Origin of the sequence: Carboxylicivirga caseinilyticus (assembly GCF_050589785.1) — a bacterium.
GTDB lineage: Bacteria > Bacteroidota > Bacteroidia > Bacteroidales > Marinilabiliaceae > Carboxylicivirga > Carboxylicivirga caseinilyticus.
In genome coordinates this window covers 1-57,671 of sequence record NZ_JBNGOX010000037.1, presented here as the reverse complement: position 1 = coordinate 57,671, position 57,671 = coordinate 1, and the positions used below count along the sequence as shown (strand labels likewise).

Annotated in this window: 49 protein-coding genes (1 of these 49 running past the window's edge); 12 read left to right on the top strand and 37 right to left on the bottom strand. The window is 35.4% G+C overall.

The window, feature by feature from the left end; all coding sequences use genetic code 11:
* The 5 genes from ACRD62_RS17020 to purL form a co-directional block, all read right to left on the bottom strand.
* Positions 1-517, bottom strand: the start of a protein-coding gene (locus tag ACRD62_RS17020) for an NAD(P)/FAD-dependent oxidoreductase (RefSeq protein ID WP_430821328.1). 1,073 nt of this gene lie to the left of the window's left edge; only the first 517 of its 1,590 coding nucleotides appear in the window; the start codon lies at positions 515-517; its stop codon lies off the left edge, out of view.
* A 71-nt stretch (positions 518-588) separates the two neighbouring features.
* Positions 589-1,314, bottom strand: a complete 726-nt coding sequence (porT, locus tag ACRD62_RS17015; protein WP_489672248.1) for a type IX secretion/gliding motility protein PorT/SprT — start codon at positions 1,312-1,314, stop codon at positions 589-591.
* Between the two features lie 47 nt (positions 1,315-1,361).
* The gene (gene ubiE, locus ACRD62_RS17010) at positions 1,362-2,090 is read right to left on the bottom strand and encodes a bifunctional demethylmenaquinone methyltransferase/2-methoxy-6-polyprenyl-1,4-benzoquinol methylase UbiE (RefSeq protein ID WP_430821326.1); all 729 of its coding nucleotides are present in this window, start codon (positions 2,088-2,090) and stop codon (positions 1,362-1,364) included.
* 148 nt (positions 2,091-2,238) lie between these two features.
* On the bottom strand, positions 2,239-2,760 hold the full coding sequence (locus ACRD62_RS17005) for a TlpA family protein disulfide reductase (RefSeq protein ID WP_430821324.1): 522 nt from the start codon (positions 2,758-2,760) through the stop codon (positions 2,239-2,241).
* Between the two features lie 21 nt (positions 2,761-2,781).
* On the bottom strand, positions 2,782-5,007 hold the full coding sequence (gene purL / locus ACRD62_RS17000; protein WP_430821323.1) for a phosphoribosylformylglycinamidine synthase subunit PurL: 2,226 nt from the start codon (positions 5,005-5,007) through the stop codon (positions 2,782-2,784).
* Positions 5,008-5,256: 249 nt separating this feature from the next.
* On the opposite strand from purL, the gene ACRD62_RS16995 reads away from it, so the two are divergent.
* Positions 5,257-6,015 (top strand): SDR family oxidoreductase, encoded by a 759-nt coding sequence (locus tag ACRD62_RS16995; protein ID WP_430821322.1) that lies wholly within the window; start codon positions 5,257-5,259, stop codon positions 6,013-6,015.
* A 67-nt stretch (positions 6,016-6,082) separates the two neighbouring features.
* On the opposite strand, the gene ACRD62_RS16990 is transcribed toward ACRD62_RS16995, so the two are convergent.
* From ACRD62_RS16990 to ACRD62_RS16980, 3 genes are all read right to left on the bottom strand, one after another.
* Entirely contained in the window at positions 6,083-6,640 is a 558-nt protein-coding gene (locus tag ACRD62_RS16990) for a hypothetical protein (RefSeq protein ID WP_430821321.1), read from the bottom strand.
* A gap of 16 nt (positions 6,641-6,656) precedes the next feature.
* Complete coding sequence (locus ACRD62_RS16985; protein WP_430821320.1) at positions 6,657-7,574, bottom strand: DUF6588 family protein; 918 nt, start codon at positions 7,572-7,574, stop codon at positions 6,657-6,659.
* A 168-nt stretch (positions 7,575-7,742) separates the two neighbouring features.
* The gene (locus tag ACRD62_RS16980; protein WP_430821319.1) at positions 7,743-8,492 is read right to left on the bottom strand and encodes a nitroreductase family protein; all 750 of its coding nucleotides are present in this window, start codon (positions 8,490-8,492) and stop codon (positions 7,743-7,745) included.
* Between the two features lie 102 nt (positions 8,493-8,594).
* Here ACRD62_RS16980 and ACRD62_RS16975 point away from each other — a divergent pair, with 102 nt between their 5' ends.
* Positions 8,595-9,620, top strand: coding sequence for an alpha/beta fold hydrolase (locus tag ACRD62_RS16975; protein ID WP_430821318.1), 1,026 nt, complete (start codon positions 8,595-8,597; stop codon positions 9,618-9,620).
* A 60-nt stretch (positions 9,621-9,680) separates the two neighbouring features.
* Here the strand turns inward: ACRD62_RS16975 and dapA are convergent, their stop codons facing one another.
* Complete coding sequence (dapA, locus tag ACRD62_RS16970) at positions 9,681-10,571, bottom strand: 4-hydroxy-tetrahydrodipicolinate synthase (protein ID WP_430821317.1); 891 nt, start codon at positions 10,569-10,571, stop codon at positions 9,681-9,683.
* Positions 10,572-10,739: 168 nt separating this feature from the next.
* Here dapA and ACRD62_RS16965 point away from each other — a divergent pair, with 168 nt between their 5' ends.
* Positions 10,740-11,411, top strand: a complete 672-nt coding sequence (locus ACRD62_RS16965) for a hypothetical protein (RefSeq protein WP_321409759.1) — start codon at positions 10,740-10,742, stop codon at positions 11,409-11,411.
* Between the two features lie 24 nt (positions 11,412-11,435).
* Here ACRD62_RS16965 and ACRD62_RS16960 read toward each other — a convergent pair whose 3' ends face one another.
* Positions 11,436-13,079 carry a M56 family metallopeptidase gene (locus ACRD62_RS16960; RefSeq protein ID WP_430821316.1) on the bottom strand — a complete coding sequence of 548 codons (1,644 nt, stop codon included), beginning with the start codon at positions 13,077-13,079 and terminating at the stop codon, positions 11,436-11,438.
* A gap of 4 nt (positions 13,080-13,083) precedes the next feature.
* Positions 13,084-13,464 (bottom strand): BlaI/MecI/CopY family transcriptional regulator, encoded by a 381-nt coding sequence (locus ACRD62_RS16955; protein WP_430821315.1) that lies wholly within the window; start codon positions 13,462-13,464, stop codon positions 13,084-13,086.
* A gap of 228 nt (positions 13,465-13,692) precedes the next feature.
* Between ACRD62_RS16955 and ACRD62_RS16950 the strand changes: the two genes are divergently transcribed.
* The 5 genes from ACRD62_RS16950 to gap all read left to right on the top strand — a co-directional run bounded on the left by ACRD62_RS16950 (position 13,693) and on the right by gap (position 20,518).
* Positions 13,693-14,880 carry a S8 family peptidase gene (locus ACRD62_RS16950; protein WP_430821314.1) on the top strand — a complete coding sequence of 396 codons (1,188 nt, stop codon included), beginning with the start codon at positions 13,693-13,695 and terminating at the stop codon, positions 14,878-14,880.
* Between the two features lie 125 nt (positions 14,881-15,005).
* Positions 15,006-18,293 carry a YCF48-related protein gene (locus tag ACRD62_RS16945; protein WP_430821312.1) on the top strand — a complete coding sequence of 1,096 codons (3,288 nt, stop codon included), beginning with the start codon at positions 15,006-15,008 and terminating at the stop codon, positions 18,291-18,293.
* A gap of 140 nt (positions 18,294-18,433) precedes the next feature.
* Positions 18,434-18,922: a hypothetical protein gene (locus ACRD62_RS16940; protein ID WP_430821311.1), complete on the top strand. Its 489-nt coding sequence runs from the start codon at positions 18,434-18,436 to the stop codon at positions 18,920-18,922.
* A gap of 215 nt (positions 18,923-19,137) precedes the next feature.
* Complete coding sequence (locus ACRD62_RS16935; protein ID WP_321409749.1) at positions 19,138-19,266, top strand: hypothetical protein; 129 nt, start codon at positions 19,138-19,140, stop codon at positions 19,264-19,266.
* Between the two features lie 244 nt (positions 19,267-19,510).
* Complete coding sequence (gap, locus tag ACRD62_RS16930; RefSeq protein WP_430821310.1) at positions 19,511-20,518, top strand: type I glyceraldehyde-3-phosphate dehydrogenase; 1,008 nt, start codon at positions 19,511-19,513, stop codon at positions 20,516-20,518.
* Between the two features lie 196 nt (positions 20,519-20,714).
* On the opposite strand, the gene ACRD62_RS16925 is transcribed toward gap, so the two are convergent.
* The 7 genes from ACRD62_RS16925 to ACRD62_RS16895 all read right to left on the bottom strand — a co-directional run bounded on the left by ACRD62_RS16925 (position 20,715) and on the right by ACRD62_RS16895 (position 34,191).
* Positions 20,715-21,680 carry a PorP/SprF family type IX secretion system membrane protein gene (locus ACRD62_RS16925; RefSeq protein ID WP_430821309.1) on the bottom strand — a complete coding sequence of 322 codons (966 nt, stop codon included), beginning with the start codon at positions 21,678-21,680 and terminating at the stop codon, positions 20,715-20,717.
* Positions 21,680-22,642, bottom strand: a complete 963-nt coding sequence (locus ACRD62_RS16920; RefSeq protein WP_430821308.1) for a T9SS type B sorting domain-containing protein — start codon at positions 22,640-22,642, stop codon at positions 21,680-21,682. Before ACRD62_RS16920 ends, ACRD62_RS16925 begins: the two co-directional genes overlap by 1 nt.
* A gap of 102 nt (positions 22,643-22,744) precedes the next feature.
* Positions 22,745-23,755: a PorP/SprF family type IX secretion system membrane protein gene (locus tag ACRD62_RS16915; protein ID WP_430821307.1), complete on the bottom strand. Its 1,011-nt coding sequence runs from the start codon at positions 23,753-23,755 to the stop codon at positions 22,745-22,747.
* Positions 23,752-30,678, bottom strand: coding sequence for a T9SS type B sorting domain-containing protein (locus ACRD62_RS16910; RefSeq protein WP_430821306.1), 6,927 nt, complete (start codon positions 30,676-30,678; stop codon positions 23,752-23,754). Before ACRD62_RS16910 ends, ACRD62_RS16915 begins: the two co-directional genes overlap by 4 nt.
* A 339-nt stretch (positions 30,679-31,017) precedes the next feature.
* On the bottom strand, positions 31,018-32,085 hold the full coding sequence (locus ACRD62_RS16905; RefSeq protein WP_430821305.1) for a polysaccharide deacetylase family protein: 1,068 nt from the start codon (positions 32,083-32,085) through the stop codon (positions 31,018-31,020).
* Positions 32,054-32,911 (bottom strand): glucosaminidase domain-containing protein, encoded by an 858-nt coding sequence (locus tag ACRD62_RS16900; RefSeq protein ID WP_430821304.1) that lies wholly within the window; start codon positions 32,909-32,911, stop codon positions 32,054-32,056. The genes ACRD62_RS16905 and ACRD62_RS16900 overlap by 32 nt, the downstream gene beginning before the upstream one ends.
* A gap of 35 nt (positions 32,912-32,946) precedes the next feature.
* A complete protein-coding gene (locus tag ACRD62_RS16895) occupies positions 32,947-34,191 on the bottom strand; it encodes an ABC transporter permease (RefSeq protein WP_430821303.1) in 1,245 nt (414 codons plus the stop codon).
* A 189-nt stretch (positions 34,192-34,380) separates the two neighbouring features.
* Between ACRD62_RS16895 and ACRD62_RS16890 the strand changes: the two genes are divergently transcribed.
* Positions 34,381-36,645, top strand: coding sequence for an aconitate hydratase (locus ACRD62_RS16890; RefSeq protein ID WP_430821302.1), 2,265 nt, complete (start codon positions 34,381-34,383; stop codon positions 36,643-36,645).
* A 55-nt stretch (positions 36,646-36,700) separates the two neighbouring features.
* On the opposite strand, the gene ACRD62_RS16885 is transcribed toward ACRD62_RS16890, so the two are convergent.
* A complete protein-coding gene (locus ACRD62_RS16885; RefSeq protein ID WP_430821301.1) occupies positions 36,701-37,582 on the bottom strand; it encodes a DMT family transporter in 882 nt (293 codons plus the stop codon).
* 134 nt (positions 37,583-37,716) lie between these two features.
* On the opposite strand from ACRD62_RS16885, the gene ACRD62_RS16880 reads away from it, so the two are divergent.
* From ACRD62_RS16880 to ACRD62_RS16870, 3 genes are all read left to right on the top strand, one after another.
* Entirely contained in the window at positions 37,717-39,771 is a 2,055-nt protein-coding gene (locus tag ACRD62_RS16880; protein WP_430821300.1) for a S9 family peptidase, read from the top strand.
* Positions 39,772-39,889: 118 nt separating this feature from the next.
* Positions 39,890-40,408 (top strand): RNA polymerase sigma factor, encoded by a 519-nt coding sequence (locus tag ACRD62_RS16875; protein WP_430821299.1) that lies wholly within the window; start codon positions 39,890-39,892, stop codon positions 40,406-40,408.
* On the top strand, positions 40,401-40,964 hold the full coding sequence (locus ACRD62_RS16870; protein ID WP_430821298.1) for a hypothetical protein: 564 nt from the start codon (positions 40,401-40,403) through the stop codon (positions 40,962-40,964). The genes ACRD62_RS16875 and ACRD62_RS16870 overlap by 8 nt, the downstream gene beginning before the upstream one ends.
* Positions 40,965-41,038: 74 nt before the next feature.
* Here ACRD62_RS16870 and ACRD62_RS16865 read toward each other — a convergent pair whose 3' ends face one another.
* From ACRD62_RS16865 to ACRD62_RS16780, 18 genes are all read right to left on the bottom strand, one after another.
* Positions 41,039-42,364: a DEAD/DEAH box helicase gene (locus tag ACRD62_RS16865; RefSeq protein WP_430821297.1), complete on the bottom strand. Its 1,326-nt coding sequence runs from the start codon at positions 42,362-42,364 to the stop codon at positions 41,039-41,041.
* Between the two features lie 30 nt (positions 42,365-42,394).
* Positions 42,395-42,634 (bottom strand): 4Fe-4S dicluster domain-containing protein, encoded by a 240-nt coding sequence (locus tag ACRD62_RS16860; RefSeq protein ID WP_430821296.1) that lies wholly within the window; start codon positions 42,632-42,634, stop codon positions 42,395-42,397.
* A 179-nt stretch (positions 42,635-42,813) separates the two neighbouring features.
* Entirely contained in the window at positions 42,814-43,092 is a 279-nt protein-coding gene (locus ACRD62_RS16855) for a hypothetical protein (protein WP_430821295.1), read from the bottom strand.
* Between the two features lie 6 nt (positions 43,093-43,098).
* Positions 43,099-43,836: a L,D-transpeptidase family protein gene (locus tag ACRD62_RS16850; RefSeq protein WP_430821294.1), complete on the bottom strand. Its 738-nt coding sequence runs from the start codon at positions 43,834-43,836 to the stop codon at positions 43,099-43,101.
* Positions 43,837-44,244 carry a gamma-glutamylcyclotransferase family protein gene (locus tag ACRD62_RS16845; protein ID WP_430821292.1) on the bottom strand — a complete coding sequence of 136 codons (408 nt, stop codon included), beginning with the start codon at positions 44,242-44,244 and terminating at the stop codon, positions 43,837-43,839.
* Positions 44,245-44,394: 150 nt separating this feature from the next.
* Positions 44,395-45,048 carry a hypothetical protein gene (locus ACRD62_RS16840; RefSeq protein WP_430821291.1) on the bottom strand — a complete coding sequence of 218 codons (654 nt, stop codon included), beginning with the start codon at positions 45,046-45,048 and terminating at the stop codon, positions 44,395-44,397.
* Positions 45,049-45,473: 425 nt separating this feature from the next.
* Positions 45,474-45,851, bottom strand: coding sequence for a response regulator (locus ACRD62_RS16835; RefSeq protein ID WP_430821290.1), 378 nt, complete (start codon positions 45,849-45,851; stop codon positions 45,474-45,476).
* A 105-nt stretch (positions 45,852-45,956) separates the two neighbouring features.
* Positions 45,957-46,604 carry a response regulator transcription factor gene (locus ACRD62_RS16830; protein ID WP_430821289.1) on the bottom strand — a complete coding sequence of 216 codons (648 nt, stop codon included), beginning with the start codon at positions 46,602-46,604 and terminating at the stop codon, positions 45,957-45,959.
* A 5-nt stretch (positions 46,605-46,609) separates the two neighbouring features.
* Positions 46,610-48,190, bottom strand: a complete 1,581-nt coding sequence (locus ACRD62_RS16825) for a PAS domain-containing sensor histidine kinase (protein ID WP_430821288.1) — start codon at positions 48,188-48,190, stop codon at positions 46,610-46,612.
* A gap of 147 nt (positions 48,191-48,337) precedes the next feature.
* Positions 48,338-48,823, bottom strand: a complete 486-nt coding sequence (locus ACRD62_RS16820) for a DUF1905 domain-containing protein (RefSeq protein ID WP_430821287.1) — start codon at positions 48,821-48,823, stop codon at positions 48,338-48,340.
* Positions 48,824-48,881: 58 nt separating this feature from the next.
* Positions 48,882-50,780, bottom strand: a complete 1,899-nt coding sequence (locus ACRD62_RS16815) for a DUF294 nucleotidyltransferase-like domain-containing protein (protein WP_430821286.1) — start codon at positions 50,778-50,780, stop codon at positions 48,882-48,884.
* A 57-nt stretch (positions 50,781-50,837) separates the two neighbouring features.
* Positions 50,838-51,491: a 3'-5' exonuclease gene (locus ACRD62_RS16810; protein ID WP_430821285.1), complete on the bottom strand. Its 654-nt coding sequence runs from the start codon at positions 51,489-51,491 to the stop codon at positions 50,838-50,840.
* 167 nt (positions 51,492-51,658) lie between these two features.
* Positions 51,659-52,426: a DUF6090 family protein gene (locus ACRD62_RS16805; protein ID WP_430821284.1), complete on the bottom strand. Its 768-nt coding sequence runs from the start codon at positions 52,424-52,426 to the stop codon at positions 51,659-51,661.
* Between the two features lie 30 nt (positions 52,427-52,456).
* Positions 52,457-53,884 carry an amidohydrolase family protein gene (locus ACRD62_RS16800; protein WP_430821283.1) on the bottom strand — a complete coding sequence of 476 codons (1,428 nt, stop codon included), beginning with the start codon at positions 53,882-53,884 and terminating at the stop codon, positions 52,457-52,459.
* A gap of 99 nt (positions 53,885-53,983) precedes the next feature.
* Positions 53,984-54,472 carry a GyrI-like domain-containing protein gene (locus ACRD62_RS16795; protein ID WP_430821282.1) on the bottom strand — a complete coding sequence of 163 codons (489 nt, stop codon included), beginning with the start codon at positions 54,470-54,472 and terminating at the stop codon, positions 53,984-53,986.
* A gap of 50 nt (positions 54,473-54,522) precedes the next feature.
* Positions 54,523-55,839 (bottom strand): T9SS type A sorting domain-containing protein, encoded by a 1,317-nt coding sequence (locus ACRD62_RS16790; RefSeq protein ID WP_430821281.1) that lies wholly within the window; start codon positions 55,837-55,839, stop codon positions 54,523-54,525.
* A 56-nt stretch (positions 55,840-55,895) separates the two neighbouring features.
* On the bottom strand, positions 55,896-56,507 hold the full coding sequence (locus ACRD62_RS16785; protein ID WP_430821280.1) for a Crp/Fnr family transcriptional regulator: 612 nt from the start codon (positions 56,505-56,507) through the stop codon (positions 55,896-55,898).
* Between the two features lie 79 nt (positions 56,508-56,586).
* Positions 56,587-57,378: a class I SAM-dependent methyltransferase gene (locus ACRD62_RS16780; RefSeq protein WP_430821279.1), complete on the bottom strand. Its 792-nt coding sequence runs from the start codon at positions 57,376-57,378 to the stop codon at positions 56,587-56,589.
* Positions 57,379-57,671: the final 293 nt, after the last annotated feature.

Below are 57,671 nucleotides of genomic sequence, written 5' to 3'. Positions count from 1 at the left end.
AGGCGAACACTTCCAATACCTTATTGAAATCTCCTCGTTTAGTACTGCGTGTATATAATTTACCATCTGAAAAGGTACCAGCACCACCTTCACCAAATGCATAATTAGAGTCTGTATCAACCTGAACGTTTCTATTGAGTCTGGCTAGGTCTTTTTTACGCTCGTTCACTCCTTTACCTCTCTCAAGCACAACGGGCTTCATCCCTAACTCAATCAAACGAAGAGCAGCAAAATAACCACCCGGTCCGGCACCAACAACAATTACTTCATCGCCATTACTTACATCCGGATAGTTAAAAGTGATTTCCTTTGGTTTTGGTGGTTTAGCATTTGCATATGCTTCGATATGTAATTGCACTACAACCGGTTTTTTACGTGCATCAATCGATCGCTTGACAACCTTAATGTATGTAAGCTTCTCAGGGGCTACTTTTAATTTTTTAGCCACTAATGGTCGATAGTAAATCTCATCAGATGCATCTTTCGGAGAAAGGCGCAGTACAATTTCACGTTTCATTCGCAACAAATCATTCTTCAAGGCAGGCGTAATTGCCTAAACTCACTATTAATGGCACAAAAATAGTTGAATTATTCGAAATAAAAGGTAAGATGGAAAATACGTGATTTCAGTCCACTTAATGCATCAGTATATTTCTGATCGGCCAACTCACCGGTACCTTTAGGATTTAATACATTGGATAAGCCAATGGATGCTTTTAACTCAACTGACAGACGAAAGAAAGTCATGTAAAAATCAAATCCGGCTCCGGCTTCAAGATATCCATCCAGGGAGGTTAATAATAATCCATCCTGAACATTCTTAGCCAAATCGTAACGGGTATTAAAACCTCCAATCAAATAAGGCTTGGCGTTATGCATTCGTAGTGCACTATATTTTAAAAGCAACGGAAATTCAAGGAATGTAGATTTAATCTGTAAGGGCGATGATTCAATTTTATCTGCGTCATCAGTCGGATAATTCTCAGTAAAATACACTATATCTCGCTGTCCAAAGCTTATACCGGGAAGAAATCGCAAATGTAAATTCGGACGTAAACGATAACTGGAAACTATACCAATATTAATTCCAGGTTTTAGATTGATAACATCTCCATAGAGAAGCTCACCATTCGAACCAAGGGCTTCTGCTTTGTTATCAACACGAAAATCCATGGTGTTAAATCCAATTAAAAAACCAAAATGCAATGGCTTTTCGTCGAACCCACGAAGGTTAGGTATGTTTTTCTTATCAACCTGTCCAAGCAAGGGCATGGAAAAGAGTAGAACAAATAAGACTAATCCGGAAATTCTCAATGCTAAGATATTTTGATGTACACTCTTTAAACTAAATATTTAAAAATTTATTGTTGTTTCTCCGACAAATAAATGGTTGCAATTCCCATAGTTTGCTTATACCTCTTAACAGGTTTCATTCCAGCTGCTACCAACTCATTATCAAAATCTTCACCATCCGGAAAGCTCAATACTGATTCGGGTAAATATGTGTATGCATCTTTGTCTTTAGAAATAACCCCACCCAGCCAGGGCAATATGTGTCTAAAATAAAATAAATAAAGTTGTTTAAAAGGGAAATATGCAGGCTTTGAAAATTCCAAAACTACCATCTTACCACCAGGCTTTAACACCCTGCACATTTCTGTAAGTCCTTTACCCAGATTCTCGAAGTTACGTACACCGAAAGCCACTATCACAGCATCAAAAGAATCTGTTTCAAATGGAAGATTTTCCGAATCACCTTCTTTAACGGAAATATATTCAGTTAATCCTCTTTTCTCCAACTTTTCCTGCGCAACCTTCAGCATCTCCACAGAGATATCAACACCGATTACTTTACATTGAAGTCGTTTATTGGCTTCAATAGCCAGGTCACCGGTACCGGTTGCAACATCGAGCACCAATGGATTCGGTATGTTCTTAAGTAGATTAATTGCTCTTTTTCGCCAGATTTTATCAATACCCATTGATAAAAAGTGGTTCAAAAAATCGTATTTAGGAGCAATATTATTAAACATACCAGCTACCTGGCTTTTTTTAGACCCTGCTTCAGATTTATATGGCTTAACAGTCATTCGTTGATAAATTTTTGGCAAAAATACAATTGTTAATGAAATATGTAACAGTAATGGTAATTCAATGTTTACTTAATCGAAATTACACAACAAAAAAAGGGAATAAAACTCACTTGTTTTACTCCCTTCTTCTCACAATATTTTATAATTACTTTAACTGTGTATTAAGCAGCTGTTTCATCTTAGTAAATTCTTCTTCATTGAACCCAACGGCACTATAAATGATTTTTCCTTCGCGATCAATAATAAAATTACGAGGTATATTTTGTTTGGCAAATTTACCAAAAACGGTTCTCTCAAGATCAGGATAAAAAGGTAAATCCAGACCTTTACCTTCTGCAAATTTATCAATCTCCTCTTGTGAATGTTCTCTACCAACAACCAACAGAACAAAATCCTTGTTGTCTTTAAACTCCTGCCAAACTTCTTTTTCTAAATGCGGTAATTCTTTAACACATGGTGGACACCAGGTTGCAAAGAAATTTATCAGTACTACTTTTCCTTTTAAACTTTCCGCATTAATTTTTGATGTTTTGTTACTTAATTCAAATGCCGGTACCTTATCACCAACTTTAACAAAATCAATCTCTTCAGAGCTCGCCCAGGATATTGAAAAATAACCTCCTACAACTACCGCAAGGGCAAAGAACAATTTCAAAACAATTTTCATATCTTCTTTCTAATCTTTATTTCATTCACCTTCAACCCAATCTCCTAATCTTTGTTCGAAGGCTTTTTTTAATTCATCAATAAAACCGTATGATTCATCGTCAATTCTTATCTCACCTTTGGTAACATGACCTAAAATTGAGAATGGAACTCCGGTATCCATCATATAATCAACAAAATCATCCTGCTTGGCCGAAGCCACTGAAACCACAACCCTACTTTGTGACTCGCCAAATAAAAAGGCTTCTTTTCTGATTTCTGCATCCGATGTTATATCAAATCCAAATTCAAGAGGTATACCACACTCAAGCAAAGTAAAAAACAATCCTCCGTTGGATACATCATGAACAGATCGAACCAAATCCTTTCGAATCATTCCTGAAACAGCGTTCTGTAAGTCTTTTTCTTCATCCACATCATAAAATGGCGGAATCGAATTCTTAATATTCAGAATACTTGAAGCAAACTCAGATGAATTGACATCGTTTCTTGATGTTCCCACAAGAAAAATCATATCTCCTTTATGACGAAATGACAAAGTACAATGATTATGCTTGCTTTCAAGTAACCCAACCATGCCAATTACGGGAGTTGGCGTGATAGGTTTCAATTGACCTTCTTCTGATCGCTGATTAAAGAAACTGACATTACCGCTAAGTACCGGAACATCAAAGTCGTTACAAGCTTTTGTGATTCCTTTAATTGAATCCACAAAAGTACCGTATATTGTTTTATCATTCGGACTTCCGAAGTTCAGACAGTCGGAAACACCCAATGGAATACCTCCTCCACACACAATATTTCTGCAGGCTTCAGCAACGGCTATCTGTGCGCCTAAAAACGGATTGGATGTCATATAAGACGAATTGCAATCGATGGTAATGGCCAAAGCCTGATCTGTTCCCTCCAAATCAATGTAAGCCGCATCCGATGGATATTTAAAATTATCACCGTCAGCGCAAAGTGACTGATCAAACTTATCGCTCATCCAGTTTTTGGATGTAACATTTAGGTTGACCAACATTTTTTTCACTACATCAGGATAATGATCCGGCTCATCAAATTGATCAAGTTTAATATTTGTGGCTTCTGTTCCATTAGTTGAAAATTCGCGGTCATAAACCGGAGCTTCACCACCCAATCCTACATAACGGGCTGGTAAAGATGCTATAACATCAGTATTAAAATAACAGTCAACAGTATTACCTTCAACCACTTCACCAACAACACCCAGTGCCAACGAATACTTATCAGTTATCTCCTTTATATCTTCCACTTTATCAGGACTAACACAAACCAACATTCTTGACCAGGTTTGCGCTAACATAACATCACGGGCTGTTAAACCTTCTTCACGTGTTGGAATCTTATCTAGGTTCAATTTAATTGATGAGTCACCACGTGCTGCCATTTCACAGGCCGCACCAATTACACCCTGAGCTGCAATATTTTCGGCTCCTATCAACAAGCCTTTCTGATTCAATTCATAAACGGCCTCCTGCAATTGTTTTTCAATGGAAACATCCATCAATAATTCAATTGGAACAGGTTTGGTTCCCACATCATTGATGGCATCAGTTGTAAAAACGTCATCATCAATACCATCCTTACCTGTAAGAGCTCCTATAATGAGAATAAGATTTCCATTTCCTTTGGCTACTCCTGAAAGTATTTTAGAACTGTCGACAACTCCTACTGCGAAATTATTAACAACCGGACTTGAATTATAACCTTTAGAAAAATAGGTCTCTCCTCCAATTATGGGAACCTGGTAACCTTTTTCAAATTCACACATCCCTTTTGATATTTCATCAAAAAGCCAACGTGCAGTATCTCTTTTCCCATCACCTAACCTTAACGAATTTAAGATAGCTACCGGTTTTGCTCCCATTGAGGCCACATCCCGAGTAACAACTCTTAATCCGGTATTAGCGCCCAAACGAGGTTGTATAGCACAAGGATGATTATGCGACTCTATCTTTACCACACATGCCAGACCATTTCCCAAATCGATAGCACCGGAGCTCTCTTTACCAGCTTCAACAAGAACTTTTTCGCCTTTGGTTGGAAGGGTTTTCAACCATTTCAATGAATTTTTATAACTGGCATGTTCTGACCAAAGCAAGGAAAACACTTCGAGTTCCAAAGCATTAGGAGATCGCTTTAATATTTCTTTTATCCTTTCAAATTCTATTGAGGTAAGATTTAGTTTTTCAGCTTCTGCTAATGTTGGTATAGATGTGTCCATAATTGTTGTTTTTGAATTTTTTCAATGCACCCTTTTACTCTAATTTTCGACGGACCAAAAATGGTAATTGTTGAAGATGAAAGTAAATAAAATAACGCAGATTGCAAACAAAACTCTTAAATTTAGCGCCTTTCAATAGAAATCAAATTCATTCAAAAAGTTGAAAGATTTTACCTTGTATAAGATTAAGTTTATTTTGTAAAAATATTTATAACAACATTCTGGATTTCAGGATTAACAAATAGAATAATGACAAAAACAGCATTCATTACGGGAGCCACATCTGGTATAGGCGAAGCCACTTCCAAAAAACTGGCACAATTAGGATACAATATCATTATTACAGGAAGACGCCGTGAAAGATTAGATAAACTGAAATCAGATTTAGAATCGGAATACGCTGTTAAAGTACTAACTCTTTGTTTCGACATAAGAGATAAAAAAACAACAGATGAGACCGTTATTAACATGCCAGAAAACTGGAAGGAGATTGATGTACTAATTAATAATGCAGGACTGGCTGCAGGTGCCGATCCTATTAATGAAGGTCAATGGAGCGACTGGGAACAAATGATTGATACCAATATTAAAGGGTTGCTTAATATTTCCAAATTGATTATTCCAGGAATGATTGAGCGAAAGTCAGGTCACATAATCAACATTACATCCATTGCCGGTAAAGAAGTGTATGCAAATGGAAATGTCTATTGTGCTACCAAACATGCTGTTGATGCCTTGACGAAAGGTATGCGAATTGATTTGTTACCTTATAATATTAAAGTAGGTTCTGTAGCACCAGGAATGGTTGAAACGGAGTTTTCAATTGTTCGTTATCATGGAGATAAAAATAAGGCCGATAATGTTTACAAAGGTTTAACACCTTTATTTGCACAAGATATAGCTGATACTATTGAATTTATGATTACCCGCCCTGTGCATGTTAATATTAACGATGTTTTGATTATGCCAACAGCACAGGCAAGTGCAACTTATAATCATCGGGAATAAAATAATACAAGAAGCGTGATAAAAATTAAATTCTATCACGCTTTTCTTCTACCCACTTAATCTAATATTACATGCCTACTTCTGTTTTATAAACAACCGTTGCATTCACAAACATTTTAACAGTAACATCAACAACACTTCCTTCCGGAGCAACTTCGCCCTCTACCTTTAATTCAATATCTTCGAATCCTTGCCCCTTTGCAATTTTATTAATCTGACCCTTTAATTCATTTACTCCTTCTTCTTTCAGAGAACTAAGAAAAACTACTTTGCCATCCTTTATTTCAAAAGTATAGTCATCAAGAATATAGAAATATTCGCTTGATCCACTCTTTCTTATCTTCAACTCAATTGTAATGGATTCAGCTGTATTGGCATTGTTTTTTTCAACCTCAAACCATAAACCTTCCAACACAACCTGTTCAATGGTCTCTCCATCTTCAACAGCATCGTTTACTGAATTAGAAATATCTGAGGCATATATTTTATCATAAACCTCAAACCCATGTGTTTTGATATCAAAAGTTACACTCTCTTCAAAATTTGGATACAACGATATTTCCTTTTTTTCACAGGCATTTAAAACCAATACCAATAAACCCAAAATTGTTATCTTCTTTATCATATAGTTATCTTTTTAATTATTTTTCATTAATACCAATACCTAATCCTACAGCAAATGTATTTTGCTTAGCCAGATTATAATCTCCATGTAATTTGACTGGTCCCAGGTTAAAAGTTAGACCAAGTGTTAACCTGACTGTATTAGCACCTTTCATATCAAATTTCACCTGGTCGCCTGCTGACACATTCGGATCAGTATTATCCTGTCCTTCATAGGTATACTGAACATTTACCTTGCTATTCTCATAACCCAAACCACCATAAACTGTTATTACAGGTATAGAGTAACTTGCCTGAAGATTTACTACATTCGCTTTAGCATCCATATATTCTCCTACTTTAAACGACTGATGATAATAACCCAAAGCCAGATCCAACGGCATAAATGGCAAGTATTGATCAATGTTATGACGCAATCCCCAACCAAAGACATTTACTTTACCAGCATCTTCAATATCAACTGAAATATATCGGGCTGTAAAATCAGTTCCGTAAACCGAACCAATGGTAATCTGAGGCATAGCTAAAGGCACATAATCAATATCGAAACCACCCGGAAAAGAATATTGCAATAAATTTCCACTGGCTGCAACATCCACAATTCGCCCATCAGTTGAACCAAAAACCGTAGGCACTGTATATGGACCTTCAGGAGGATATAAAGAACTCTCGGTGTATGCCTGAAATGTTTTGGCACTCGAAGGAATCATGGCCACCTGGCCTACAATACCTACATAAAGCTGAAATCCCATTTTATGAATTCTAGCATTATGAAATAATCCACTGTTAAAATCAGCAGAGAAAGCATCTGCAAAAGGTTGCAAGTACATCTTACCGTTCTCTTTCGTATACTTCGACAAATAATCTTCCAAAGACTGTGCTTGTCCGACAAAAGCAATCATCAGTAACCCTAGTACTAAGGTAATCTTCTTCATTTATTCAGGTTTTAATTAAAAAGTTGTTAATCCAAGTCTCTGACTATTGAATTAAAACAGCAATATAAAGTAGTAGTTGAGCGAGAGCAATACTTAATTGACAAACACAGCAAAAAAAAAGGCAAACATGATAAAATGTTTGCCTTATATAATTTTAGTAGGTTTAAATCAGGATAAAAACCCTTGCTTTTTTAATACTTCGAGAAGCACATTACTGAAGTGCTCATTATCAGCTTTTTTATATCTAACATCAGTAAATACCTGAGCCAATGACTCTTTATTATTTTCTTCTACAAAAGCAATATTTGATGGCAATTGTTCCTTTGATTGATAGAGATGATTAATTTTCTCTTCTGAAAAATCAGAATATACCTCTTTATGAACAACCGCATCAAGTGGCAAACGATCCACCAAATCAGGCTGTTCATCAGGATAACCCAAAGTTACTGTTGTAACCGGCACAACACCTTTGGGAAGCTCCAAAACATCAATTATTTTATCGGCAGTATAGGTTGTAGTACCCAGATAACAAATACCTAATCCTTTTGCTTCTGCTGCAATACATACTGTTTGAGCAACCAACAAGGCATCAATGGCAGCTGTCATAAAAGATAAAAAATTATCATACCCGGGCTCTGCATTATTTTGTTTACACCAAAGATTAAAACGATTAAAATCGGCACAAAAAGTTAAAGTTACGGGTGCATTCTTAATCATGGGCTGATTGAAATGACATGGAGCCAATTCTTCTTTCTTATTTGCATCACGTGTAACAATAATACTATACACCTGCATATTACCGGTGGTAGAAGTTCTTACTCCAGCTTCAAGTATTTCATCTAAAATACTTTGATCAATATCTTTATCACTGTATTTTCTAATACTCCGACGTTGAGTAAGTGTATTCAGTAAATTCATTTTATTGTGCTTTAAAATTCTAATTTGTTCCTTATAGCTCTCAAAATTAAAAAATGATATATTCACAACGTAATAATTTTGAAATGAATTAATTTCTTATCTATGAAAATTCTAAAACTGATCGTTAAATCAATCGGATTATTGTTTTTAGCTCTTTTACTGATTCTGTTAACTACCTATTTTATGGTTAAACCTCAGTTCGAAATACCTAAAACGGTGGCACAGGATTCAACAATTCCTCATATTACAATTGATACCGTTGTATTTCATGCAGAAAGCTTTGGTCCTGATACAGCACAAGTGATTATAGCCATTCACGGCGGACCTGGTCAGGATTACAGATCATTGTTACCCTTAAAAGCATTAGCCGATTCTTTTAAAGTTGTTTTTTACGATCAAAGAGGAACGGGATTATCACCGCGTGTTGCCACTCGTGAATTATCTCTTGAATCATCATTAAGTGATTTAGATGCTATTATAAACTATTACAGTCCTGATAAACCTGTTTATTTAATTGGCCATAGCTGGGGAGCAATGTTGGCTTCGGGTTATATTACTCAACATCCCGAAAAAGTAGACAAGGCTGTATTGGCCGAACCAGGATTTCTTACAACCGAAACAGCTCAAACCTTAATGGAACGTACCAATGGCATGATGCCCGAGATGACCCTTTCAACTGTTTGGCGAATGACCAAAGCCTTTTTAGAATCATTAAAAGTTCATGAACCCGACCAAGAAGCCAGTATGGATTATCTGATGGCCCGGATTATAGGAATGAATGATATTGAAGATCATCCCATGGCTGGTTATTATTGCAATGGCGTTATGCCTGATAGCAAAGATATGTTTTGGCGTTTAAGCATGCAGGCATCACAGGCAATACGACAAACTGGTATGAATAGCCAGGGAGAATTTGAAATTGATCTGGTGACAGGCATCGATAAATACGACAAAGAAGTTCTGTTCTTAACAAGTGAATGTAACCAGTTAATCGGAAAAGATATTCAGGATATTCACATGAGCTTTTTCCCAAATGCACGAATGGAAATAGTTAAAAATGCGGGTCATGATATGATAAAAGAACAACCTGAAGAAAGTATCAGAATCATAAGAGAATATTTCAACTAAAGCATTAAAAAAGGGCTCCTTTCGAAGCCCTTTTTTCAACAACACTAAAAAATAATTACATTATATAATATTTTGCTTTTTCAATTCATCCAAAAGCAATTGCTTATTGGCATCTTCCATACTGCACATTGGTAATCTGAATTCCTCTTCCAGCAATCCCATCGCTGCTAAAGCTGTTTTCACCGGAATTGGATTAGATTCGATAAACATCAGATCCATTAATTCGCGATACTGGTAAAACAATTTATTTACCGCTGTAATATCTCCTTTCAAAGAAGCTTTCATTAACTGGGCAAATTCTGCAGGGATCACATTCGCAATAACAGATATACAGCCGTCAGCCCCTAAAAGATTAGCTGAGGCAGACAAAAAATCATCGCCACTGTAAATTTTAAAATTATCTGGTCGTTTAGCTACTAATTCGGCAATTAAACCAAGATCTCCCGATGCCTCTTTAATACCAACAATATTTTCAAAATCGTTGGCCAATTTAATTGTATTGGCCACTGAAATTCGCGATCCTGTGCGCCCCGGAACATTATACAAAATAATAGGAGTCTCAATAGAATCTGCTACAGTTGCAAAATGCTGATACATTCCTTTTTCAGTTGGCTTATTGTAATAAGGTCCAACTACCAAAACCGCATCTACCCCAATGGCTTCAGCTTTTCTACTATATTTAATACATTCAAGAGTTGAATTACTTCCCGTACCAGCAATAACCGGTACCTTTCCACCCACTTTTTTAACAGCGCGTTCAATTAAAAAAGCATCCTCATCCCCTGTCAAAGCAGGAGTTTCACCAGTAGTGCCACAAACTACTATTCCGTCGCTCCCATTTTCCAAATGAAAATCTATCAGGCGATCAAATGAATCAACATCAATATCGCCATTTGCTTTGAACGGAGTAGCAATTGCTACTATTGAACCTGTTAAATCAAAGTTTTGCATAATTTTACCATAAAATTTCAGTTCAAAATTAGCAAAAGAATTATCTAAACTAAACTTTTTAAACAAAAAAAACTTCTTTATAACACTATGTTAATATTTTAACTTTCCTTATCTTTGTACAATCATTTATCAAACTTACCATTTTTAGTTTGATCAATTACAAGGATTATGAAAACAGTCAGTCAAGCAGTTGAGTCAGTTATTAAGGTAAAACCATTTGTGATCGAAGCCCTTTGTGAAGGATTAATAAACATCTCTTCATTGGCCCGCCAAATACAACCCATGGTTGAAAAACTTACTGAAAAACCAGTTAAACAAGGAGCAGTGGTGATGGCATTAAACCGACTGACTCCACAACTGGATTATACCTTAAATAAAAATCTACAGAAACTACTTGAATCGCTTGGTGATATTATCGTACGATCGAATCTGACTGATTTTACTTTCAGAAACAGTAATACCATTTTTAACAGCCACACCAAAGTAATGCAGGACATTGGGGCACATCAGGATGTATTTTACACTTTGGTGCGTGGTGTTTTCGAATCAAACCTGGTGGTAAGTTCTGCCTATGAGGATTTGGTAGAAAAATACTTTGGAAACGAAGAATGCCTATTGAAGCAAGGCGAGCTTTCTGCAATTACCTTAAAACTACCAACTGCCAACGTAGCGGTAACCGGCTTTTACTATCACATTTTAAAGGCCATCGCGTGGGAAGGGGTTAATATCAAGGAGGTTATTTCAACAACAAACGAATTTACCATTATTGTAAATGATGAAGACGTAGACCGGGGTTTTACCATTCTAAAGAATTTAAAAACAGCATACAAGCAAAAATAAAAGCCGGATAATCCGGCTTTTTATTTATTCAAATTCTACAGGTACAATCATACTGCACGATACCGGCTTACCTCTTTGTTTACCGGGCATCCAATTATTTAAACCAGCAACTATCTTTTCAGCTACTTCAGCCTCTTTACCCTTTTGACCTATTGCTTCAACATTAATTACATTTCCTTTTGTATCAACATTAAACTTCACTTTAACCGTTCCTTTCAAATTCTGCTTCGCTTTTTCCACTTCAATATTTGAATATAATGAAGCAAAATAATCTACTATCCCACTCTTATATTTTGGTAATTCTTCAACGATAAAAAACACAGGTTCATCATTCTCTGCCGGCGGTGGAGGTGGCGGCGGAGCTATCTTTTCTTTTTTCACAACCGGTGGTGGCGGAGGTGGTGGCGGAGGAGTTACCTTACCTTTAAAATCTTTTCGAAAAGGTGCCGGATCCAACTCATAGGAGGTTGGCTTTAAAGAAACAATTAACTCTTTTCCTTCTTCCACTCTCCTTTCTTCGGTCTTAAATCCTACAAAAGAAAACACCAATAAATCATCTTCAGTAGCTTCAATGGCAAATTTACCATCCATATCCGAAACACATCCAATAGTTTTTCCTTTTAAAACAATACTAACACCTGGTACAGGGCTAAGTATTATCATACGTTTATATTGACCCGTGTTAGGGTCCATAATTTCCATTGTATCTTCAACTCCAACCTGTCCGGTGATCGTAATTTTTTTAACATCCTTCATCACTGACTCAACAACATTCTGCTCATCATTTGGCCTTAATTGATAATTTGGCTGACTAAAAGCCCAGAGAAAGCCTCCAATTAAAGGCAATGTCAACAACAATTTTAGTTGTCGCCATTTGGATTTTCTTACATTTTTCATCATTTTTAATCGTCTTTTATTTTGGGAGAACCGGAAGTGATTGGCTAGCACTGATGCTTCCGCTCCCATTGTTACACAAATTATTGATTGTATATAATTCTCAATTATATAACCTTGTTCTAATACTCCCCTATCAGCTAAAAACTCCAGATTTTGCTTAACCAAACGTCCATAATACCATGCTAATGGATTAAACCATTGTATAACAATCAACAATTCACTTAAAACTACATCCAGCCAATGATTCTGCTTCAGATGTATTTTTTCGTGAGCAACAATATCTGAATTGTTTTTACTATAAAAAGATTTCTCATCCAAGAAAATAAAGGAACCAAACGTAAAGGGTTCTGAGATATCCATTCCTACAAAATAGGTAATGCCATCAACCTCTTTTCGGGTACTCTTATTCATAAGGCGTAACACCCGAACAATACCTACTAGCATTCGCGTTACAAAAAGCAAAACACCACCCAGATAAACCCAATACACTAAATTAAACCAATTAAAAGCTTCCTCAGTATTACCTGCAATTTCGGCTACAGTTGCCACAGGAGTTTCTACCTCTTTAAAAATGTCATTTGATTTAAAAGGCTCAATCCAAACAGTATAATTGATTTCAATAAAGGGTAAGAACATAGCAGCAATCAAACCCAGTAATAAAAATATGCGGTATAATGTAAAATGACTGTCTTTACGAAATGCCAGCAAATACAGCAAGGTAAAAGCTACGAGAACTATAATTGATCGGGTAAAATAGGTAAGTAAATCCATTGGATTAATTGTTAGGTTTATTTTTCGATTCACTTTCTTTTAACATGAATTCCAATTCATCTAAATCCATGTTATTATCCTTTGCAAAAAAAGTAGCCAAACGTTTAAAACTACCTCCAAAATAGTTATTGAGCAGATGTTTCATCTGAAATGAAGAGTAATCTTCTTTTGTAATCTGAGGATAATAAATATAAGTATTTCCAACCGCCCTATTATCGACAACCTCTTTCTTTTTTAACACTTTAAGTACTGTAGCTACGGTTGTATAAGCCGGTTGTTTTTCAACAAATCCATCCAAAATATCTTTAACCGTTCCTTCTCCAATCTTCCAGAGAATTTGCATTACTTCTTCTTCTGCCTTTGTAAGCTGTCTTATTTCCATCATATATATCAATTCAAAAGATCTACTACAAATATAGTACTATTACTATAGTATCCAAACTATTTTTATAGTATTTCTGATTTGTTGCATTTTCGATAAAAATAAATCCTAATACTAACATTTAGGTGTTAATAACTTTCAATTTGAAAGTTTATAAAAAACTTGACATTAAGGATAAAATTTCAGTAATTGCTAAAACCTATTTATTTAATATTATTTAATCGTCAAAACATGAGAAGAAATGCACTAATTGGCATAGCACTGCTATGTTCTATTTTGTTTTTAACAAATTGTGAAAAAGAAACAGTTGCAACTACTGAAGTTGAAACACTAGAGCCTGCATTAAAGGCATCTTCAGTTAGTAATTCGTACATTGTTGTATTAAAAGATGATGCCATTACCGAAGTATCAGGAGAATCGTACAGTTCGAAAAAAGATAAGGTAAAAGCCAAGGCAGAAAAACTTTTTACTAAGAAAAACATTAAATCAAAATCGTTAAAACACATCTACGGTAAAGCCATTAAAGGTTTTGCTCTGGAATTAACGGCAGAAGAAGTTGAAGCTCTAAAAACTGACGAATCAGTTTTACGCATTGAAGAAGATAAAATTATCTCCTTATCTCCTGTAACTATTAAAAAGAAACCAGGTACAGTGGTTGATGCTTCACAATCTATTCCGTGGGGAATTACACGCGTTGGAGGACCAGTTAGTGGTGTTGGAAAGACAGCCTGGATTATTGATTCAGGTATTGATTTAGATCACCCAGATTTAAATGTGGACACTGACAGAGCTGCTCAGTTCCTGGGAACACGTTATACTGCAGATGATCAAAATGGCCATGGTACTCATGTGGCTGGTACAGTTGCCGCACTTGATAATTCTATTGGTGTTGTTGGGGTTGCTCCTGGTGCATTTGTAGTTCCGGTTAGAGTATTGGACCGTCGTGGAAGTGGAACAACCTCTGGCGTTATTGCAGGTGTTGATTATGTTGCAGCCAACGCCTCTTCAAGTGATGTTGCCAACATGAGTTTAGGTGGAGGAATCTCTACAACTTTAGACGAAGCTGTATTGGCAGCTTCATCTGTACTTAAATTTGCTTTAGCTGCAGGTAATGAATCTGATGATGCAGCAAACCATTCACCTGCGCGAGTTAATGGTCCGAATATCTACACCATCTCAGCCATGGATATAAATGACAATTGGGCTTATTTTTCAAATTACGGAGCTGGTGTTGATTATTGCGCACCTGGCTATAGTATCTACTCGACTTATAAAGGAGGTGACTATGCTACCTTAAGCGGTACATCAATGGCATCTCCTCATGTATGTGGTTTATTATTGATCACAAACAATCTTACAACAGATGGATATGTAAATGGTGATCCGGATGGAAATCCAGATCCAATAGCACATAATTAAAACATAAGGCGGTCGGTTGACCGCCTTTTTTATTACAAAAAAACTCGTTTTATATTTAACTTCTAAAAGTTAGATTTACTAACTTAAGGGATTGAAAAACAAGTTTAAACCCAAATCAAATAAAAATGAATCACCTCAAAAAAATTGCCTTTACCCTGCTGGCAGTTGCATTGTTAACTTCACCATTAGATTTACAGGCTCAAAAAAAATCAAAGAAAGAGTCAGGTCAAAAAGACACTCTTATAACCAGTTCGTTGGTTTCAGGATTAAAACTCAGAAATATTGGCCCTGCCTTTACTTCAGGTCGAATTGCCGACTTTGCTGTTAATCCGGATAATCATTCTGAATTTTATGTTGCTGTTGCCAGTGGGCATATCTGGAAGACAATAAACAATGGTATTACTTTCAATCCAGTATTTGATAAATATGGAGCCTATTCAATTGGTTGTCTTGCAATGGATCCGAACAACAGCAATGTGGTTTGGGCAGGAACGGGAGAAAATAATCATCAAAGAGCTCTTGGTTATGGCGATGGCGTATACAAAACCATTGATGGCGGAAAGTCTTGGAAAAACATGGGATTAAAAGAATCCCGCCAAATTGGTATGATTTTAATCGATCCTCGAAACTCAGATATTGTTTATGTTGCTGCAGAAGGATCTGCCTGGGGCCCGGGAGGAGACAGAGGCTTATATAAAACAACTGATGGAGGTGAAAACTGGGAAAAGATATTGGAAATTAGTGAAAATACAGGAGTTAATAATATTATCTGTGATCCCCGAAATCCTGATATCTTGTACGCTACTTCTGAACAAAGACGTCGTCATGTTCATACCAAGATTGGTGGAGGTCCGGAGTCTGCAGTTTATAAATCGACAGATGCCGGTAAAAACTGGCGTAAACTAACCAGCGGATTACCAAAAGAAGATATTGGAGGTATGGGAATTGCCATCTCACCACAAAATCCAGATGTGCTCTATCTTATTATTGAAGCAGCCAACAATGCTGGTGGTTTCTTCAGAACTACAGATCGGGGTGAATCCTGGAATAAGATGAGTGATCATCATTCAAGCGGACAATATTATAACGAGATATATTGTGATCCGGTTGAATTTGACAAAGTTTATTCTGTAGAAACCTTATCATATTGCACGAAAGATGGAGGTAAAACATGGAACAGATTAAGCAACAAAGATCGCCATGTAGATGACCATGCACTTTGGGTGAACCCTGAAGATAATAATCATATCATGATTGGCGGTGATGGAGGTGTTTATATTTCTTATGATGCGGGAGAATTATGGAGACAAGTCAGCAATTTACCTGTTACTCAGTTTTATCGCGTTACCGTTGACAATGCAGAACCTTTCTACAATGTTTATGGAGGTACTCAGGATAATGCAACCTTAGGTGGACCTGTTCAGAACACAAGTTCATTTGGCGTTACAAGCGGAGAATGGATTGTAACAGTATTTGGAGATGGATTCTGGTCAAGGGTAGATCCAACCAATCCCGACATTGTATACAGCGAATGGCAATATGGTAACATCGTCAGGTACGATAAAAAAAGTGGCGAAAAAATTAATATTAAGCCTCAACCACGAGAAGGCGAATTAACCTACCGATGGAATTGGAATACACCATTAATATTAAGTAAGCACGATCACAAAACCTTATACATAGCAGCCAATAAAGTATTTAAAAGTAATGATAGAGGCGACACCTGGGAGGTTATTTCTGATGATTTAACTGCTCAAATAGATAGAAACACCTGGCCGGTGATGGGTAAATACTGGAGTACCGATGCTGTAGTGAAAGATGTCTCCACCTCGCAGTACAATACCATCGTTTCATTAGATGAGTCACCTGTTAAAAAAGGTTTGATATATGCCGGTTCTGATGACGGAGTAATACAGGTAACCGAAGATGATGGAAAAACATGGAGAAAAATATCCTCCTTCCCCGGGGTACCGGCTTACACCTATCTAAGTGACATTTACGCCTCACGTTTTGATGAGAATATAGTTTATGCCACTTTTGATAATTTGAAAAACGACGACTTTACACCATATATATTAAAGAGTAACGACAAAGGTAAGACCTGGATTTCTATTTCTTCTAATCTACCGAAAAACGGAACTGTTCATACACTAGAGCAGGATTTCGAACGGAAAGAACTATTATTTGCCGGAACAGAGTTTGGTCTCTTCTTCTCTATTGATGAAGGTAAGAACTGGGTTCAGTTAAAATCAGGAATTCCAACCATAGCTGTTCGTGATTTAGCTATACAGGAGCGCGAGAATGATTTAGTACTGGCAACTTTTGGCCGAGGATTCTTTGTATTGGATAATTACCAACCCCTGAAAGAATTAACTGAAGAAATTGCTAAAAAAGAGGCTTATTTATTTGATATAAAACCAGCTAATTTATTTATCCAAACCGGTAAAATTTACGGACAGGGAGCCACTTACTTTGGTGCTGCCAATCCTGAATTTGGTGCAACATTTACTTTCTATCAGAAAGAAGTTCCCAAAACTCAAAAACAAATTCGCCAGAAAATGGAAAAAGAACTTTTCAAAAACGGTGATCGAATACCTCAGCCAACATGGAAAGAATTACAGGATGAATCAAAAGAAGCACCTGCCTACCTGTTAGTTACAATCAAAGATGCTGAAGGAAGCATTGTAAAAACATTTACAAAAAAACCAGAAAAAAATGTTTCCCGTTTTAACTGGGATCTTACTTATGACAGTTGGAAAATTGTACGATCTAAAAAATTCGATCCTTTCAAAAAACCTGAAAGTGGCATTTATGTAATGCCGGGTTCTTATACCGTTGAAATCAGTCAGGTACAAAATGGAACGAGCACTTTATTAGCAGGTCCTGAATCATTTGAAGTAAAAGCCTTAAATAACACTACACTTCCAGCCGACGACAGAAAAGCAATGGTTGAATTCCAAAGAAAAGTTACAGAACTTTCTAAGGCAATGAATGGAACAATGCATTTGATTTCGGAGTTTAAAGATGAAGTTACATCAATGAAACAGACCGCTTTGGCCGTACCTGATGCACATCAAAAATTAATTCCGGCATTATTGGAATTGGAAAAAGAGATAGACGAAATTGAATTTACATTTAAAGGTTTAGAAGCAAAAGCAAGTTGGGAAGAGATTCCTCCTGCTCAAATGCCATTGATCGAAAGGCTTAACAACATTATTTATACCCAGATTGAAAGTACATCAAATATCACAACTACTTCAATGCGTGATTTTGAAATCTTAAAAAAGGAATTTCCTCCTGTTCTTGAGAAGGTAAAAAATATATTAACCTATAAAATACCGGAAGTTAGGCAATTAATGGATGAATTAAACGCTCCACACACTAAAGGAAGAATTCCTCAATGGAAAGACTAAACATTTGAATTTCAAATAGAAAATTAAAAATCCAACACCAAATTAGAACAGTGTTGGATTTTTTTTGTTTTTACATTAGAAATTTTTCAACCCGTTTTCTATATTTACCGTGTAAATCTTTAATACTTTTTAAATTAAAAATGACAACAAAAGCCATCTTGCCGTTCATAGGATTCGGCAGCATTAAATTTGGAATGGAAGAACACGAAGTTTCCAGCAACATTGGTGATCCTGATGAAACAGAAGTTCAAAACTATGGAGATGGAGGCTCAGCAACTGTATTGTATTACGATGACCTGGGTCTTTCTATGTCTTTTGACAGTGAAGAAGGATACCGATTAGTAGAAATTTCTTTCGAAAGCGACCGTTTTATTCTGCACAATGCCATTAAACCAGGCATGTCGAAAGAAGACTTTTTAGAAGCTTTAGAAAAACTCGATATGGGTGAGTATGAAGTGGAAGAAATTGATGAAGATGGACTTGAAGATATGGAACAATATATTTTCGATAAAGAAAACATTAACATCTGGTTTGAAGAAGGAAGTTTAACTACTATTCAAATTGGTCCTGAATTTGTTGACGATGATACCATCAGATGGCCGAAAAGAACAACAGAGGATGATGAATAATATACAAAGCCCGGTTTATCCGGGTTTTTTTATTCCTTTTATTTATTAATTAATGGAATGATAAGGCCCATTCACTGATAAAAACCATTTATTACCCAAGTTGTAGTATAAAAACGAAACATAACTTAAAACCTTTCGTTTTATAGCAAAGAAATAAAGATTTTGGAGATCTCTAATATTCTCCTATTTTTACAGACAAGTAAAAGATATAGACAATGAAAAAGATTTTGTTATTTGCCGCTGTATTGTTTGTTGTTGCAATTGGAATGAGTTCATGCAAAACCACACAAGATTGTCCTGCATACAGCCAAGCACCTACCGAACAACCTGCAGAGAGAGCGTAAACTTATCATTCAGGTAAAAGCATATCAAGTGACATAAAAGGATGTTATCATCGCTTTTGTGTTGCTTTTTTATTTGCATTTCGCAAAGCCCCAGCACTGTTACATATTTATTCAATCTTTAAGATTTCTTAAAACTTTATTAAAAAAATCATTTTCTTATTTCTTGAACATTTAATTATGAATTCTTACTTTTGCAGTGCATTTTTGAAGACCTTATTAAAACAATTCTTAAAAAAGCAATAAAATGTCAAAAATCAAGATTGGGATTAACGGTTTTGGCCGTATCGGACGTTTCGTTTTCCGTCAGGCTGTAGCTAAAGGAACTATTCAAGTTGTTGCTATCAATGACTTAATTGATGTAGATTACATGGCTTACATGTTGAAATATGATTCAACTCACGGCCAATTCAGCGGAACTGTTGAAGTAAAAGACGGTAAATTAATCGTTAACGGAGATGAAATCCGCGTTACAGCTGAAAGAAACCCTGCTGACATCAACTGGGGTGCTGTAGGTGCTGAATATGTAGTTGAGTCAACTGGTTTGTTCTTAACTAAAGAATCAGCTCAAGGTCACCTGGACGCTGGTGCTAAAAAAGTTGTAATGTCTGCTCCATCTAAAGACGATACTCCTATGTTCGTTATGGGTGTAAACAATACATCTTACTCTAACGACATGAACTTTGTTTCAAATGCTTCATGTACTACAAACTGTTTAGCTCCTATCGCTAAAGTATTGAACGACAAGTTCGGTATTGTTGATGGTTTGATGACTACTGTTCACGCTACTACTGCAACTCAAAAAACTGTTGACGGTCCTTCAGCTAAAGACTGGAGAGGTGGACGTGGTGCTAGCCAAAACATTATTCCTTCATCTACTGGTGCTGCTAAAGCTGTAGGTAAAGTAATTCCTGAATTGAATGGTAAATTAACTGGTATGGCTTTCCGTGTACCAACTCCAGACGTTTCAGTAGTTGACCTTACTGTAAACTTGGCTAAGCCTGCTTCTTATGCAGACATCAAAGCTGCTATGAAAGAAGCTTCTGAAACTTATTTGAAAGGTATTTTAGGTTACACTGAAGATGCTGTTGTTTCTAACGACTTCACTGGTGACACTAGAACTTCTATCTTCGATGCTGAAGCTGGTATCGCTTTAACTGACACTTTCGTAAAAGTTGTATCTTGGTATGACAACGAAATGGGTTATTCAGCTAAAGTATGTGAATTGATTCAGTACATGGATTCAGTAAAATAATTGAATTTCCATATATTTTAAAAGCCTCCCTTTGCGGAGGCTTTTTTTTATTTTATCAATCTATAATTCAGTAATTTATTTTCATTCCATCACACTTAAGAATGGTAACAATAGGTATTCATCTTTGAGGAATCCGGGAATGCCTAACAATATAGTTTGGAGGCTTTAAAAATTTAAAGACGAATGAATTGAATTATTAGAAATACCTGATTGAACGCATTGCTCCACTTTCTTCCTTCTTCTTTTTGCTAAACATTCTGTTTCGGTTTCTTCTGAGTATTTTATTTGTATCAAAACTTAAGGTTATTTCATGACTTCCTTTTGAAATACCCGAAGGAGCGGTAGACAAATCATACGAATAGTGCATATTAATATTATCGCTAATGCGAAAGCCACCAATAAATGCAATAGAATTATTTATCCGATAGGATATCCCAACAGAGAAAATCTCGCTATACAACATTTCAACATTTGCATCAATACTATACATGCCATTTTCAACAAATCGAACCAAAGTTGAGGGTTTTAGATAAAACTCTTTATTGAGCGCAAAACCATAGCCTGAAGAAATATAATAATGTCTTTTGACTTCAGTGAGTATCTGATCACTATCTTTATTTTTAAACCCATAAGCTAAGAACTGAGGAATAGAAAATCCAAAATAAAAAGATGGTGAATAAATAAATAGACCTGCTCCAAAATTTGGTTTGAAACTATTTTGGGACGTACCAACAAAATCAGGATCCTCCTGATCAATTAATTTCCAATCCAGTCCTTTAAATCCATAATGATTTGTTATTGCCGTAACACCCATCGACATAAACATATTATAACGTAACCGTATCAAATAAGAGTAATAAAAATTAACTCGATTATTTTGAGTTGGACCGACCTGATAAGAATTTAAGGCTCCCCCCAGTGAAACCATTGATTTATTTAATGGAGAATGAACAGATACATTGTAATTGACCGGAGCACCATCGATTCCCATCCATTGATGCCGGGCCATAATATTTACTGAAAAGGCATTTCTGACCCCAGCATATCCGGGATTAATCATCAATTGAGAATACATGTACTGAGTTGACAGCGGTTCTAACTGAGCAAGTACTCGTAATGAAAGTAACAAAAGCAGTATAACTATGTAACTTCGTTTTCCCATTATCTGCTTAAGTAAATTGAACCCGTTAGAGACTGAGAAATACCTTCAATAGAAAATACATAATAATAAGTTCCACTGGGCACAGACTTACCTTTCATTAGTCCGGAATTAGCATTACCGTTCCAGTTATTCTGATAATTGCTTTCACTGAATACGGTTTGCCCCCATTCATTAATAATGGTCACTGAAATGTTGGTATATTGCCTGAAGTCAGGAATATAAAAAGTATCGTTATATCCATCCCCATTAGGAGAAAAGCCATTTGGTATAAAAAAATCGGTGGTACCATCATTCTGAACATCGATAAAAACCCATGCTTCAGAGCAGTCATTATCAGCATCACAAAGAGAATACTGAAGCGAGTCTATTCCTCCAAAATTCCGGGGAAAGGCAGGAATCAATGAATCATCATCAAGGTATGCATCCCCTTTGGTAAAGTTCTGTAGAATTGTAACAACATATGGTAAATCCCCTTTTATAATATCATTATCAAGTATCGAATAAACAGTATTTGTTTCATGAAAATATACCATCGAATCATTAACAGCTTCAGGTATGTAGTGCACATCATCAACCCTTATATCAACTATGGCTTCATCACATGAACCAGAGTTATTACAAACTTTATATGTAAACTGATCCATTCCATTATATCCTTTTTCGGGTGTATACTGTATAGTATTATCATTATTTACAATAACAGTTCCATGCGCAGGATCTGATTCGACAACCAGAGAACCAACTCCCTCATTTACACCTATATCATTATTCAATACATTAATCCTAACGGTCTCACTTTCATTTACTACAGCATAGTCATTATAGGCGATTACAGAACTTTGTATCTCATTAACAGACAAAGTAAATGGTGAAAAAGAAATGACATTATTGTGTGATCTCACATTAATATATGTCAAAGCAAATACAAAGCTTAAAATGGCTATTTGAAGATGTCGAATCACAAGTATGTTTAAGTGTTTCTACAAACATAATATTTAGGATATACTTCACAAAATATATCTGTAATACACTTCAATAAAAAAATGATTGAACATGATTAATTATTAATACCCCAAAAACTGGTAATTAGATTTCCTATTTCGCCTGATTTTAGAGCATGGTATAGCACCCTTACCTCTTTCGCGGCAAATCCTGTAACTAAGAACTAATTGATAATTACTACCATAATCTATCTGAGCCCTTGTTAAACCAAGTTGATATTCAAGACCAAGACTAACCTGCTGATAAACAACACCGCCTGTAAAAGCCAATCCAAGACTTTTTCCAAATTTATGATCTACGGTGTGTCTGTAAGCAACTAATCCCCATGTCGACCAATCGGGATTTGGAGTGGGTAAATAAGCTTTTAGATTTAAGTCCATTCTGCTATCGGTTAGAACATTTTTTCTGAACATGAACAATGGTTCAAGGTACAGATCTCTATCGGCCACCTTAAAACTACCTCCAGCATGAAGATTAAAATCCAATACCCTGTCTGGTTCATACATCGACTGATACATAGAGTTTGTTTCAGGTAGGAGATTGGTAATGGCAAATCCTATATGCGTTTCATTATATTTAAGCAAAGCTCCCGTACTCGCGTTGAATCCAAAACCACTTTCTCCAGCACCCGTAATGATTGGATCGAAAGCTCCCCCATCCAATAAATTAGACATATCTAAAGAGGTTTGCTCCAGTAAAAAGGATAAACCAAAAGAAAGAGTCATAAGTTTCTTTCTTTTCTTCAATAACAATATTTCATATGAGAAGGCCTGATTTAAACCCAATTCTTTATAGTTTCCATTTCTGTCATTATAAATGTAAGTACCAGATCCCATCTGTCCGCCAACAGGCATTTGTAAACTTAATATTTGTGTACTTGGTGCTAAATCAGTACCAAGCCATTGCTTCTGATAAAATCCATGCATGGTAATGCAGTTCTTCTGGAATGCAGCCGCTGAAGGATTCATCTGAAACAAGTCATATACATATTGATTTGTCAGATAATATTTTTGGCCATTAACCACCGTTAGGGTAATGGTAATACCAAATAATATTGCTAAAAGCTTCTTCATCGTTTTAAGGTTAAATTACCTTTTAAGTGTTTACCAAGAGGTACAAGTTCTATCACATACCAATAATCATCAGACTTCATTGGCTTACCTAAATATTTACCATCCCACCCCGGATCAGTAGCTGAGTATTTATGTAAAAGCTTTCCATATCGATCGTAAATACTAATAATACTCTCGGGTAAACGATCTAAGCCTGTGATCTCCCAGGTATCATTATATCCATCGCCATTGGGAGTAATAAATTTTGGAATTTCCAGATCTAAATTGTCATTGATATTTACTATTTCGGAAACCATACATCCATTCACATCCATCACGTTGAATATATATTCTCCATTTTCCAGGTTTCTAAATACATTATCATTCTGATAAAATCCATCATTAATGGAATATTGATAAGGCTCTGTTCCTCCTTGTGGATACAACACTACCTGAGCATAAATTGAAGTATCAAGGCTGGCAATAATAGGAGTTGGTACAACTACCATCTCCATGGTATCGGCTAAATAGAAACATCCATCGTTTACAAGCACAGAATAGATACCAGGATTACTTACCCAAATTTCAGGATACTGCTCACCTGTGCTCCACTGAATATTGTTATACGTCCAGTCTACAGACAGTAATAATGAATCAACGCTACATATAGAAGTATCATTCAACAACTCAATTTCAGGTTCACTCAGATGTTTTACCATCTTGGTATCAAAACCACGACAGCCATTAGCATCAACAACATTCACAATATTTACGGTATCTGAAATTTCTCCCCTTATTGTTCTTGTAACTTCACCATTTTGCCATTCATAAGAAACAAAATCGCCGGCATCCAACTCAATTGCTCCCAGAACAGGACAGATATATTCGTCTTCTCCCAGATCAACAACTACCTGTGGAAAATAGCTTACAGTAACAGTATCGGTACTACTACATCCATTGTTATCAGTAATTTTCAAAGCATGTCTACCATCTTCCACTACAATATTCTGATCAACAGAACCATTAGACCATAAATAGCTATAACCTGCCGGAGCTGATAAAGAATGTGTCAATCCCGGACAAAGAGTTACATCAGGGCCCAAATCCAGTTGCGGTGCAGGCTGTACATTTATCTCAACAGAATCTGCTGCCACACAACCAACTGTATTAGTAACCTCAACCTTATATTTACCTGCTGTTGTCACCAACAACTCATTGGTATTCAAGCTTGCATCATCATTCCATTTATAACTTGCAAAATCGCCTTGAGCTGTGATCACCAAATATTCCATCTCACAAGCTGTACGATCATCACCCAAATCAATATCAGGGAATGGATTTAAAATCACTACGGTTGTATCTGATTTCTGACAGCCATTCACATCAACTAATTCTAATTTATAACTACCTGGTTCTGTTGCCGGATAATCAATATCTGTTGCCAACCACTGTTCTCCATTTTTATTCAACTTATACCAGGAGTATGATTGATAGTTAGTCTCATTATGAGTTAACGTCTGTCCTGTATTTAAACAGTTGGTGAATGATTCTGGTAGGTTCAATGGAGTAACAGAATTTTCCGATATCTGAATTGTTGCTGAAGCCGCACAACCCAAAGTATCAACAACCGTTACAGAATATTCGCCTGGTATTGTCACATTATACTTGGCTGTCTGCCAAGAACTATAGCGTTGATTGGTGGCATCATTCCAATACAGATAATCAAAAGGACTACCTGCGTATGAAGAAACTCTTAATTCATCCTGTTCGCCGGGACAGATGGAATAAGCAATTGGAAGTTGAACACTTGGTTTACTATATTCCGTTACATTCATATCATTTGTTCTTACACATTGTCGGTAAGTTGTTACAAGTGCATAAAATCCAAATGCATCAATCTCAAGATTTTGATTAGAAGACATTAAAAGCCCGTTTCGATACCATTCATAACTATCATATCCGGCAGTTGCAATAATGGTTGCCTTTTCATCTTCACACAAATAATTAGACAATTCAAGTTCCGGAGTAGCAATATTATATATCTCAATATTCAACCCATCTGATACTGCACAGCCATTTACATCATTGGCTTCAACAATATAATCTCCCGAATGAGAAACCTGGGCATTAATAATTTGATATTCATTTTCAGGGTTTTGATTTACTAAAGTCACTTCAGGATTCAATCCATCATTATATTTCCATATATAATTAAAGAATGATGAAGGAGCTGTTATGGTGAGGTCTGTTTCAACACATGCTGACAAATCATTTCCCAACTCAAAAGTAACCGGTGTATAATTCGATAATTCAACGGATTCGACAGAAGAACACAATGTGTTTTTATCCGTTACTTGTAAACTATAGGTACCTGCCTGATTTGTCTCCAGATAAGAGTTGGTAGAGTTATCACTCCACAAATAGTCATAATTAGCAACATTAAGATTGATATCTTCAAACCGATGCGTGATACCAGGACAAACAATGGCATCATCCAATTTAAACTCCGGCACAGAATTAATGGTAATTTCCACACTATCTTTACTTTCACAGCCATTTACATCTACAACCTCTAATTTATAGGTTCCACTTGTATTTGCCAGGTAGTCAACATCATTAGCAACATTGATATCCATACCAGATACAACCTTAAACCATGAATAACTTAATGGATTAATTGCTGTATTTTGTAAGGTAACACCTATATCATTACAGGCTGTAAACGGACCATTAAGTTCAGGTGGCGTAACTGCAAACTCTGTAATTTCAATATTGTCTGATGCTTTACACCCCAACGTATCAACAACCGTAACAGTATATATTCCCGGAGCAGATACCTCATATGAAGCCTGACTAATATCGCTATATCTTGTATTGCTATCTCCATTCCAATATAAATAGTCGAAGACACTATATTGATCTACGCCTGTAAACTGAACATTCGAAATAGTTGTTTCTACATCCGGACAAATAGAATAATCATTAGGTAAGGTAACTGATGGCAATCCGTGCTTCTCTACATCAGTGTGATTTGTTTTTACACAACCTGGAACAGAAGCAACCACTGTATATCTTCCTTCTTCATTAATATAAATTGATTGTAAATCATCATATTCTGGCAGATACGCTCCATCATGATACCAAAGGTATGTTTTGTATAAATTTGATGCGATTATTTCAATAGTATCTGACTCACATAAATTCTCTGTTTGAACCAGCTCTAAATCTGTTGTAACAATAAATTCTACTTTAATACTATCTTCAACACGGCAACCATTAAAATCTTCTGCAATTGCCTTATAAAATCCATTATCAGCTGTTTGCCCGTTAAGAATTATCATTGAATCCTCTGGTGATGGTACTGATAAATTAGTAATTGAAGAACCATCATTAAAAGTCCAGGAATAATTAGAATGATTGGAGATAGAATAAATACTCAAATCAATTCCCGCACATTCCTGACGATCTGGGCCAAGGTTAATTGGTATAGGTGAATAATTGCTTAAATAAGCTGATTCTGAAGCTGAACAGCCATTTGCATCTGTAACTTGTAAAGTATATTGTCCGGTATTTGAAATTACCAAAGACTGATTAGTTGAACCGTCACTCCATAAATATTGATAAGCACCGGCGGGACCATCAAAAGAATGGTTAATATTCGGACAAACAGTTGCATCATTTAATGTGAAAGATGGAGTCGCATTGATTGTTATATCAACAGTATCAGAATTCTCACAACCATTTGCATCCAATAAAGTAAGCTTATAAGAATAAACACCACTATTCAACCCTGAAACAATGTAATCGTTGTTTTCAGCTACTTTAATTTCTGATCCCGAAACCAATTGATACCATTCGTAACTCTGCGCATTGGTTAATGGATTTTGTAAGGTAATTTTTTCATCCTCACAAATGGATGATTCGGTCAAATTAATGGATTGAAGCGTATGTTGAGTTACATCAACCTGATCATTTGATATACAACCAAATTTATCAACTACTGTAACAGTATATTGTCCTACCTGATCAACCTTATATTTAGCAGTTGACCAATCTGTAAAGCGGACATTATCATTGGTTTCCCAATAAAGATAATCAAGACCTCCTCCACTGGATGATTGTGTATAATTGGCAATCGTTAAAGTGGTTTCTCCACCTGGACAAATGATATTACCATCTTTCAACTCAACTGTAGGTAATCCATATTCCAACACATCAATATTATTACTGGCAGAACATTGCGACAATGTTACCTCAACAGTATATTGACCCGGTTCAAATATTTCTATCGAACGTAAATCAGCAAACTGAGTTTGTTCTGCTCCATCTTTAAACCATTTGTATGCATTATATCCTGATGAAGCAGTTAAAGTCACCGTATCATTTGCACATAAGTTTTGACTAAGAGTTATGGCTGGTACTGGTACATGAATAAAACTAACATTTACTGAATCTTTAACCGGACAGCCATTTGCATCTTCAGCTTCTACCTTGTATTGTCCCTCGGTTGATCCATCTGTTTTCAATACCAGATATTGATGCTCAGTCGGGTTACCAATAACTTCTGTTTCAACAGCTCCATCATTAAAGAACCAACTAAAATTATTATAATTCTGAAAGTCAGAGACGTCTAATAATGCTTCATCGCACTCGACTCTATCTGGGCCTAAATCAATTGGAAAAGGAATTGTAAAACTTAATTCAGCTTCATCTCTTCCAACACAACCATTTGCATCTGTTACTTCCAACCAAAAAGTACCCTCCGTTGTTAATTCATTCGTGCTATTTGTACTACCATCATTCCATAAATAAGAATAACCTGTTCCTGTTGGCCCGTTAACTATAATTGATTCTCCCACACAAGTTGTTTCATCATTTAAATCAACAGCAGGTAATTCATTTACCACTATGTCAAAATTCTTTGTTACATCACATCCATCGGAAGTTAAACAGCTTACAGTATAAGTACCCGATATATTTGGTATTAAATAGTTTTGAGTTGGATCTGTATTCAGAATAATTCCGTTTAAGCTCCATTCGTATTCTGAGAAGGTATTTACTATAGTAACTGCCTGACCTTTACAAACAGTATCTAAATCTAAATTTATCTCAGGTATAATGAATGCTTTAATATTAACGGTATCACTATTTGTACAACCGTCCGCATCTGTTACCAAAACAGATAGATCCTCATCATAAAGTTCAGTTACAGTAACACTTGTATTGATTGTATTTGCACCATTACTCCAATTATAAGTGTATGAAACCTCTTGACCTGCAAAATCTAAAACTGTTCCCGGACAAACAGTGGTATCATTTTTCAGATCAATATCCGGGCGATTAAAAACAACATCAATTGTATCAACTAACTCGCAGCCACCGAATATCATTTCTGCCTGCACCCAATATTTACCACTTTGATTAACATCAATTGATCTTTGAGTTGGATCAGAAACAATTCCGGATGGTTGGTCTGAAAACCATTGATAGGTTAACATTTCCTCATCGGTTGTTAACTTCAAAACATTTCCATAACAAGCTTCAGTCAAACCACTTATCACCATATTACTATATGACGAAAAGTAGCCATAACTAGCACTCTTACCATTTTCCTCTAAAACACTCAGGTGAAAAAGTCCTGTTGAATTAGAAATATAATAAGGTTGATTTGTAGAAATTGAAGAACTTAGATCAAGATTACAAGTAAACCATTGCTCATCACCGACTCCACTTCCTTCTACCTTATTCCAGACAATATTTTTAAAGAAATCCGATATTTGATTTCCATTTTCATCTTTAATGGTAAAGTTTTCTTTATCCGCTTCTTTAACTAATAGTTGCAGATAAAAGTGATCTGTAAATATCCGCGTAAAGCTAACCATATCAGATCCTGTACATTCTGAATGTGGTATTAATGAACTACCCAGTTCATTACCATTGCCATAATCTAAACTCGATAACTGATAGACATATATTGGTTTAGTACCTTCGATGTACATATTATGCTGAGTAATATCTATCGTTATCTGTTGTCCTTTATTTAAGGTAGTTACAATGTTAGTTTTACCGTTTAGGGTTATTTTTGTATTGTCTTCAGTGGCCAATACAAAAACTTTATTGATTGTTTTATTATGTCCGTTGGGTGCCGTATTAACAACCACATAATTAAAACCAATAACATTAGTTGGTATTAACTGATCTCCTATTAAATCCCAGGATCCTCCGCCATTCTTATTTTCATTTATTGAATCGTCAGAAATTGTAACAGCAATTGGACTATTTGAGGAAATATATGAACCTGCCAAGGATGAACCTTGTGTTGTGTTTGTATTTTCAACACAAAATGTTTGCCCTCTATTCAGGGTTATTTCAATTGTATCACCAGCAGAATAACCAACCACATCAGCAGTCGGAATAAATATAATATTTGTATCATCTGTTGTAGCTACAATATCTACTTTCTCACTAGCCTTTGGTGTGTATGTTTGATTAATATATATATTCTGAGAAGGAACAAAGAATTCATTTCCTAAGGCGTTTGAACCTTTTAACGTAAACTTGTCAGGATTACTACCATTTACAACCTCATAATAAACGCTGATATCGGCATCATGGGCTGTTATTAGTATACCCTTATTATTAACCTGATTGCTCGGCCTGTTTTCAATAACATCCTGAGCATAATTATAATCGTTTACTGTATATTGGGTATTAGGTCCAATATATACATTAACGGTAGTGAAAGATGAGTTTGCAGGACTTGAAATGGTAACATTCGTGCCAACATCAAAAGTAGTAATACGAAAAACAACCGGAGAATCACCATGAGCATTTGTAACTTCAGGTGCTACAAACCAGAACTCACGCCCCACTTGCGCATTGGAAATAAAACCAATACACAATAAAAAGATACTCATTGAATAGGATAGTAGTTTTTCTTTCATATGCTAAAATATAAGCGTATAATATCACCCCACTGCTTTGGATAAACAATGCTATTTATTCAATATGTATTGTGCGAATATGTTTGCTCTCCTGTCTGTATCCTACTTTAACATATTAGCAGTTTGGATGTGTTAAAATGTATTACGCAGCCTTTTTAGGAAAGTTTGTTTTTTAGTAAAGAAGTTTTAATATTTTTTAGGATAAATAAGCTTATATGATGATTTTAAGGAAGATATTAAAGTCTTTTTTTTCTGTATCTTTTCTATTCAGTTCCCTACAATGAATTTAAAATCTTAACGACGTGTCATAAAATACTAACTTACATTATATATAAAGGCTTATTCTCCTATTTGAGGTATAATAACTAGGTGACTATACCAACACCAATTACCCTCTTTATCTTTAGTTGTTAACGTTACCAAGGTTCGTCTCGTTTTTTGTAACAGATTTAATTTAACCATATAAATATCTTCATACGTTTGAACATTATTATAAATTACGCCATTTATGAAACAATTTATACTGCCTATATAATCACTCTTATTGTACTTAAATGAAATTTTGATATTCTTACCGGCAACTTCAATATGCGGAGACTTTCTATCAGTTGAAACCCTGAAAGGTTCCATCTCAACTTTAGAAATAAATTTGTCAATAGAAATCTTTCCTGACATTGGAAACCTTGGAATGGCAAACAAGTCATCAGATTCACACCAGACACCAGAGTTTTGAGCAAAAGATAAGCGATATCCTTTACTTTTAAGTACACTCATCATACTTTCATCAAATTCGCCAAATGGATAAGCATACGACTTAGGAATGCTTCCTAAATGTTTTTTAAATAGTTTATCTGCCAGATCCAGATCAGATTCAAAATAAATACTTCGCTCTTCTACATCTTTGTTTAAAAAGTAGGCATGCGAATGCGAATGATTTCCAATTTCCACACCCTCTTTTTGAATCGCTTTTAATTCATCCCAAGTTAAATAATCACCCCAACCAACACTTTCTGTATTGACATAAATAGTAGCTTTCATGCCATATTTCCGCAAAATTGGTAATGCATTTTGCAGAAAAGACTTGTATCCGTCATCAACTGTTATACATACATATTTTTTCTCATCCTTATCATTTAAGGCATAAACCTGAGATGAGGTAACTGAAATATAACCATTCTGTTTCAGCCATTTCATCTGATCTTCAAAATCTTCCACAGATGTATTTGTAGATGGATATCTGTCATCTCCAAATCGATGATAAACCAATGCTTTAACAGACCATTTATTGTTTTGAATGACTTTTGAAATAGCTAAATGCCAGGCCTGAAGCGAGCCAATAAAAAATAGGCTGGTAAAAAACATTACACTCAACCATTTATAAACTTTGCCAGAGTGGATCGTCTTCATCTATATCAACTAATTTATAATGATCATATTGCGTAAAATCATTTTGTCTGATAACGGCACCTAGTATTTTCACATATTCATCCCTCAGCTCAGAATAATTCACCAGATACTGAATTAACTCATACGGATCATCAGACTCCAAACGCACTTCCCGTAATTTTTTATATGCCGGAGCCCGGGCAACAGTAATTAAATAATCGTAAACAGAACCATACAGGTTATTGTACTTACGAAGATAAATTGTGTTATCATCCCTCGTTTCTGAAGCAGCAATTCTTTCTTCAAATTCATTGTACGACCAAATACCAAATACGTTATTGGCTTCCAGAAAAAAACGTGAAGTACCCCATCCACTTTCAATAGCAGCCTGAGCCAATATAATACTGACCGGATGATTTTCTAAACTATTAATTACCTGATGTATATCCTTACATTTAAAATATGTAACAATCGAATCAACCAATAAACTATCATGGGCTTTGATTCTGCCTTTCTCAATCTTTTGAGCCAGTCGTTCGAGCTTCTTTCTTTCCCGCTCAACCTTTTTCTGCGCTATCATTATTGAAGGAAGCATCAAATTCACAAATAAATCTTTTCTCTCTTCACCCCTGACTTTCCTCAAATCGGGATTACCATGATAAATGATGGGTACTACCAAAGAATCAGACTGAATTACAATGGAATCCAGACTATCAACATAAACCTCTTTAAATGGAGAAATAACAGGACTGGTTTCTACTCTCAGCCATATAAATAGACCTGCGATAAGAATCAATAGAATTCCAAGTACTAGTACAACTCCATTCTTTCTGGATATCTTCGACATATATGTTGGATTAATTCATAACTGTAGAAGTTAAATTATTCATAGCGTAAAGATTCGATCGGATCAAGCTTAGCAGCTTTTAATGCAGGCATAAGTCCTGAAACTAACCCAACTGTCAGGCAAATGGCAACACCCAATATTACCCAGTTCCAAGGCACAACAAAAGGAGCTTTCAATGCAATAGACATTAAATTTCCAATAATAATACCCAATATAATGCCAACAGCTCCACCAACCTGTCCAATAATAATCGATTCCAATAAAAACTGATTACGGATTGCTTTGGTATTTGCACCCATCGCCTTTCTGATGCCAATTTCACGGGTTCTTTCTGCCACAGCCACCAACATTATATTCATTAATCCAATAGCCGCCCCAATTAACGTTATTAAACCAATTACTGCAGCAATTAAAGTAACTGTACCAGTACTTTCAATCAGTATTCGTGATAAATTATCACTTTTGTTGACATTAAAATTATTCTCATCATGTACTGTCAAACGTCGAATAATCCGAAATAATCCTGTTGCTTCGCTTATTGCATTATCAATCTGCTGACTATCCATTGCCTTCACAACAATATTATAAGACATATTCGGACGACTGAATTTCTGTCTTACATTCGTTACCGGTAGCAATAGAATATTATCACTCTGACTACCAAAACCGGCTCCCTTCTCTTCCAATACTCCAATCACCAAATATTTTGCACCAGCAACACTTATTATCTGATCAACAGGATTCTCGACATCAGGAAATACCTTTTTTGCCAAAGCACTTCCCAAAACAGCTACGTATCTGTGATCATGTACCTCCTGAACACTAAAATGTCTTCCTTTACTTAAAGTATGACCTTCTACATCAATAAAGTTTTCATCAACACCGTAAACAGCTACATTAGGATTTGATTTATTCTCCCCTGCTTTAACTGTTGCAGCACCCGTTGCATTATAGGAAACAGATACTGTTGCCGGAAAATCGAATTCTTCTTTAAAGGTCATAGCCTCTTTGAAAGAGATATAACCATAATTCTTCTGACGCATAGAGTTATTACCCACCTGTACATTCATTCCCCTGTTTTCGATGGTAAATGAATTAGCACCCATTCCTGTAAACTTAGTACTTATAGCCACTTTAATAGAAGTAATTGCAGTCAAAATCCCAATTAAGGCAGTTATACCAATTCCAATTATCAATATGGTAAGGATAGTACGTAATAAATTAGAACGGATTGAACCGAAGGCTATTCGAAGGTTTTCATAGATCAGTATTAGCTTCATACGATTGACAATGAGCTTACAAATTAGGTATATGGTACATAATATTTCAGCGTCAAGTTAGCAAAAGAATTTTAAACCTGTTAGAAGAACAACAAAAACCTGATGACCTTGTTATTAACTGAGAGACTTTTTTTAGTAAATTTGATTTCTAAAACCGCAATATTCACATTATCTAAATAAATCAGAAAAATGGCTTTTGATATTGAGATGATTAAGAAGGTTTACGCTGAGTTGCCTGATAAAGTAGAAAAAACACGTCAGCTTCTTGGAAGACCTTTAACTTTAACAGAGAAAATTTTATATGCCCACCTTGCTGATAATCTCCCCGCTTCAGCATACGAAAGAGGTAGCTCGTATGTAAATTTCAATCCAGATCGTGTAGCGATGCAGGACGCAACAGCTCAAATGGCCCTATTGCAATTTATGCAAGCCGGCAAAGAAAAAGCTGCTGTCCCGTCAACAGTTCATGCCGATCACCTGATTCAGGCTAAGGTTGGGGCTTCAACTGACCTTAAAACAGCGGAAGTTAGCAACAAGGAAGTATATGACTTCTTAAGCTCAGTATCAAACCGCTATGGTATTGGATTCTGGAAGCCAGGTGCAGGTATTATTCACCAGGTTGTTTTGGAAAATTATGCCTTCCCTGGTGGAATGATGATTGGAACAGATTCGCATACTGTTAATGCGGGTGGACTGGGAATGATCGCCATCGGTGTTGGTGGTGCCGATGCTGTTGATGTTATGGCAGGTATGCCATGGGAATTGAAATTTCCTAAATTAATCGGTGTTAAACTTACCGGTAAATTAAATGGCTGGACAGCACCAAAAGATATTATCCTTAAAGTTGCAGGAATATTAACTGTAAAAGGAGGCACTGGTTGTGTTGTTGAGTATTTTGGAGAAGGAGCTCAATCGTTAAGCTGTACTGGTAAAGGAACCATCTGTAACATGGGTGCTGAAATTGGTGCAACTACTTCTACCTTTGGATACGACGAATCGATGGAACGCTACCTTCGTGCTACCGACCGTTCTGATGTTGCAGATGCTGCCAACAGTGTAAAAGAACATCTGACAGCCGATGCTGAAGTGTATGCAAATCCAGAAAAATATTTCGATCAGTTAATTGAAATTAATCTTGATGAGTTAGAACCTCACTTGAATGGTCCTTTCACTCCTGACCGTGCTACTCCTATTTCAAAAATGAAGGAAGAAGCAGAAAAGAATGGTTGGCCATTGGAAGTTGAAGTGGGATTAATTGGTTCATGTACCAACTCTTCTTATGAAGATATTTCAAGAGCTGCTTCAATTGCTAAACAAGCTGCAGAGAAAAACCTTAAAGCTAAGGGTGAGTTTAAAATTACACCCGGTTCAGAGCAGGTACGATACACCATTGAACGTGATGGATTGATTGATATATTCAATAATATGGGTGGTGAAGTGTTTGCCAATGCCTGTGGACCTTGTATTGGAATGTGGGCACGTACGGGTGCTGAGAAACAAGAGAAAAACACCATTGTTCACTCATTCAACCGAAACTTTGCAAAACGTGCCGATGGTAATCCAAACACTTATGCTTTTGTTGGATCGCCAGAATTAGTGACCGCAATGGCCATTGCCGGAAACCTTGGGTTTAATCCAATCACCGATACTTTGGTAAATGAAAAAGGTGAAACCGTAAAACTGGATGAGCCAACCGGATATGAATTACCTCCTCAAGGTTTTGGAGTGGAAGATCCAGGATATCAGGCACCGGCTGAAGATGGTTCAAGCATCGAAGTTGTGGTAAACCCTGAAAGTGATCGTCTTCAACTATTGACTCCTTTTGCACCATGGGATGGAAAAAATATTACAGGTGCCAAATTGCTGATTAAAGCAAAAGGTAAATGTACTACTGACCATATTTCAATGGCCGGACCATGGTTAAAATACCGTGGACACCTTGACAATATCTCAAATAACATGCTGATTGGTGGTGTTAACTTTTTTAATGATGAAACCAATAAAGTTAAAAACCAGTTAACCGGCGAATACGGTGAAGTTCCAGCTACTCAAAGAGCATATAAAACAGCTGGTATTCCTTCTGTTGTTGTGGGTGATCATAACTATGGTGAAGGATCTTCTCGCGAGCATGCTGCCATGGAACCCCGTCATTTAGGAGTAAGAGCTGTAATTGTAAAAAGTTTTGCCCGTATTCATGAAACAAACCTTAAGAAACAAGGTATGTTGGGATTAACTTTTGCAAATGAAGCCGACTATGATCTGATTCAGGAAGATGATACCTTTAACTTCATTGATTTGGATAAGTTTAAACCAGGTCAGACTTTAAAAATTGAAGTGGTTCATTCTGATGGAACTAAAGATGTTATTACTCTTAACCATTCGTATAATAAACAGCAAATCGACTGGTTTAAAGCAGGTTCAGCACTTAATCTTATTAAACAGCAGAATGCTTAAATGAATAATCAAAACATTGATAAATCTAATAGGAGCTGCCTTTGAGCAGCTCTTTTTATTTGCCTTTCATTCTATTAATCAGGTAGACTCCTGTTAAAATAACAGCCATAAAAACTATCTGCATCAACGAAATGGATTCTCCATCAATCAATCCCCAAAGAATTGCAAACACGGGTATGATATATGTTACAGAAGAAGCAAAAACTGCAGAAGCATATCTAATTAAAGTATTCATTACAAGCATGGCCAGGGCAGTTCCCACAATCCCCAATAAAATTAAAGCGCCTAAATGTATATACCATCCCTCATGCTGAATTGCATTAGTAATGTTGGTTGTCAAGAAATAAAAAATAGCCACGGGACCAATAAAGAAAAAGGATAGAGAAGTAATCTGAACTCCATTTAAATGCGTTAGTCTGGCTTTAATCTCATTAATATTAACACCATAGCAAATGGTTGCCAAAACGATAAATAAGGCATAGCTATTTACTTGCCCTAAATCGAGTCCTCCACCCATTGAGATTAATCCTGCAGCACCCAGTAACCCCATAAGAATTCCTAAAAACTGTGCATTTTTAAAGGTACTTTTATACAGCAGCAAACCAACGATAAAAGTAAAAACCGGAGTAAGTGAATTTAACATACCTGCTAAAGCACTGTCAATTCGAGTTTGTGCCTTTGTAAATAAAAATGCAGGTATCAGGCTACCCAAAAAACCAGCTATTAATAAACTCTTCAGATCTTTCTTTTTTAAAACCCTGAAGCTTTTTATGGAATAGGGTAACAATACCAGAAAGGCAGAACCTATTCGAATGGAAGCTGCCTGATCACTTTCAAAGCTTTTCAAACCAATTTTCATGAGAATAAAAGAGCTTCCCCATACAAAGGCCAACACTAGCAGAACTGAAAACTGAAACCATTTTTTATTCCAGGGCATAAAGTAAAATTTAGAAGACACTAAACTAGTATATTTTCGGCTATAAACAGAGAGCATTAAAACAGATAGAAAGCAATTCTGTTATAAGTACTATACATTCTTATTACTTTTATTAAAATTTTAATCATATACTCATGAAGTCTCCATTTAAAAAGTTAACTGTACTAATTGTAGTTTTAGCAATGGGTATGTTTTCAGCTTTCAGCCAGTCAGTTTTGAGTCCGGCTGATTTATTAAGTCTTAAATCAATCCATACAAATCAATTAACCCCTGATGGCTCAAAGCTTATGTATAGCATTTACACTCCTCGTTCGGCAAATGATAAACCGGGTGGAGCCATATCAACTTATATGATTTTGGACCTTAATACCAACGAGTCAAAACCTTTGTTTGATGACGACCAAAAAGCTTCATCTCCTCAGTGGAATAACGATGGATCATTGTTGGCTGTTATAAAGAACATTAAAGGAACCAGACAAGTATTTTTTATTTCTAATGATGGAAATGAATACCAAATTACAAATTCTCCTACAGGAGTAAATAGCTTTCAATGGAGCCCGCAAAACAATGCCATTGCCTACATTGCTTCTGTTGGAAAAACTGACAAACAAAAGGAATTGGAAAAACGAGGATACGATTTTATTTTTTACGAAGAAGACATAATCAATAACCACTTATGGATTCAAAATTTTGATATTGAATTTAAACCTACAGATCTTAAGGCCATTACTACCAAAGGAAATATATGGGATTTTACTTTTGATAAACAAGGAAAACAAATTGCCTACAGTTGCAGTGAGCTCAATTTGATCGATCAGAAATACATGTTCAGAAAAATAAAAATCTATAACCTTGAATCCAGCACAGTATCTCATCAATTAAGCAACGAAGGGAAATTAGGTAATTATTCTTTTAGTCCGGATGGAACAAAACTTGTTTATACCGGGGCTTTAAACATCAATGATCATTCAGTTAGTCAGGCTTATATTTTTGATTTAAATACTCAAAAAACAGAGAACATAACACCTGATAAATACAAAGGACATATTACCTGGGCCGACTGGAAGAATAACAAAGAGTTGTTATATATTGGCGAAGAAGGTGTCAATAATAAATTATACACTTTTTCAGTCAATAAGGAAAAGAGAAGCCTTCTCCTCGATTCTGAAGAAAATGGAATAATCTTTAGTTCTCCTCTTTATTCCAATGACTTTAAAACCTTCGTCTTTAGCGCATCTACACCAACTAATGCATCCGATATCTACACTTGGGATAGTAAAAAAGCTTTAAAGCAAGTTAAAAACATCAACCCTGTATTAAATGAGAGAACTTTAGGGAAACAGGAAGTAATAAAATTTAATGCCCGCGATGGCCTGGAAATAGAAGGTTTGTTAATTAAACCGGTAGGTTACAACGAGAATGAAACATACCCACTCATTATGTTTGTTCACGGAGGTCCTGAATCGCACCATTCAAATGGCTGGTTATGTCGATATGCAACGCCAGGACAGGTTATGGCAGGTAAAGGTTATCTAGTAGCCTATATCAACTACCGGGCCAGTACTGGTTATGGTGTAGATTTCGGCATGCATGGATTTGAAGATCCGGCCGGAACTGAATTCGATGATTTGGCAGATGCAATTGATTACCTTGTAAAAGAAAAAGGTGCTGACCGTGATAGAGTTGGTATGGCTGGTGGATCATATGGAGGATATGCCTCTGCCTGGTTTGCCACCTACTACACCGACTATGTTAAAGCCGTTGGTATGTTTGTGGGTATTAGCGATATTATCAGTAAACGTGGTACTACTGATATTCCTTACGAAGAGTTATACGTACACAGTGGGAAACCATTGGAAGAAATGTGGGATATTAGTCTAAAACGAAGCCCTATTTATTATGCACATCGGAGTAAGACTGCCACACTTATATATGGTGGTGCTGATGATCCTAGAGTACATCCTACTCAAAGTTATGAGTTATATAGAAGAATGAAGATGAATCATCATCCGGCTGTGCGACTCGTGCAATATCCGGGCGAAGGACATGGTAACCGCAAACAAGTGGGACAAATCGATGTTCTGTACCGCCAAATTGCCTGGATGGATTGGTATGTTAAAGATCTGAAGCCCTTGGATGGACCAATGCCTCCTTTAGATATCAGCGATCAGTATGGATTGGATTGGTAGTTTTTTATTATTTTCGAACTTATAAATAAACCCGGCAATTGTCGGGTTTTATTTTTTAATAAAAAAAATGTAACGATTCAATTGTTAGGCCATCTAAATAGCAAAACCTAATTAAAGAATGAAAAACAAAGAACAACAGTTTAATGAACTGGTATCTGATCATGGAACTAAAATAATGCGCATTTGCAGCTATTACAATTCCGATCCGGATGAACAAAAAGATATGTATCAGGAGATACTTATCAACATCTGGAACAGTTTACATTCTTTCAGAGGCGATGCTGCCATCAGTACATGGATCTACCGAATTGCTGTGAATACTTCATTAAGCTTTACCGGTAAAAGCTTCCGTAAAATGAAACTGATTGTTAATACCGATACATCTAACATCCACAATCTGCTGGATGAAGATGATACGGAAAACAAAGTAAGACTCGAAAGAAAACTGAACCAGTTGCAAACAGAGCTAAATCAGTTATCGGTAATTGACAAATCTCTCATAACTCTTCTTCTTGAAGGATTAACCATGCGTGAGATTGCTGATATTATTGGCATAACCGAACCCAATGTAAAGGTTAAGATTCATCGTATTAAAGAACAATTGAAAACCAAATTAAAACCAGATGGCCATGAATAACAAATCAAATAAACCACAAATACATCTTAACGAACTTATCTCTAAATTAAGGAGTGAAGATGAAAAAAGCATAAAATCAACCAATCGATTTAAAATCTTTTATTTTGTATTTGGTGCTGTATATGCACTCGTTTTTATCTTTCATTTTGTATTTGATGAAGATAACAGTTGGACTGATTCATTAAGTGGATTCTTTTATGTACTGGCATGGATCACTTTTGCCCTTTTATTCCGAAAAGCCAATAAGGAATATCGTCAGATTGACTATTCACTCCCTACGATTTTGATGCTTCGTAAAGCCGCTCAAAGATATAAACTCTTTCAACCAAAGCTGACAATAGCTATCGGAGCCGTTCTACTCATTAATATTGCTTCTTCGCTTAACAAGGTAGAAATACCCATGACACATGAAGCTATATCAGATATAATTCAGTTTCAAATAATATTTGTAATTGCAATAACTGCAAGTTTTATTATTGGCGTATTGGTATGGCGCAAACGACAAAAGCCTATACGCGATAATGCCTTAGCACTGATTGATGAGTTAGAGAATTGAAACCAAAACCTAAAAAAAGACAGCTGTGATATGATAATGTAACCACAGCTGTTTATTTTTAATTCGAAATAATATTACTTCGATACTTCCATCTTCAGCTTCTTCCCTTTTATCTTCTCGTTCTTAAGATTTTGAAGTAGTTTTTTTACTTTGCCACTTTTAACCGCTACAAAGGCCGAATGATCAAGCACATCTATTCGCCCCAATTCATCCTTCTGTAACCTTCCTTTCTTAAAAAACAAACCAACAATGTCAATTTTATTGACTTTGTCTTTTTTCCCACTACCAATATAAAGAGTTGTCCAGTCGGGTAACTCGGGCAATTCGGTATACGAATTTACCTCTTCGAACTGTAATTCTGTTTTAATATATTCAGGCAAAGGTTCTTCTTCTGCCAGTAATAAGTATACAGTTCCTTCTGCATTCATTCGGGCAGTTCGTCCGTTTCGATGTATATAGGCATCTTCTTTACCTGGTAAATGATAATGAATCACATATTTTATTTCAGGAATATCCAAACCACGCGATGCCAAATCGGTTGTTATTAATAAATGATGACTGCCATTTCTAAATTTGATTAAAGCACGCTCTCTGTCTTCCTGCTTCATGCCTCCATGAAAAACATCATGTCTCAGGCCCATATCATGCAGGTGATTACTGATTCGATCGGCTGCTTCGCGATGATTTACAAAAACAAGCATTGGCTCGTTACCCAAATGACAAACCAGTTTAAAAAAAGCATCCAGTTTATCTTTACCTTCCGAGCGAACTCCTTTCAAGGTCAAGGTAAGAGGTTTTTCTACTTCACTGATATAACTAAGGGTTTGAGCATTCTTAATTCCCACAAAAGCAGGAATATCCTTTAAGTTGGTAGCTGAAGTCAGTACTCGCTGCTTCAGCGCTTTCAATTGAAAGATGATTTCTTTCATCTCAGCCTGAAAACCCAATTCTAGTGATTTATCAAATTCATCGAGCACCAAATATTTCAGGTGATCAAACGAAAAACGTTCACGACGAACATGATCGGCAATTCTACCTGGTGTGCCTATTAATACAGTGGGTGGATGTAAAAAGCTGTTTCGTTCCGTTTGAATAGAGTGTCCTCCATAGCTACACAGGACCTTTAATCCGGTCTTCAACTCTCTAAAAACCTGCTCTATCTGAATAGCCAACTCTCGCGAAGGGGCTAAAATCATTAATTGAACAACTTCCTTTTCAGGATTCAGTTTTAAAAGTAAGGGTAATAAAAAGGCCAGTGTTTTGCCCGAACCTGTTGGCGAAAGTAAAATGATATCTTTACCCGCTGCAGCGGTTGTGAGCATCTCTTGCTGCATTGGCTTTAACTCACTTATTCCCAAAGCATTTATATAGTTCTTAATTTGATCTTCCATAGCTTTCATCCCGCAAAGATAAACAAACATATCTCATACTTACAGGGTAAGAGTTGAAGCAAATTTCTGTGTCCATGGACAAGCCATCATGCATTGCAGGCAAGTAGTACAATTTTCAATATTCAACAAGTCATTTCTGTCCAGTTGCTGATTCCAGGTAATACCTTTTAAAGCTTTTGGGACGCATGCTTTTACACACTCATTGCATTGTCCGCATTTACTGGTGATTATTTCATGATTCTCTGTTTCCAGGGGTGCATTGGTTAAAACAGAACACATACAAAGAGCACTTCCATAGTCTGGATGAACAAGCAGGTTATGCTTACCAATCCATCCTAAACCTGCAAGCAGAGCAATGGTTTTATGTGGTACCGGAGTTCGTAACTCCTGTAAATTATAACGTTGGCTTTTTTCCAGATTTTTTTCTGACTGAGAATAAGCCTCATACCCATGGTCTGTTAAATAGGTTGCCAGAATATCAGCCAGGTTATCAATTTTTGTTCGGTTAAATGAAATTGATCTTGATTCATTTGCTTGGTTCGCAACATATCTTTCACATAATCGGGATTGGCAGATACTTCCTGGATGTAGGCTGGCGATAAAGGAATAAGAATTAATACCGCTGATTTATAACCCAGTGTTTGCTTTTTATTAAGATGAGACACATCAACAAAACGTACCAATTGAGCTCCATTGGAGAACAGAAAATCTGATATTAGTCTATTTATTGGCAACATATAAAACTACTTCACTTCATGCCGTCCATCTGGCAAAAAATTCACAGAGAACAATTGTCTTTTTTGATTGAACAATTCATATCCGATTTTTAAATCATTCCATAAGTTTACTACCTCAATGTTAGATTGATATTTCTCTTTTAGTTCTGTAAAACGATTATCTGTTAACCGAGCAGGAAAAATCGTCACTGGAATTTTCTTCTGACCATTCTGACGTGCTTCAACACAGATTAAATAAAGTTCTTTTATCTGATCATCAGTAATGGGCAAACAACCAATGGTAACACAATCGCCATGTATATAAATATCGTTCCCGGGATATTTTTTATCACTTAAGATCTTATCTGAAGCATTGGGATAATTGAGTCGCATTGACAAATAAAATTTACTTTGCGGATTAAAAGCACTGATATGATAAAAACCTTCGGGTATCTGTAAATCACCTTGTTTTCTTTTTGGGCCTATTTTTCCACTAGTTGCACATATTTTATATGTTTTAATCAATTGAAAATTTTTATCAGTCTTGTCTCTGGCCCAAAGCTCCAGTTCCTTTTCAGTCTTGAAAGCTCGCAGATACACTTCAAGCTGATCCAAATTAAGACCATATTGAGTTAAAAGAGTTTTTAACCCTGCTTCCTTTTCTAGATAGGCATCAGCCACTCTTTTAAATTTTTTCTGATCAGCTTTAAAACCATTCGCAAACAAACCACCCATAAATAATATTCCAAGAATTATTTTGACCATTTAATTTGATTTATTTACATACGACCAATAATCTCCTGATGCAATTTGCCTTAACTTATCAACCGAATGATTGTAAGTATACACCCAACACCTTACTTTTTGTCCATCATTCATAAATGCTTCCAGTTTTTCTCTCTTATATTCATTCGGTTGTGCGAAGGTAGGTCCTACTTCTTCATATTTATCCAGTTCTGTAAAAACAGTCTCTTCATCTTCTATTGCAAATATATTCCCGATTACCTTCTCACCAGATTTATCTGAAACTACAACTCCCGGATATCCATCTATTTCATATAATCTTCCATTTATGTATGCACTACCTAAATGTCGTCCATTATCCTTTAAAAAATTTGCCATCCTGCTATCTACCTTATATAAAAGTGTACCGTAAACAAATAAAAGTGTCATTACTAAAGTATTTCCTGAATATTTTGTAAGGTAATAAAATTCAACTTTGTTTTCATTTTTCTAAATAAAAACGCAAAAGGCTGCCTACAATCTTGCAGACAGCCTAACCACTAAAACAAATTCACAATTAACCTATTGAATCAAACCATACTACTTTTTCTGAGAATAGCAGAAAACCATTATTTTATATACATCCCCTACTTTTTTAAAATCTGTATTCTGATTTTTCACAAAGTTCTCTATATCATCCTTCATATCCGGAAACACTTTCATTAAACGTTTCTTCGTTAATACCGGATAGAATTCACCTTCATTAAAAACATATAATACATCCTCTTCCATGATTCTGTTTGACTGATCAACATCTATTTGAGGAGCTCTGCCTCCGGCACCTTGAACTGAAGTATAGCTTTGAGCTGAACTTGATTCACTGTAAGTACCATATCCTGCAGCCAATCCTCCATTCTGCAACTTTGTTTTATGACGAAGAAAAACCTGATTATCGCCAATGGATAAAACCTCTAAGAAGGCCTCAGCAAAACCATATACAAAGGTAAATTGATGAATCTTTACACTCTTTACTTTTGAAGGTTCTGCTATAGCCAATTCCTGGTCATCTTGCATAAAAACCATCTGTTCATCCAGCGTATTATAATTTAATTTGGCTTTTGCTGTTGTACCATCTTTCATTAGAATGGTGGCATCGGTAAATACATCAAATAAGTAACTTGAATTAACTGGATTCTGACCAATCACAATTTGACTTAACAATAAAGTAGCTAATAGGATAAGGTTGATTTTCATAACTTTTGGATTAGGATTTATAACATACAACTAAGCTACCATCAAACTACAAAATGGGATGTAAGATTCTGGTCAAAAGATCAAATAAATTAGCCAACCAAGTTTTTTACAGATAGTCATAAATGAAGCGAGGCCCTGTAACTTTGCGTTACAAGACCTCACGACTCCCCCTATAAAAAGTTACCCGATACTACGTATTTTTTAGCTTAAAAAAGGAAATGGCTTCTTTTAAACCCCCTTGCCTATTCAATTATACTTCAAACTAATACCTATTCCCTCAACCTTTGATGCTATTTTACTGGGTAACATATTCCACTCAAAAATTGCGTTGTTTACCTCACTTATTATTTTATTCCTTCATTCTTTTATTTATCATCCATTTCAGTTTTATGGTACCTTTTACAACAAAACTGCATTATCTATAACTATCCATTTATCAACCTGTTAATAGTACTCAGTAGTTCCTCTGTAATCATATATTTATGCACAACCGCAGAAAATCCTGCTTCATAAAAATCCTCCCAGTATACCTTTTCACTGTACATACTAATTGCTATAAGCTTGAAATCTGGTCTTATTGCTTTTAGCATGCTAACTGATTCTTTACTCTCATCATCAAGAATATCAATATCGATCAGTACCAAATCAGCTTCGTTAAGCTCTGGTGATTTTAACAGCATTTTACAGTCTGGCGCGCTACCTAATATTATATATTCGCTATTGCTTTCAATAAAATCAACAATAGCATCCACCATACTTTTCGAACTATTAACTATAATTATATTTGGATGTTGTTTCCTCACAAGTTGTACATAACGATGTACGTTATTCTAGTATGCAAGGTAGATATGATTTACTTAACAAAAGACAGTGAAAACATGGTTTTCACATAGGGAAATCCCTATATTTTACAGTTTCACTATTTTGTTTTTTATAGCCCATAAAATGAGAGCTGCATTATTTCTCGAATTCGTTTTTCGCATAAGGCGAGCCTTATTGCTTTCGATAGTTTTTACACTTACAAATAACTTATCTGCCAATTCCTGATTTGTTAATCCTTCGCAGATATGTTTCAACATCTCGGCTTCTTTCTCTGTGATATTTTCTGAATCGTCATTTGCCTTTAAACCAGAGTCCTGATACTTCATGTTTTTAATAACATTCTGCAATAATTCCTGTGAAAAGTAGCTACCTCCTTTATATACTTCACGTATTCCCTCTTCAAGCTCCTGTATACTTGCTTGTTTAAGAATAAACCCCTTAGCTCCGGCAGCAACCAGATCGTGATAATACTGTGATTCGTTATACAACGATAAGGCTATAACCTTTAAATCGGATCTCACAGCTAACACTTTTCGTGTTGCAGTAATACCATCCATCACCGGCATATCGATATCTGTTACTATGATATCTACCTGCAAGTGCTTAATATTATCAACCAGTTCTTTACCATTGCTATATTCAGCTACTATTTCAAAATCATCAATTTGTGAAACCAATACTCTGATTCCTTCCCGTATCAAATCTAAATCTTCAACTAAAACAATTCGTATCATAATCGTTACAATGGTAAATAAACCTTTATTTCAACTCCTTCATCAGGGCTGGTTGAGTAATTAAAACTTCCGCCAATATTATCGATTCTGGCAATCAGATTATTTAATCCAAAACCTTTGTTCTTGTTTTTTTCATAATCAAAACCAACTCCATTATCCCGAAATGCAATAAAAAGCCCCTCCTCTTTATCCTGAATTTCAACAACAATATCTTTAGCTTTTGAGTGTTTAATTGAATTATTAATCAACTCAACAACAGACCTATAAGTTGTGAACTGTGTAACTTCGTTTAATGTTGACTGCACATCAATATCAATAGAAAAATGTATTTCAGACACAGGTCTAAGCTTCTCAACAAAAGTCAGTACAGCATCTTTTAATCCATAATTTCGAAGAATATGGGGGCTTAGGTTATTTGAAATATCTTTAATTTCATTAATAGATTCATCCAAAATCTGTTGTAATCGCAAATTATAATTATCGATAACACTTTGATCCTTTACTTTTGTAAGACTGTGTGCATAAATTTTAGCAGTTGAGATTAAAGGTCCTAATCCGTCGTGTAATTCTTTGGCCACCCTACCTCTCTCCTTTTCTTCTGTTTGAACAATGGCCTTAACAATCTCTTTCAACCTCTGCTTTCGTTCCGTCAGATCTACAAACATCAGCAATATTTTATCATTCGATAAACTGTAGTGAATCTCTGCAATCCGTTCTTCTCCATTCTTACATTTATACACATACTCTTTTACTGGAGGCAAAACCTTGTTATTAAAAGCATTATCGATATTAAACTGCCATTCTTTGATGACTTCCTGAAAAACTCTGAATTCTGGTATCGCCAACTTTAAAATTGAATAAACATCCGCTCCATCATTTAACGAATATCCCAACTGGTTTACAAAACTATTATTCAGGAAAAGAATCTGGTATCCTTTATTAACAATGGCAACCGGTAATGGGAGATCATTTAAACTATTATAAAGCATTTCTTCGCTGGCCTTTAGTTTGCTAACCTCTGTTTTATAGGCACTAACCATATTGTAAACCACAGTGCTTATCGACAATGAAATGATAACCAGCACCAAACCATCTGTAATCCATGTAGTTGACAATTTTGCCAGAGTACTGGTATCAATTTTATATGGTATGACATTGAGCACATATAAAGTCCCAAAAACAATATAAACGAGAAGTGAAATAAAACCAAAAACCAAGGTTCGTCTGTACGACAAATAAAGAATAGAAAAGACCGGCACCAATACAAGGGCGTATTTACTCAAGGCAAAGAAGCCATAGTGATACATGCCAAATGCTGCCAACAATATCAAAACTATCAGGAATAGATGGATTCGAAAGCGTGTTTGCCAATTGGTATAAAATAAAAATGAAAGGCTTAATATCAGCGTTAGTCCAGTTAAACCAACGGTGCTCAATTCACCAGAGATCAGATACGATCGAATAACAGCAATTATGACAACCGGAACAACGAGAACTGTTAGAACAAGAAATACTTTTTTCAGTATCTTATCATTTAACTCATCCTGATTAAGCGACTTATCTTGTAATGAATTCTTTATTTCCAAAATTTTCTTATCCTGATTTTATTTAAATATAAGAATAAATAAAAACAATATTGATTATTGTGTTTGCTTTAAATATTTTTTACTACGACTTCTACAAATCGTGGTTTCACAATTTTGATAATATATTGTAAATTATTTATTAAGTACTTATAAGTTATATTTATCCTTCAGATAGTCTATACATCTTCCAATTCGTTTTGCTTTCGTTTCTTCTTTACGAGCCTCTGCAATCCACTCAATAAATTCTTTGCGCCTTCCTTCCGGTTCCTTTTCAAAAGCAGTTTTTAATCGTGTATCTTCAAAATCAAAGCAAACAGACAACTCTTTTGGAATCTCAATTAAAGAATCATCAGGAAAGAGAACGATATGCACTGTGTCTCCTTCTTGTTTCTTAATAGCTTTTCGTATAGCCGTTTTTACAGGTAGAAATAGTTTGCCATTACCCATTGGCATTAATCGGGAATGTTTTAACTCATAGTTATCAATATATCCACAGACTTTTATCCAATTAAACCAGGCATGTTTATCAGGTTCAACTTCAGGAATTTCGGCATAGGTCCACCCTCCTTTTCCTGGAAACTTTTCAAGGAGGTAATTTTTATCAACAATTGGTATTCTTTGCTTATTCTTCATCGTTAAAAGCTTTACCACTTAACAGGCAGCTAAATAAGTGCCAAGTCAGAAGCTTAAATTAACGATTTATATTAAATCTGGCTTTAATAACCCATTGCATATCTTTAATAAATTTAAAAATTTCACGTAGGGTAGCCTGTTCAACAGCCGTCAACCTTTTTAACTCCAGAAAATTGGTTGCTTCGGTAAAATCACGCAATATTTGGGTTGATTGATTTTTCAACCTTAATCCCATTAAATAATAATAGGCATTGAGCAACTCTTTGTATTGAGACTCATCAAAATGACCTGCTTTGTGCAACTCTTTAAGTCTCGCTCCGGTATTGTTATCCTGAATTTTATGTTGTAATGCATACATACGTGCCATATCAACAATGGTACTCATCGAATGCTTAATATTAAAAACCTTTTTGTCGTTTTTCACAAAGGTCTTAATTCCTTTAAAAACAGTTAAAGGAACCTCATATTGCAAAGTGTTACTTACCAGGTTATATAAAAATTTTGGAGGCGCTTTATCGATACAATCCAGCATATGATGATGTAACTCATCAAACAACGACTTATCGCCATAAACAAACCGGCAATCGAAGAAGGTTGAAAATTTAACAACCTGATCAGGTGCCGGCTCTGCAATCCAGCTATCATAATTGCGCTTCCAATGCGATAATGAATGACACCACTTTGGATTTTTCGCCATAAATCCTCCGGTACAAAACTTAAAACCAATATCATCCAGACGCGTTGATATACGATTGGCAAATTCAAGAAAATAAGCCCTTACTGTTTCTCTCTGAAGATTTGCTTTGTCTTCGTATATAATTGCATTATCCTGATCAGTAGCCAGTGTTTGTTCATTTCGTCCTTCACTACCCAAAACCATAAAACAGAATTGCGCAGGTGCTGGAGGCATCTCTTTAATCACACCTTTTATCACCCTGAAAAGAATTTCATCAGCAATCGTGCTTATGATACGATTTACAATTTCGGCATTCACACCTCTCCCCAACATCGACTCAATAAACTCAGGAACTTTCGCCCATTTTTCTTTTAACTCAAAAACGGTATTGGATAATTTAACAGACTGTATGAAAACCAAAGGTGACTGAGCATGCTCTGTCAACAAACGATAACGACTTAAATATCCAAGGTTTTGTTCTCCATCCTTGACTAAGAGATACTCTTTCTGTGAAGGGTACAAAGCTAATAAAGCTTCATAAACCAATGCATCTTTCGAAATGGTTACCACTTCCTTTTCAGCAACTTCCATCACCTCAGTATAAATACTCTTTTCGTTGGCAATGGCATTTGTTATAATGGTATCTTTTGATACAAAGGCTACCAATTCATTATCCTCTTTGATATAAACACAATTAACAACATTATCGCGCATTAAAGCAGCTACTGCATGCAATGGTGTTTGAGGCGAACAGGTAACTAAAAGACGTGGAGTGATGGTATCGATCTTACGTGTAAAGATCAGGTCGGCATCAATGAAGTTCTCTTCAAACATGGTATTTTGCTTCACAAAATGCGCATATGCATCATTCAGCATTTTATTGCCAAATTGATTTGAAAAGAACTCAAAAAACTCATGATAGCTGCGACACAAAGCTTTAAACTCCTCTTTATCAAGAGTAAGAACCTCAGTATCTTCAAGGGCAATAACAGTTCGAATGGAAAATTGCTTATTAAGAAGAACAGAACTTCCTCCGTAGATATCATTACTATTATATAATTCTTCTAACCTAAGAACATTTGTACTATCGTAAAAATTGGCTTTATAAGCCCCCTTCACAATGATATCAATTGTGGTAACCGGACTCTTATCCTGAATATAAATAGTTTCATCTTTTTTAAATGTCTTAATCGACATCATATCAGAAACCTCTTTGAGAATAGAATCAGGTAAGATACAAAAGGGGGATATATGTTGTAAAAACTCTTTATTATCTTTCATAACAAAACACTCAACTAAGCTATAAACAATAATTTTTCAGGAAAAACAAAAGTCATATCATGACAAAAATTGCAGTAACAAACCTCTGAGTTTGCCACTTTTTCTGAAATACCTTTGCTGCCTCTGAATTACCTTGTCATCAATCTTTCCCTGTTTTACTTGTTCAAAAAAGCATTCCTTTGTTGCAACTGCATCAACTTTTGCATTATGTGCATCTTTCAATTCTCTGTTAAAGAGCTGTTGATACAATTGGTTTAATCTCAACATAGGTGTATCAATCGGAGCATAAGGTCGTCGTGTATTAAGCATGGTACAAAACTTTGGTAAAGCATCCAAATCAAGAGTTTCTCCAACACGGTTAAGTGCCACTTCAATCATTCGCAGATCAAACTTTAGGAAATGCCCTACCAATAAAGGTTTGTATTTTTTAATATCGTCAACCAATTTCATGATTGCATCCTCGCGTGATATCCCGTTTTGCTGCAAAAATTCAAGATTGATCCCATGGATTTTATATGCATTAGGATTGATTTGAATTTCACCTGGATTAATATAAAAATCGCGCGTAAACAAAGTTTCTCCACTACTTTTACAAACTGTCCAGGATACCTGCAATACATATGGCCACTTATGAATATCATCAGTTGATGAGTTCCATTGATGTGGTCTGTCCGATGTTTCTGTATCAATAAACAGGATGTAGTCTTTCATATATTGAATTTAGCCTCAGCAAATGTACTAATGATCGGCTAAAGCATAAAATTTCAACTTATAAAAACATTGCTTTGATTAGATTCCGATTTACTTTTGATGAATTTTTATTCTTGAAAAGTTTATATACTATTCTCTATTAAGATTTTCAGAATCAATTCAACAGTTTATTTTGACAACTCCACAGTTATCAACTCAATCATCCTATCAAGCTCATCTTGCAAAGGAATGTAATGATTCTGCTCAGTAGCAAAAGCTGATAGAATAAACATGATAAGATTATTCTCAAACTCAGGAGAAGCTAATATTTTCAGATTACTTCTTGTAATCTTACTTGTTGGTAAATCAATTTGACTTTTAATACCCTGATTAAAATCAAAGATTGTCTTAATACTGTACTCTTCACCAGATAGAATATTAATCACCTTTTCTCTTTGTTTTTCAAGATCAACTTCCTGCTTAGCAACATCATCAAGTGTCGAAATCCAATTAGTAAGATAAACCCTCAATTGGTTATTTGAAATATCTTTTAAACTACCAGAATTAATCATTTCGTTTAATAAGGAGTTATTGGGATTGAAAGCAATATCGAAAGCCAGACTATTAAATATCAATTCTGAAAACTGCTCTTCTGATATTAACGAATCAGGATTTTCAATAAAATAGACGATCCTTTTTGCACCTTCATAGTTTGCATGATTAATCTTAATAAGCTCTTGCAACTTATTTTTGCTGGTTTCCAATTCTTTTTGCAACCCTTCGAGATACACTTTTTCCTTTTTACGTATATTATGTTCCTGATTGATATTATTGATGGCTAAAGCGATTAATATACCAATCACAACTAATATTATTTCACCAAAAGCATACGTAACATACTTCTTAATTTTATTATCTGACAAAAGGGCTTGTCTGATTATTCTAAAAAACCTCATCTGTTATATTTTGATCAATTTTCAGGTAAATTATTTACCCCAAAGTACATATGATATAGCCTTAATCATTGTTGCCAGGTAGTTTTTCCTGTTTGCGGCTTTATCTTTAAATTGTTGCATCAGATCATTCTCAATCTTTCTTCCTTTTATCATTACCCATTTCGGATTTTTTAGGGTTGACAAATCTTTTAATGGATTATCCTCAGTGAGAATTAAATTAGCATGCTTACCCAAGTCAATTGTTCCAAAGTTAGAGTATTCTTCATACACTTTGGAAGGATTTCTAGTGGCCGTTTGCAAAGCTTCATAATTACTCATGCCAGCCTGCACATAAAATTCCAGTTCCTGATGAATTGAGAAACCTGCTGCCGTATTCACGATGCCGGCATCGGTTCCGGCAACAATGTTAACACCTGCTTCATACAACTTTTGTAGAATTTCCATATGAAACTGTTGTTGCTCATTGATTCGCTGAATGGATGATGAGTCACTTGATCGGATTGCCATATGCCTGTTATAATCTCCGCCAACATCCTCAACAAAAGAATTGAGATATGCAATCTGTTCCGACTGAAGATAAGCTTCACCTTTATTATAGATTTCAGTTAGATTAAAAAATACTGTTATCGTAGGACAATGAGTCTGTCCTGAATGGGCATAGCCATCAACTACCTCCTGCAACTTTTCACGGTCGTACTTATAGTTTAATGCTTGCTGATAAATATCTTCGGTATGTTCAACAGTGCTAATTCTATCATCGAAATGATATTTGTACTCGACTAGAAAACTGGGATGTGCGATCACTGGTATTCCTGACAAAGTAGCTTGATTAAGTACGGCTTCAAATAGATGTTTTGGTAAAAGATTGTATGTTTTTATATAATCGTATCCAGCCTCTTTATATTTTATAACTAATTGTGCAGCTTCTTCCGGAGTATTCACTTGTTTATGAAAGATATCACCATCATCTGGCCCTGAAAATTGTGGAGATGAAGTATAAAACTCCGGACCTATGATCTCACTCTTCTGCAATTGTTCTTTAACCTCCAGATGAAATGGCATCCCCAATAAACTTCGGATTGTTGTGACACCATTAGCCAGGTAAAGACCTAATTCGAAGCGATCCCAAAGATGAACATGCATATCTATCAATCCCGGAGATAAATAACCACCTTTCCCATCAATAATAGGAACTTCAACAAAAGGTTTTGCTTTGCTTATTTCTTTAATAACTCCATTCTCCACCAATACTGTCATATTTTCCAAAACAGTATCTGCAGTCATCGGAATAATATTCACATTGGATATAATGTATGAATTTGCTTTTAATTCGGGATGATTATTGATTTTCAGGTATGCCGATTGATTTTTTTCTAATTGTAAGATAACTACAGATGCCAACCAAACAACAAGAACTAAGCTTAATAGTGTATAAAGTAATCTCTTCAGGAATTTCATAGGTTAGATTTATTGTTTCAATAAAAAATAACCCTGAAATCTAACAAATAGTTTTATAGACTAAAAATAAAGACCATAAAACCTGCCAAAATGAAGTAATTAATTATGCTTGCTTTTAATAGGGATCCATATTTCTTCTTCAGAATCAGGAGCTGTATTACTATATTTTTCACCCAAAACTTCAAAATGAGGTCGGGCATCCAGAACATATTCAGAAGCAGGCAACCAGGATCCCAGTAAATATTGAAAGAAAGAATGATCTGAGGCTAATCCTTTATAATTGAATACTGCATACATTCCTTCAGGTATAACCATAATATCCAGCTCCGATGGCACTTCATCCATACTTGTAACTTCTACAGCAGCCCATTTTATAAAATTTTTCTCAGGATCAAATGCCATGAAATAGTTGGAATCATATACCGTTAATGAAATCAAATCATTATTCAAACGATTCTTAACCTCCCTTTTTTGAGGCATAAAACTTCGCCAAAGCTCACTAATTTTATAGTTAGCCAAGCTCATCTGTAGCTTTTTACCAACTAAAATCCGTTGATGTGTAGTAATAATTTGAGGAACTAATTGCATAGGAAAACAAAAGTAGCAAAGACTACAACCTCAACAAATTATATGCACCATTAGTTAATTAATACTTTACCAGATTGCCGTTTAGAATTAGAATATATCAAATAGAAATAAATTCCTTTAGTAAGTTGACTCACATCTATTCTTTCATAACCAGAAGTCAAATTTCTATGCAATATTTTCTTTCCTGCCAGATTATAGATCTCAATTTGATATGTGTGAACAGATTCTTCACATTCTATGGTTATAAAATCACTCGCAGGATTAGGATAAACATTGAAATCAATATTTTCAGCCTCATTTAGATCAGTAGAACTATTTGTATCTGAATAATAATATTTGATTTTACGGTATTGCTCCATTTCAGTACTACCTTCTTCCTTCTTAAACAGATTATTATCAATTATTTTATGATGATAGTATAACGATTCTGAATTTCTGAAATAATAAGGAACCAAAATAGCATCAGAAGAGATATCATAATCATATTCAAATACCGAATTCTTATAATCAAAACCAGGTTGTTCATTGGAATAATCCCAAACTACAGAGTTATTGCCATTAATATCGCCTCTTTCTCCTCTAATATATGATTCCATTTTATGTCGTTTCCATTCCTCGCCATGCTTATGATACACTGTTTTTGAAAGCAATTGCCAAAAGCTGTAACTATATAAATACCAAACATATTCATCCTGTTCCCATTCAGCTAATTCTTTATTATAAACTGAATGATAAATATAGTGAGGAAGACCTGTATGGATATAGGTATAATCATTCTTCGAAGATTTCTCCCATTCTTCTAAATCTGAGCTCCATTGCATTACACTATCTTTCAGCAATTTTCCCTCATCATCATAACTATAATAAACTTGCTCTGTTTCTAACCATTGTTTACTGCTATACTTCCATGCAAAACGATTGGTTTGTTTGAGCTTATTCTTTGTATTATATCGGTAATCTTCTTTGATAAATTCATGCCATACATTATCAACACCTATTACATAAGTAACAAAACCTGAAAGATTACCTTCCTGATCGTAGCTCATCTCTTCTTTCATTAGTTCACTCCAGACATTTTCACCCGCATCCCACGATGAATAAATCCATAAAGTTTCCTGGTCATGATCATATGTGAAAGATTCTTTGATGAATGGTCTATCCCATTGCTGAGAGTTCTCGTTATAATTGAATTCAACCAGACTATCTAATTTATACTCTTTTGTATTAGTAATTTTCAAAACAATACTTCTATCAGACTCTCCATGACGCTTTGACAAAAGTGTTTGAATATCAGCTTCTGATACCTGGGATTTACCTTCAAAAACAAACAGGTTGATCAATAACAGTAGAAAGGTGTACTTAAACATGCTTATTTTAATTTGATGGATCAAAAAAAACACATTCACTTAAAAGGAAAGTTATCTCAGGATAACTTCTTTGCAGCCATACGTTTTTCTTTACTGTATTGCTGTGGAGTCATATTTAAATAACTGGCAATATATTTATCCGGCGTATCTCCCAATATCCAATGAGCCCGCTCTACAATCTCGTGAAACAACTGAAACCTTTTGGTTGGATTCCGATATTGTAGCATCAATGTACGATTCTCGCGGTCTGCAAGGATGGTTTCATAAATCTTATACAATAAATAGCTGAGTTCCTGACTTTGTTTCGCCATTTCTTCCAGCTCACCTTTCTCAATATACAATAACTCTACATCAGTTATTGCTTCATGAATTTCGATAGAAGGGGAACCTTCGACATAACTCTTAATACAATTAAATGCCAAACCTTTGGGAGTAATATTAATGGTAACAGGTTCATCATCTTCAAAAATATACTGATGCACCACCCCGCTCATCACCAATTTTGATCGGGTTTCAATCTCTCCTTCTCGTAAAATAGAATCACCTTTGTTATAGCATTTCTTTTTGAATGCTTTTTTCAACATCAGAAAAAGTTCATCCGATACAGGTGCTGAGACACTAAGGAAATCATATAAAAGCTCGTATTCTGATTGGGTTATGGCACTCATATTCGTTTTATAAACTGACTTAAATATTGACTAATAATGCTGTAATCAACATACTTTAAAATCTTTACAAATTGAACATTTACTGACTCTTTTGTGCTAACACAGAGTATAACAAAGGAAGTTTACCTTCCAAGCCTTTTATCTGATATTTTCCATCATCTATCTGAACTGTGTTCTGAAAACAATCGTAAGGGGAATAATCATACTCATGCATATCGGCTATTGTTAATCCGGCATGTATTAAAGCATTTACCACCTCTCCCATGCCATGATTCCAGCTTACTGATGTTTCTTTTATATCAGCATCTTTATTTGTATAGGTTCCTTCCTCTTCTTCCACAATTGGATCGGATTTAAGATAATTATACTCAACCTTGGTAAAGTCGTAACTAAACATCCATACAACAGGATGAAACTCCACAATCAGAAATTGTCCACCTGGTTTTAAAAAATGATTGATTACCTGAGCCCACCTATCCATATCAGGAAGCCAACCTATTGTACCGTATGAAGTAAAAACAATATCAAACTGCTCATCCAGTACTTCGGATAATTGATAAATATCGCTTTGAATAAATATTGCATCCATTCCAACCGCCTCGTTTAACTGTCGCGCCTTTTCAATCGCTTTGTCTGATAAATCAACACCTGTCGCCTTCGCTCCCATGCGGGCAAACGAAAGTGTATCCTGCCCAAAGTGACATTGAAGATGCAATATTTTCTTATCTTTTACATCACCCAACAAATTCAGCTCTATTGGATTTAATGAACTTCTCCCCTTTAGAAATGACTTTACATCATAAAAATCAGATTCGTAATGTATTTCTGTTTTTTTATTCCAAAGATTTTTATTGATTTCGATATAATTCATTATTTCCGTGTTTTAATTTGCTTTGTACAGATACACAATAATCTATTATAAGCAGATAAATATAACTAATAGTCTATAGAACCTTAAAAATTAAAAAGCTAAATCACTTTAAATGCTAGTATCTCTTGCACATTGATAACAAATACATTGGTAATTTTCATCACCCAAAATAAAGATATAGTATAAATATTATCAAACAAAAAGAGGGTGTCCAAAAACGGATGCCCTCTTTTTTTGTTCATAATCAGTATTTTATCTTCTTAATTATTTGTTTATATGCTTGATATTTAGTA

Excerpts from the sequence above, each read along its gene's own strand:
- ACRD62_RS16910 (WP_430821306.1), bottom strand. The coding sequence starts at position 30,678 with ATGAAAGAAAAACTACTATCCTATTCAATGAGTATCTTTTTATTGTGT.
- ACRD62_RS16885 (WP_430821301.1), bottom strand. The coding sequence starts at position 37,582 with ATGCCCTGGAATAAAAAATGGTTTCAGTTTTCAGTTCTGCTAGTGTTG.
- ACRD62_RS16875 (WP_430821299.1), top strand. The coding sequence starts at position 39,890 with ATGAAAAACAAAGAACAACAGTTTAATGAACTGGTATCTGATCATGGA.
- ACRD62_RS16955 (WP_430821315.1), bottom strand. The coding sequence starts at position 13,464 with ATGATGGAAATAAGACAGCTTACAAAGGCAGAAGAAGAAGTAATGCAA.
- ACRD62_RS16935 (WP_321409749.1), top strand. The coding sequence starts at position 19,138 with ATGAAAAAGATTTTGTTATTTGCCGCTGTATTGTTTGTTGTTGCAATT.
- ACRD62_RS16960 (WP_430821316.1), bottom strand. The coding sequence starts at position 13,079 with ATGGATTTACTTACCTATTTTACCCGATCAATTATAGTTCTCGTAGCT.
- ACRD62_RS16995 (WP_430821322.1), top strand. The coding sequence starts at position 5,257 with ATGACAAAAACAGCATTCATTACGGGAGCCACATCTGGTATAGGCGAA.
- ACRD62_RS16965 (WP_321409759.1), top strand. The coding sequence starts at position 10,740 with ATGAAAACAGTCAGTCAAGCAGTTGAGTCAGTTATTAAGGTAAAACCA.
- ACRD62_RS16830 (WP_430821289.1), bottom strand. The coding sequence starts at position 46,604 with ATGATACGAATTGTTTTAGTTGAAGATTTAGATTTGATACGGGAAGGA.
- ACRD62_RS16795 (WP_430821282.1), bottom strand. The coding sequence starts at position 54,472 with ATGCAATTAGTTCCTCAAATTATTACTACACATCAACGGATTTTAGTT.
- ACRD62_RS16850 (WP_430821294.1), bottom strand. The coding sequence starts at position 43,836 with ATGGTCAAAATAATTCTTGGAATATTATTTATGGGTGGTTTGTTTGCG.
- ACRD62_RS16855 (WP_430821295.1), bottom strand. The coding sequence starts at position 43,092 with ATGTTGCCAATAAATAGACTAATATCAGATTTTCTGTTCTCCAATGGA.
- ACRD62_RS16990 (WP_430821321.1), bottom strand. The coding sequence starts at position 6,640 with ATGATAAAGAAGATAACAATTTTGGGTTTATTGGTATTGGTTTTAAAT.
- ACRD62_RS16790 (WP_430821281.1), bottom strand. The coding sequence starts at position 55,839 with ATGTTTAAGTACACCTTTCTACTGTTATTGATCAACCTGTTTGTTTTT.
- ACRD62_RS16890 (WP_430821302.1), top strand. The coding sequence starts at position 34,381 with ATGGCTTTTGATATTGAGATGATTAAGAAGGTTTACGCTGAGTTGCCT.
- ACRD62_RS16980 (WP_430821319.1), bottom strand. The coding sequence starts at position 8,492 with ATGAATTTACTGAATACACTTACTCAACGTCGGAGTATTAGAAAATAC.
- ACRD62_RS16950 (WP_430821314.1), top strand. The coding sequence starts at position 13,693 with ATGAGAAGAAATGCACTAATTGGCATAGCACTGCTATGTTCTATTTTG.
- ACRD62_RS16880 (WP_430821300.1), top strand. The coding sequence starts at position 37,717 with ATGAAGTCTCCATTTAAAAAGTTAACTGTACTAATTGTAGTTTTAGCA.
- gap (WP_430821310.1), top strand. The coding sequence starts at position 19,511 with ATGTCAAAAATCAAGATTGGGATTAACGGTTTTGGCCGTATCGGACGT.
- ubiE (WP_430821326.1), bottom strand. The coding sequence starts at position 2,090 with ATGACTGTTAAGCCATATAAATCTGAAGCAGGGTCTAAAAAAAGCCAG.
- ACRD62_RS16925 (WP_430821309.1), bottom strand. The coding sequence starts at position 21,680 with ATGGGAAAACGAAGTTACATAGTTATACTGCTTTTGTTACTTTCATTA.
- ACRD62_RS16900 (WP_430821304.1), bottom strand. The coding sequence starts at position 32,911 with ATGTCGAAGATATCCAGAAAGAATGGAGTTGTACTAGTACTTGGAATT.
- ACRD62_RS16940 (WP_430821311.1), top strand. The coding sequence starts at position 18,434 with ATGACAACAAAAGCCATCTTGCCGTTCATAGGATTCGGCAGCATTAAA.
- ACRD62_RS16870 (WP_430821298.1), top strand. The coding sequence starts at position 40,401 with ATGAATAACAAATCAAATAAACCACAAATACATCTTAACGAACTTATC.
- ACRD62_RS16985 (WP_430821320.1), bottom strand. The coding sequence starts at position 7,574 with ATGAAGAAGATTACCTTAGTACTAGGGTTACTGATGATTGCTTTTGTC.
- ACRD62_RS16785 (WP_430821280.1), bottom strand. The coding sequence starts at position 56,507 with ATGAGTGCCATAACCCAATCAGAATACGAGCTTTTATATGATTTCCTT.
- ACRD62_RS16815 (WP_430821286.1), bottom strand. The coding sequence starts at position 50,780 with ATGAAAGATAATAAAGAGTTTTTACAACATATATCCCCCTTTTGTATC.
- ACRD62_RS16820 (WP_430821287.1), bottom strand. The coding sequence starts at position 48,823 with ATGAAGAATAAGCAAAGAATACCAATTGTTGATAAAAATTACCTCCTT.
- ACRD62_RS16905 (WP_430821305.1), bottom strand. The coding sequence starts at position 32,085 with ATGAAGACGATCCACTCTGGCAAAGTTTATAAATGGTTGAGTGTAATG.
- ACRD62_RS16915 (WP_430821307.1), bottom strand. The coding sequence starts at position 23,755 with ATGAAGAAGCTTTTAGCAATATTATTTGGTATTACCATTACCCTAACG.
- ACRD62_RS16805 (WP_430821284.1), bottom strand. The coding sequence starts at position 52,426 with ATGAGGTTTTTTAGAATAATCAGACAAGCCCTTTTGTCAGATAATAAA.
- ACRD62_RS16865 (WP_430821297.1), bottom strand. The coding sequence starts at position 42,364 with ATGAAAGCTATGGAAGATCAAATTAAGAACTATATAAATGCTTTGGGA.
- ACRD62_RS16975 (WP_430821318.1), top strand. The coding sequence starts at position 8,595 with ATGAAAATTCTAAAACTGATCGTTAAATCAATCGGATTATTGTTTTTA.
- ACRD62_RS16840 (WP_430821291.1), bottom strand. The coding sequence starts at position 45,048 with ATGAAAATCAACCTTATCCTATTAGCTACTTTATTGTTAAGTCAAATT.
- ACRD62_RS16810 (WP_430821285.1), bottom strand. The coding sequence starts at position 51,491 with ATGAAAGACTACATCCTGTTTATTGATACAGAAACATCGGACAGACCA.
- ACRD62_RS16845 (WP_430821292.1), bottom strand. The coding sequence starts at position 44,244 with ATGACACTTTTATTTGTTTACGGTACACTTTTATATAAGGTAGATAGC.
- ACRD62_RS16945 (WP_430821312.1), top strand. The coding sequence starts at position 15,006 with ATGAATCACCTCAAAAAAATTGCCTTTACCCTGCTGGCAGTTGCATTG.
- ACRD62_RS16860 (WP_430821296.1), bottom strand. The coding sequence starts at position 42,634 with ATGTGTTCTGTTTTAACCAATGCACCCCTGGAAACAGAGAATCATGAA.
- dapA (WP_430821317.1), bottom strand. The coding sequence starts at position 10,571 with ATGCAAAACTTTGATTTAACAGGTTCAATAGTAGCAATTGCTACTCCG.
- ACRD62_RS16800 (WP_430821283.1), bottom strand. The coding sequence starts at position 53,884 with ATGAAATTCCTGAAGAGATTACTTTATACACTATTAAGCTTAGTTCTT.
- ACRD62_RS16780 (WP_430821279.1), bottom strand. The coding sequence starts at position 57,378 with ATGAATTATATCGAAATCAATAAAAATCTTTGGAATAAAAAAACAGAA.
- ACRD62_RS16895 (WP_430821303.1), bottom strand. The coding sequence starts at position 34,191 with ATGAAGCTAATACTGATCTATGAAAACCTTCGAATAGCCTTCGGTTCA.
- ACRD62_RS17005 (WP_430821324.1), bottom strand. The coding sequence starts at position 2,760 with ATGAAAATTGTTTTGAAATTGTTCTTTGCCCTTGCGGTAGTTGTAGGA.
- purL (WP_430821323.1), bottom strand. The coding sequence starts at position 5,007 with ATGGACACATCTATACCAACATTAGCAGAAGCTGAAAAACTAAATCTT.